Origin of the sequence: Levilactobacillus koreensis JCM 16448 (assembly GCF_001435525.1) — a bacterium.
Lineage (GTDB): Bacteria > Bacillota > Bacilli > Lactobacillales > Lactobacillaceae > Levilactobacillus > Levilactobacillus koreensis.
Window position 1 is genome coordinate 56,468 of the sequence record NZ_AZDP01000102.1, and the last position, 45,160, is coordinate 101,627.

The 45,160-nt window shown below is 50.8% G+C and carries 39 protein-coding genes; 15 read left to right on the forward strand and 24 right to left on the reverse strand.

What is annotated here, in order from left to right; all coding sequences use genetic code 11:
* Nucleotides 1-135: 135 nt before the first annotated feature.
* From FC99_RS08960 to FC99_RS08995, 8 genes are all read right to left on the reverse strand, one after another.
* Nucleotides 136-1,161, reverse strand: coding sequence for a LacI family DNA-binding transcriptional regulator (locus tag FC99_RS08960; RefSeq protein WP_156166933.1), 1,026 nt, complete (start codon nt 1,159-1,161; stop codon nt 136-138).
* Nucleotides 1,162-1,626: 465 nt separating this feature from the next.
* Nucleotides 1,627-3,090 (reverse strand): UDP-glucose--hexose-1-phosphate uridylyltransferase, encoded by a 1,464-nt coding sequence (locus FC99_RS08965; protein WP_048734980.1) that lies wholly within the window; start codon nt 3,088-3,090, stop codon nt 1,627-1,629.
* 3 nt (nt 3,091-3,093) lie between these two features.
* Nucleotides 3,094-4,098, reverse strand: a complete 1,005-nt coding sequence (gene galE / locus FC99_RS08970) for a UDP-glucose 4-epimerase GalE (RefSeq protein ID WP_048734977.1) — start codon at nt 4,096-4,098, stop codon at nt 3,094-3,096.
* 665 nt (nt 4,099-4,763) lie between these two features.
* The gene (locus FC99_RS08975) at nt 4,764-5,933 is read right to left on the reverse strand and encodes a galactokinase (RefSeq protein ID WP_048734976.1); all 1,170 of its coding nucleotides are present in this window, start codon (nt 5,931-5,933) and stop codon (nt 4,764-4,766) included.
* A gap of 674 nt (nt 5,934-6,607) precedes the next feature.
* Nucleotides 6,608-8,032: a glycoside-pentoside-hexuronide (GPH):cation symporter gene (locus tag FC99_RS08980; RefSeq protein ID WP_048734973.1), complete on the reverse strand. Its 1,425-nt coding sequence runs from the start codon at nt 8,030-8,032 to the stop codon at nt 6,608-6,610.
* 57 nt (nt 8,033-8,089) lie between these two features.
* Nucleotides 8,090-8,335 (reverse strand): hypothetical protein, encoded by a 246-nt coding sequence (locus tag FC99_RS08985; protein WP_048734971.1) that lies wholly within the window; start codon nt 8,333-8,335, stop codon nt 8,090-8,092.
* 784 nt (nt 8,336-9,119) lie between these two features.
* The gene (locus FC99_RS08990) at nt 9,120-10,853 is read right to left on the reverse strand and encodes a phospho-sugar mutase (RefSeq protein WP_048734969.1); all 1,734 of its coding nucleotides are present in this window, start codon (nt 10,851-10,853) and stop codon (nt 9,120-9,122) included.
* A 14-nt stretch (nt 10,854-10,867) separates the two neighbouring features.
* The gene (locus tag FC99_RS08995) at nt 10,868-11,890 is read right to left on the reverse strand and encodes an aldose epimerase family protein (protein ID WP_048734966.1); all 1,023 of its coding nucleotides are present in this window, start codon (nt 11,888-11,890) and stop codon (nt 10,868-10,870) included.
* A gap of 805 nt (nt 11,891-12,695) precedes the next feature.
* Between FC99_RS08995 and FC99_RS09000 the strand changes: the two genes are divergently transcribed.
* From FC99_RS09000 to FC99_RS09010, 3 genes are read left to right on the forward strand one after another with little or no spacing between them, the layout of a single operon-like run.
* Nucleotides 12,696-13,817 (forward strand): acyl-CoA dehydrogenase family protein, encoded by a 1,122-nt coding sequence (locus tag FC99_RS09000; RefSeq protein WP_048734964.1) that lies wholly within the window; start codon nt 12,696-12,698, stop codon nt 13,815-13,817.
* A gap of 10 nt (nt 13,818-13,827) precedes the next feature.
* Nucleotides 13,828-14,619 (forward strand): electron transfer flavoprotein subunit beta/FixA family protein, encoded by a 792-nt coding sequence (locus tag FC99_RS09005; RefSeq protein WP_048734962.1) that lies wholly within the window; start codon nt 13,828-13,830, stop codon nt 14,617-14,619.
* 13 nt (nt 14,620-14,632) lie between these two features.
* Nucleotides 14,633-15,598 carry an electron transfer flavoprotein subunit alpha/FixB family protein gene (locus tag FC99_RS09010; protein ID WP_048734960.1) on the forward strand — a complete coding sequence of 322 codons (966 nt, stop codon included), beginning with the start codon at nt 14,633-14,635 and terminating at the stop codon, nt 15,596-15,598.
* Between the two features lie 687 nt (nt 15,599-16,285).
* Here the strand turns inward: FC99_RS09010 and FC99_RS09015 are convergent.
* Nucleotides 16,286-18,004, reverse strand: coding sequence for a phosphoenolpyruvate carboxykinase (ATP) (locus FC99_RS09015; RefSeq protein ID WP_048734956.1), 1,719 nt, complete (start codon nt 18,002-18,004; stop codon nt 16,286-16,288).
* Nucleotides 18,005-18,355: 351 nt separating this feature from the next.
* A complete protein-coding gene (locus tag FC99_RS09020) occupies nt 18,356-19,240 on the reverse strand; it encodes a LysR family transcriptional regulator (RefSeq protein WP_048734953.1) in 885 nt (294 codons plus the stop codon).
* A 176-nt stretch (nt 19,241-19,416) separates the two neighbouring features.
* On the opposite strand from FC99_RS09020, the gene FC99_RS09025 reads away from it, so the two are divergent.
* The 4 genes from FC99_RS09025 (at nt 19,417) to FC99_RS09040 (ending at nt 23,104) form a co-directional block, all read left to right on the forward strand.
* Nucleotides 19,417-20,649, forward strand: a complete 1,233-nt coding sequence (locus FC99_RS09025; protein ID WP_048734951.1) for an MFS transporter — start codon at nt 19,417-19,419, stop codon at nt 20,647-20,649.
* Nucleotides 20,650-20,844: 195 nt separating this feature from the next.
* Complete coding sequence (locus FC99_RS09030; protein WP_048734948.1) at nt 20,845-21,696, forward strand: hypothetical protein; 852 nt, start codon at nt 20,845-20,847, stop codon at nt 21,694-21,696.
* A gap of 12 nt (nt 21,697-21,708) precedes the next feature.
* A complete protein-coding gene (locus tag FC99_RS09035) occupies nt 21,709-22,527 on the forward strand; it encodes an SDR family NAD(P)-dependent oxidoreductase (RefSeq protein WP_048734945.1) in 819 nt (272 codons plus the stop codon).
* Nucleotides 22,528-22,672: 145 nt separating this feature from the next.
* On the forward strand, nt 22,673-23,104 hold the full coding sequence (locus FC99_RS09040) for an ASCH domain-containing protein (RefSeq protein WP_048734943.1): 432 nt from the start codon (nt 22,673-22,675) through the stop codon (nt 23,102-23,104).
* 513 nt (nt 23,105-23,617) lie between these two features.
* On the opposite strand, the gene FC99_RS09050 is transcribed toward FC99_RS09040, so the two are convergent.
* Entirely contained in the window at nt 23,618-25,027 is a 1,410-nt protein-coding gene (locus FC99_RS09050; RefSeq protein ID WP_048734942.1) for an MFS transporter, read from the reverse strand.
* 207 nt (nt 25,028-25,234) lie between these two features.
* Here FC99_RS09050 and FC99_RS13995 point away from each other — a divergent pair, with 207 nt between their 5' ends.
* From FC99_RS13995 to ppsA, 4 genes are all read left to right on the forward strand, one after another.
* A complete protein-coding gene (locus FC99_RS13995) occupies nt 25,235-25,408 on the forward strand; it encodes a hypothetical protein (RefSeq protein ID WP_164480528.1) in 174 nt (57 codons plus the stop codon).
* 527 nt (nt 25,409-25,935) lie between these two features.
* Nucleotides 25,936-26,730, forward strand: a complete 795-nt coding sequence (gene map / locus FC99_RS09055) for a type I methionyl aminopeptidase (protein WP_048734939.1) — start codon at nt 25,936-25,938, stop codon at nt 26,728-26,730.
* 17 nt (nt 26,731-26,747) lie between these two features.
* Complete coding sequence (locus FC99_RS09060; protein ID WP_048734937.1) at nt 26,748-27,467, forward strand: demethylmenaquinone methyltransferase; 720 nt, start codon at nt 26,748-26,750, stop codon at nt 27,465-27,467.
* Between the two features lie 326 nt (nt 27,468-27,793).
* Entirely contained in the window at nt 27,794-30,199 is a 2,406-nt protein-coding gene (ppsA, locus tag FC99_RS09065) for a phosphoenolpyruvate synthase (RefSeq protein WP_048734935.1), read from the forward strand.
* Nucleotides 30,200-30,473: 274 nt separating this feature from the next.
* Here the strand turns inward: ppsA and FC99_RS09070 are convergent, their stop codons facing one another.
* Together FC99_RS09070 and FC99_RS09075 are read right to left on the reverse strand one after the other, a co-directional pair.
* Nucleotides 30,474-31,325, reverse strand: a complete 852-nt coding sequence (locus tag FC99_RS09070) for a helix-turn-helix transcriptional regulator (RefSeq protein WP_048734932.1) — start codon at nt 31,323-31,325, stop codon at nt 30,474-30,476.
* 59 nt (nt 31,326-31,384) lie between these two features.
* Nucleotides 31,385-32,014 (reverse strand): DNA-3-methyladenine glycosylase, encoded by a 630-nt coding sequence (locus FC99_RS09075; RefSeq protein ID WP_048734929.1) that lies wholly within the window; start codon nt 32,012-32,014, stop codon nt 31,385-31,387.
* Nucleotides 32,015-32,073: 59 nt separating this feature from the next.
* Between FC99_RS09075 and FC99_RS09080 the strand changes: the two genes are divergently transcribed.
* Nucleotides 32,074-32,466, forward strand: a complete 393-nt coding sequence (locus tag FC99_RS09080; protein WP_048734927.1) for a DUF488 domain-containing protein — start codon at nt 32,074-32,076, stop codon at nt 32,464-32,466.
* Here FC99_RS09080 and FC99_RS09085 read toward each other — a convergent pair.
* The 7 genes from FC99_RS09085 to FC99_RS09115 form a co-directional block, all read right to left on the reverse strand.
* A complete protein-coding gene (locus FC99_RS09085) occupies nt 32,420-33,097 on the reverse strand; it encodes a beta-phosphoglucomutase family hydrolase (protein ID WP_048734925.1) in 678 nt (225 codons plus the stop codon). The genes FC99_RS09080 and FC99_RS09085 overlap by 47 nt on opposite strands.
* 184 nt (nt 33,098-33,281) lie before the next feature.
* A complete protein-coding gene (locus FC99_RS09090) occupies nt 33,282-33,755 on the reverse strand; it encodes a universal stress protein (protein WP_048734922.1) in 474 nt (157 codons plus the stop codon).
* Nucleotides 33,756-34,583: 828 nt separating this feature from the next.
* Nucleotides 34,584-36,161: a BCCT family transporter gene (locus tag FC99_RS09095; RefSeq protein WP_048734920.1), complete on the reverse strand. Its 1,578-nt coding sequence runs from the start codon at nt 36,159-36,161 to the stop codon at nt 34,584-34,586.
* 345 nt (nt 36,162-36,506) lie between these two features.
* Nucleotides 36,507-37,115, reverse strand: coding sequence for a sugar O-acetyltransferase (locus FC99_RS09100; RefSeq protein WP_048734917.1), 609 nt, complete (start codon nt 37,113-37,115; stop codon nt 36,507-36,509).
* A 186-nt stretch (nt 37,116-37,301) separates the two neighbouring features.
* Nucleotides 37,302-38,117, reverse strand: coding sequence for an AAA family ATPase (locus tag FC99_RS09105; protein ID WP_048734915.1), 816 nt, complete (start codon nt 38,115-38,117; stop codon nt 37,302-37,304).
* Nucleotides 38,118-38,310: 193 nt separating this feature from the next.
* Nucleotides 38,311-38,772: a VOC family protein gene (locus tag FC99_RS09110; protein WP_048734913.1), complete on the reverse strand. Its 462-nt coding sequence runs from the start codon at nt 38,770-38,772 to the stop codon at nt 38,311-38,313.
* A gap of 118 nt (nt 38,773-38,890) precedes the next feature.
* On the reverse strand, nt 38,891-39,742 hold the full coding sequence (locus tag FC99_RS09115; protein WP_048736368.1) for a ribonuclease H family protein: 852 nt from the start codon (nt 39,740-39,742) through the stop codon (nt 38,891-38,893).
* A gap of 275 nt (nt 39,743-40,017) precedes the next feature.
* Between FC99_RS09115 and FC99_RS09120 the strand changes: the two genes are divergently transcribed.
* Nucleotides 40,018-40,485: a hypothetical protein gene (locus FC99_RS09120; RefSeq protein WP_048734910.1), complete on the forward strand. Its 468-nt coding sequence runs from the start codon at nt 40,018-40,020 to the stop codon at nt 40,483-40,485.
* 71 nt (nt 40,486-40,556) lie between these two features.
* Here the strand turns inward: FC99_RS09120 and codA are convergent, their stop codons facing one another.
* The gene (gene codA, locus FC99_RS09125; protein ID WP_048734908.1) at nt 40,557-41,792 is read right to left on the reverse strand and encodes a cytosine deaminase; all 1,236 of its coding nucleotides are present in this window, start codon (nt 41,790-41,792) and stop codon (nt 40,557-40,559) included.
* Between the two features lie 35 nt (nt 41,793-41,827).
* Nucleotides 41,828-42,124, reverse strand: coding sequence for a hypothetical protein (locus FC99_RS09130; protein WP_048734905.1), 297 nt, complete (start codon nt 42,122-42,124; stop codon nt 41,828-41,830).
* 396 nt (nt 42,125-42,520) lie between these two features.
* On the opposite strand from FC99_RS09130, the gene thiD reads away from it, so the two are divergent.
* Nucleotides 42,521-43,339: a bifunctional hydroxymethylpyrimidine kinase/phosphomethylpyrimidine kinase gene (thiD, locus tag FC99_RS09135; protein WP_048734902.1), complete on the forward strand. Its 819-nt coding sequence runs from the start codon at nt 42,521-42,523 to the stop codon at nt 43,337-43,339.
* A 195-nt stretch (nt 43,340-43,534) separates the two neighbouring features.
* Here thiD and FC99_RS09140 read toward each other — a convergent pair whose 3' ends face one another.
* Nucleotides 43,535-43,714 carry a hypothetical protein gene (locus FC99_RS09140; RefSeq protein ID WP_048734900.1) on the reverse strand — a complete coding sequence of 60 codons (180 nt, stop codon included), beginning with the start codon at nt 43,712-43,714 and terminating at the stop codon, nt 43,535-43,537.
* Nucleotides 43,707-44,399, reverse strand: a complete 693-nt coding sequence (locus FC99_RS09145) for an NAD(P)H-dependent oxidoreductase (protein WP_048734898.1) — start codon at nt 44,397-44,399, stop codon at nt 43,707-43,709. The genes FC99_RS09140 and FC99_RS09145 overlap by 8 nt, the downstream gene beginning before the upstream one ends.
* 240 nt (nt 44,400-44,639) lie before the next feature.
* On the opposite strand from FC99_RS09145, the gene FC99_RS09150 reads away from it, so the two are divergent.
* The gene (locus FC99_RS09150) at nt 44,640-44,879 is read left to right on the forward strand and encodes a cytochrome b5 domain-containing protein (RefSeq protein WP_048734895.1); all 240 of its coding nucleotides are present in this window, start codon (nt 44,640-44,642) and stop codon (nt 44,877-44,879) included.
* The last annotated feature ends 281 nt before the right edge of the window (nt 44,880-45,160 follow it).

The window sequence follows — 45,160 nt, forward strand, 5'->3', positions numbered from 1 at the left end:
TTCTTTGGCTGGAGGCGTTCCCCATGGCAGGCGAAATTCCTGGCTACCGCAGTGCGACCAGCTTAAACCCACCAAAAAACACGTTGTCGCCGGAGACTGGATAGTCTGCTGGGACAACGTGCTTAGTCGATTCATTTATTTTTCATCAGGGGCTGGTTGGGTGCTCTCACGCGGAACGAGTGCCGTGCCGATCGTCACCAGTTGGGGCGTGGTACGACCCGTCTGGAGACGATTCTCCACCAAGTCCACGGCCGTTGAGCCGAGGAGCTCGGTGTTGACGTGCACGCTGCTCAGCTCGGGGAAGACGTACTTGGCAATCGTCGTATCGTTGAAACTGAACAGACTGACTCTGCCTGGCACGTCGATGTTATTCTCGTGGAGCGCCTTCAACGCCCCAGCCGCCATCGGATCATTGGTGACAAAGAACGCGGATGGCAAATCGTCACCCAATTCTGCAATCGCCGTTTGCATCTGCTGGTAACCGGAGTGATTGGTGTAGTCGCCGGCAAAAACCAGACGATCATCAAAGGCACCCCGTACTTCCATTTCCTGCTTAAACGCATTGTACCGCGGATCAACGACTTCTAGTTGCCCATCCGTCGTCCATTCCGTCCCGTACAACAAGCCAATTCTTCGTTGATCGCGTTGCCAGTAAAAATCAATGACTTGGCGGACCGCGAACCGAAAGTCCGTGACCACGCTGTCATACCCGTGGCAAAGCTGGTCTTGGTCCACAAACACTAGATTCGGTGTTAACTGGGCCATTGCCGCAACCTGCGACTCACTAAATTTACCGATGGCAATAATGGCGTCAACATCGGGCTCAATGGCCTGCAAGTCATTTTGAAACGTTCTGGTCGCTAAGAAATGGCGCTCATCACTCCGCTTCTCCAGGCCTAAGCGAATCGACATGTAGTACAAGTCATCTAGTTCCTTGGTCTTGGAATACCACTGAACGATGGCAATCTTAAGCTGTTTAGCTGGCGCGGCCGCCCGGTGTTTGAGCTTACTGTAGTTCAACTCCTCAGCGACCTCAAAAATCTGCTTACGCGTCGAGTCACTAACGGACAGTGTGCGGTCATAATTCAAGACCCGCGATACCGTGGCCAGCGAAACGCCGACAGACTTCGCAATATCCTTTAACGTGGCTGCGATTGCCATCACCTCCTTTAAATTAGTCTAACTGGGCCGCACTACGGCTGTCAGGTCGTCCCACGATGTAAGCCGGGAAAGAACCCCGACAAACATCGTCGACACAGCTGTCTCCATCCCTGACATCCTCCTGCTCAGATTGCGTCCACTAATTTCACATGCTGAAACCGATAAGCCATCCAAACTTCACTGAATACCGATAACTCTCTACAATTCAACTGTGCGTTGCATAGAATACCAACACAAGCCGAGAGGTCGGCAGATATGGGCTCAGGCGCGTCGTTCTACTTATTTAGTAGGTGATTTCCCTACTGGCTTAGTAGAAGACCAAGCTTGAAGACTCGTGATTTTCGAGGCTTCAAGTTGTGTCCGCACCGTTCCAGCCCATATCTGTCGGCCGGCAAGGCGAAAGCACCACCGTGTTGCCCAGTGCCTCACCGGGGGCAGTTCCTGTCAGCCGCTGACGAACTCCAACTAGATCTGTGCGATAAACTTGTCTAACGCAGCTTGGCCCTTAGCGTCGCGCTTGAAGACGCCGGCGTCGGCTAAGACGCGGGCGAAGACGTCACCGATAGCTTGGTGCAAGACCGGTGTAACGTTCTCTGCCGTCAACGCGTGGTTCTGTTTGATACTGTCGGCCCAAGCCTTGTGCATGTCAGCCATCTGGTTCGGTTGATCTAACAAGTACTTGGTGACCTCGGCCATTTCCGTCTTGAGACGGGCGGGTAAAATTGCTCGTCCCATGACTTCGATCAAGCCAATATTTTCCTTCTTAATGTGTTGCACGTCCTGGTGCGGATGGAAAATACCATCCGGATACTGAGCGGACGTCTGGTTGTCCCGCAACACGAGGTCCAGGACATAGTCGGCACCATCTCGGTACGCAATGGGCGTAATCGTGTGGTGGCGTACATTATCCGTATAGGCCCGCACGTCGACGGATTCATCGGAGTAATCGATCCAACTGTCCAGTACCTTTGTGGCGGCATTGATCAGCGCTTCTGGTTGACTCCCGGTCAGCCGAATGTCGGTCATTGGCCAGTCAACCACGCCAGCCGTGACCCCAGCGACACCTAAGTCAATGGGACGGTCGATTGACGCCTTCATCATTGGGAAGGAATGCTTGCCCCCCTGATAATGGTCGTGAGTCAGCATGGAGCCCCCCACGATTGGTAGGTCGGCATTGCTGCCAACAAAGTAGGTCGGCAACGTCCGCACAATTTCCAAGAGGTTGGTAAACGTGTGTTGGTTGATGACCATTGGCCGGTGTTCCTTGGCGAGAAAAATGGCGTGTTCTGAGAAATAGGCGTATGGCGAGTACTGGAAGCCCCAGGTTTCGCCACCCAGCATCATCCGGATGATCCGGTGATTGCTGCGAGCGGGATAACCGAGTCGACCCAAGTACCCTTCATTCGTCATGCACAGTTGGTCCAAGGGGTAGCTCGTCTGCTTCTGCGTCTGTGCCGCCGCAATGGCCTTGGGGTCCTTTTCCGGTTTGGACAGGTTGATGGTGATCTCTAACTCACCAGCCGCCGTCTTGGCCGGGAAGACCACATTTTTCGCAATGTTACGCGTTTTAATGTAGTTGTTGGCTTGGCTTAACTGGTAGAACCAGTCAGTCGCCTTGGATGGACTTTCCTGATACCGGTCCCAGAAGCCGCGGTTGATTGCGGAAGGAAGCGGCGTCATCAGATCCATCAGTTGTGATTCCAAAATTTCCCTAGGACTTGGGGAATCCTCAATCTTGCCATGGTCAATCGCCGTTTCAATCAGGGCGTTGACCAGGTCGATGGGCGTATCCGCCGTTGCGGCCTTCGCCTCACCGTCGCCAATCAAAGCAAAGATGCGGTTCGTGACGTACTGCCGATCGAGTTCCGTGTAAGGTGCCGGTGAAGACACGATGTGATCAATAAATTTTTGAATTGTATCTTCAGCCATAGCTTACTTCTCCTCAGTCCGGTCGTTGTAGCCTTGTGGATGCGTTTGCTTCCAGTTCCAAGCCGTCCGGATAATGTCTTCGACGTTGTCAAACCGTGGCTTCCAGTTCAACACTTTCCGCGCCTTGTCACTAGCGGCAATCAACGTACTTGGGTCACCGGCACGGCGTGGGGCCATCGTTGCGGGAATTTCTTTGCCCGTAACCTTACGTGCGGCTTCCAGCATTTCCTTGTTGGAGAACCCAGTTGAAGACCCGAGGTTAAAGGCATCGCTGTCGTGACCAGCCTTCAGGTATTCTAGCGCTAAAATATGGGCGTCTGCCAAATCAACGACGTGGACGTAATCCCGCACGTTAGTTCCATCCTTAGTTGGGTAGTCGCTACCGAAGATGGATAATTCTTTTCGTTCGCCAGCAGCCACTTGTAAAATGATTGGAACCAAGTGGGTTTCTGGATGGTGGTCTTCACCAATGCTACCGTCTTCCTTGGCACCGGCAACGTTGAAGTAACGTAAGGCGATAAATTTAATACCGTAGGCTTCGTCAGACCAATGCATAATCTTTTCCATCATCAACTTACTTTCACCATATGGGTTGGTTGGAATCTGCGGGTCAGTTTCCTTGATTGGAATCTGCTTAGGTTCGCCGTAAGTTGCGGCCGTTGATGAGAAGACGATGCGCTTCACGTTGTGCTTGTTCATGACTTCCAGCAAGGAAACCATCCCAGCCGTGTTGTTGTCGAAGTACTTCAGCGGTTTCTTCATGGATTCAGGCACCACGGAGAAGGCGGCAAAGTGAATAACCCCTTCGATATCTTCCTTATCAAAAACACCGTTCAGGAAGTCTTGATCACGAACGTCTCCTTCATAGAACCGCGCCTTCTTGTTCACTGCGGCTCGGTGCCCCGTTACCAAGTTGTCGACGACGGCAACATCGTAACCCTTCTCAACTAAACGATCGACGGCGTGTGAGCCGATGTAACCGGCACCACCTAAGACTAAAACTGTCATTGATCAATTCCTCCTCAAATTAATGTTTTTACCTAGATTTACTATTTTTTATGTTTAGCGGTTGTCGCCTGCGGTGCGCGGGGACTCCACCCGGTGGGGTAGACCTGAAGTCTCAAGGAACGTGAGTCTTCAGGGCGACTTTGAACCTCACGAACCGAGTTTCAAAGCTCGGCCCGTGTTCTAAGGCCGATAACCCGCCGGTCTAAGAACACCGACACGGGGTTATGTTCCCCGCTCACCTCCGGCTACGGCAACACTAAACGTTTACTACTATTTTATCTTATCTCTAATGTGATTACTGCGACCAGTTGACCTGTAGTCGAACTGGTTGCTGATAACTTCGCTACCAAGCTGGCCTCTCAGTTGAGATAACAACTAGCAAAATTGCTACGGTTACCCCGACTTAAATTGCGGATGCTCATAGGACGCAACATCCATAATGGAAGCAGCAAATCCAAGCCGGAGGCGGCCAGGGATGGAGCCAGCCGTGTCGACGATGTTAGCCGGGGTTCTTTCCCGGGTTACATCGTGGGACGACCTGAGAGACGCGCGACTTCCGCGGCTTTCAGGCGAGCTGGAAGCCCGCCCTTTGGCTGGAGGCGTTCCCCATGGCTGGCGGAATCCCTGGTCACCGCAGTGCGAACAATCCACCACAATCCAAAACTTTAAGCCTTGATTTCCTTAGGGCCGTCCGCAATTTCGGCGACGTAGAATTCGGCTGGGTGGCCGATCGTGTCTTCGTAGACCTTACCGACAGCACTTTCGAAATCATCGACGTTGGTCTTCTTGACCAAAGCAATTGCACAGCCACCGAAGCCGGCACCGGTCATCCGGGCGCCAAGAACACCTGGTTGTTCCCAAGCCGTTTCAACCAACGTATCGAGTTCCTTACCAGTTACGGCAAAGTCGTAGTGTAAGGACACGTGGGAGGCGTTGACCAAGTGGCCGAAACGCTTTAAGTCATTGGCCTGTAAGGCATCGAAGGCCTTCAACGTCCGTTGGTTTTCGAAGACGGCGTGACGCGCCCGCTTGATCAAGATGTCATCGTTGATCAGGTAAGCATTTTCGTCGAATTCGTCTTCACTCAGGTCGCCTAACGTCTTAATGTCCAGCTTCGTTTGCAGACGACGGAGGGCTTCTTCACATTGGGCGCGGCGTTCGTTGTACTTGGAATCCGTCAACTCACGGCGCTTCTTGGTGTTCATGATGACAACCACGTAGTCACCCAAAGCAAGTGGCGCGTATTGGTAATCTAAGGTATTCGTGTCGAGCAGGATAGCTTGGTCTTTCTTCCCCATCCCGATGGCAAATTGGTCCATGATTCCCGTGTTCAAACCGAAGTAGTCATTTTCAACCTGCTGGCCGACCTTGACCATTTCGACCTCATCAAGCTTCATGCCATAGCCGGCGTGAAGAATTTCTCCCATCAACATTTCCATTGAGGCTGATGAGGACAAGCCAGAAGCATCTGGCAAGTTCCCGTGAACGAAGAGGTCAAAGCCATGGTCGATGGTCAGATTCTGCTTCGCCAGCTCGAACAACATCCCTTTAAGGTAGTTGGCCCAGTTATCAGCCTTATCAAATTTCAAATCATCCAGTGAGAACGTTAGCATTCCGGCATCCGGCACATTGGCGGAATAAACGCGGAAGTTACGGTCATCACGTGCTGAAAATGCGGCGTAGGTCCCCATGCTAATGGCGGCTGGGAAAACGTGACCACCGTTAAAGTCGGTGTATTCACCGATCAAGTTGATACGGCCTGGTGAGAAGAACACCCGTTGGGGGGCGACATCAAACTTTTCTTGGTATTCAGTTGCTAAGCTGGCGAAATCCATGGCGATTAACTCCTTAATAAATTTTTTAGTAAAGTTTTTACTACAGTCATCATAACCGCGTTTAGCCGTTATGTCAATCATTTAATAAAGCGCTTTCCTTCACGCTGGTACTCAGTTATCGGTAATCAAAACCTTGATGGTAGTCCCTTCGCCTTACCGGCCACCAGATATGGGCCGGAACGGTGCGGACACAACTTGAAGCCTCGAAAGTACCGAGTCTCCAAGCCTGGTCTTCTACTAAGTCAGTGGGAAGGCCACCCCCTGTCTAAGTAGAACGACGCACCTGGGCCCATATCTGGCGACCTCTCGGCTTACGCTAGTGGTCGATAGGGAAAGAGTTCATACCGATAAATACTACCATCAGCTAATCCACACACAACATAGCTGACAACTCTCATCACCTGACATGTTAGGACACAATTTAAGCCGGAGGCGGCCAGGGATGGAGCCAGCTGTGTCGACGATGTTAGCCGGGGTTCTTTCCCGGATTACATCGTGGGACGACCTGAGAGACACGCGCTTTTCGTGGCTTTCAGGCGAGCCGGAAGCCCGCACCCCAGGTTGGAGGCGCTCCCCATAACAGGCGGAATCCCTGGCTGCCGCAGGGCGACCAGGGACGTCTAGCCTAGACTAAAGGCCACCGACAATTTCTGCCCGTGGCCCCTAGCACTACCTTATTTAGCTGAAGCTTTTTCCTCAGCCTGTTCAGTCTCAAGTTTCTTTTCAAGTTCACGAACGATCTCCGCGTGCTTCTTCTCTGACAAGGTCACCTTGAATTGGTAGATCAGTGCAGACAAGACCAACAAGATCATTGGCATGTAGAAGATAAAGGAATGGAAGATGAACATGCCGTGAGCCGTGATATCACTTGGCTTGGCGTTCCCGGTCATCCCAGCGTGAACGGCGGCAATAACCACGATCCCCGTTGAGAAGGCCCCTGCTAATTTATCAATCAATGGCCGAACGGACAACGTCACGGATTCATTCCGCGTACCGTTCTTGTACTGGCCATATTCCACACTGTCCGTAATGGTCATTAAAGCGGCCAGGAAGATCATGGGGTATGGGAAGAAGAAGACGGCATCGGCGATATACATCATGAGGATGTTGGTCCCAGCAAGGTTGAACAAAATGTAGCCGACCAGCATCATGCAGATACCGCCGACGTAAACGCCGCGCCGAGTAAGCTTGGATACGATCACTGGGAACAATGGCACGGAAAGCACCCCTAAGAGGGCGGTGACCCCACCAATAACCGTGTAAGCATTGGCGTTACCAATGACGTAACGGAAGTAGTAGATCAAAAGGGAATTGGTGACCACGTAGCTGAGGGCAAATAACAGATAGGATAACCCCAACCACATCAACTGGTCATTTTCACCAATGACCTTGAAGACGTCGCGGAAACGCGTCTTTTCAGTGTTTTCACGAATCAAACTCTTATTTTCCTTGGTCCCGAAGAAAGTCGCTAAGGCCCCCAACAGAGAAACGGCCCCAATGACGACGGCAAACCCTAACCAGCCGGCACGGGTCTGCGTGCTACCATGTGTCCCAGAAAATTTCTGTGAGAAGAAGATGACCAATGGCGTTACTGCCATGATGACCCCTTGAGACCCCAAGGTAGAACCGAAACGACCAACCGTCCCGAACTTGTTACGCACCTTGGTGTCAACACTCAAAGCAGGTAGCATGGACCAGAACGAAATATCTTTAAACGAATAGAAAATATCCATAATGACAAAGACGATGCCGAAGAGTAGGAAGTAAAGTGTCTTGTTGGAATCCGCCAGCCCAAACATGCTGGAGAACATCAGGATGATCCCGACGGAACTGACAATGGCCCCGGCAAGTAGCCATGGCTTAAATTTCCCGATCTTAGTATCGGTGTTATCGACCATCCCACCAATCATCGGGTCAAAGGCGATTTCAACCAACCGAATGACCACGACCATCGTAGTGACGATGCCGGCTTCAGCGGCCGCGCCGTTGCCGACGAACAAGGCACTGGTGACGAATATTGCAAAATAAGTATTGAGAGTTGCGTAGAACGCGTCATGTCCGAACGCCCCTAACGCATATGAGATATATTGCCTAAACATTATTTTTTCCACACCTTTCAACGGGAAACTTAACTGACAACCCAGTGACCACTAAGTCTAGTGGTACCGGTGTTCGATGATTTTGGAAAGAACATCTTCCCGTTGCTTGGCCTTAGCCATATCGAATTGTGATTCCTCGAGGTGGTTAAAGTCCTGTGCAAGTAACGTGGCTTCCAAATAGAGGGTCAGTTGCCGCTTAATGTACAACTTGTTTTCCTCATCCGGTCGCTGTGCGTTACCACCCAAAACAGCCGCAGCAAATTCTTTGGGATCTAAAGTAATTTTCTCATCCTTCTTAGCCATTTGGAAACACTCCTTAGTTTTTCTCATCAACCACTTGAATTGATCAGGCCCATCGGCTAGCGAATACAATTGATTGTACAAACGCCGCCGACCCGGTTTTAAACCAAGTGCTGATTGTTAGTTAACTAATCTAGTAAAGTTAGGCTTAACGTTTTACTTAAATGTAAGCGCTTTACAATGGTAATGATAACGGTCTGGACCATAAGATGCAACCTTTTTTATTGTGTAAATGATTACTAAGTATTTGCTAATCACGCTCCATATAAGTATTGCAACCGGTTGTATTTAATTGACTAAAAGTTTACTAAATACATATTTAGTGGGTGATGTTTGACCGATATTTACTATTGATTGCCGTTGCCGTTTTCATAACTATTAAATCTTCAGGAGAACCTAAAAAGAGCCCGTCTAACTATTCTGGGTTAGACGAGCTCTTATGAATTTAATGATTGGTAATCATGCAGCTTGGTTGGCCTGACTTGCACACTCTAGCCGGAAACCCGACAGACTTAGACTGCCTACCACCAACTGACCAGTTTGAACAAGCCTTGCTTCCACTCCAGTTGTGGGAAAAGCAGTCTGAGCCGGAGGCGGCCAGGGATGTAGCCAGCCGTGTCGACGATGTAAGTCGGAGTTCTTTCCCGACTTACATCGTGGGACGACCTGGGAGACACGCGGTTTTCGTGGCTTTCAGGCGAGCCGGAAGCCCGCTCCTTAGGCTGGAGGCGTTCCCCACAGCAGGCGGAATTCCTGGCAGCCGCAGTGCGGCCAACTCAGCTCAACCTTATTTCACAGAACCAACATAGTCCTTCAAAGCTTGTTCGAAGCGGTCCAAGCGAGCGTGGGCAGCCGCGTCCGTTTTGTCGCTGGTCCCGATGTAGAACTTGACCTTAGGTTCTGTCCCTGAAGGCCGGATGCAGATCCAAGTCCCATCGCTCAGCCAGTACTTCAAGACGTTTGACTGTGGCAAATCGATGGTCGTGGTCTTCCCGTCAGCCGCCGTCTTCACGCCGGTCGAGAAATCTTCGACGGCATCGATCGTGGTGTCGGCAAAGGACTTCGGTGCATTTTCTCTGAATTCGCTCATCAAGTGGGCCATTTGGTCAGCCCCGTCAACGCCAGGGAATTCCTCGAACGTGGTCTTTTCGGCAAAGTAGCCGTAGGTCGCGTAGAGTTCTTCGATTCCGTCGTACAGGGTCATCCCCCGTTGCTTGTAATCAGCAGCGACTTCGGCCAACAAGACCGTCGATTGAATGGCGTCCTTATCCCGCACGAATGGCTTGATCAGGTAACCGTAGCTTTCTTCAAATCCAAACAGGAAGGTGTGGTCATGGTTGGTCTCGTACTCGTGAATTTGTTCGGCGATAAACTTGAATCCGGTCAGCACGTTCTTCATTTCAACGCCGTAAGCGGCCGCAATCTTGGTAGCTAGCTCCGTCGAAACGATGGACTTGACCACGCGACCGTCAGCTGGCAACTGACCAGCTTGCTTGCGGGCCTTTAAAATGTAAGCCAACAGAATCGAGGCGATCTGGTTCCCCGTCAACAGTTGGTAGTCCCCATTCGGTTCACGAACGGCAGCACCCAAGCGGTCGGCATCGGGATCGGTAGCGACCAACAAGTCGGCGCCTTCCTTTTTCCCTAAGGCAATCGCCATGTCAAAGGCCTGTGAGAACTCGGGGTTCGGGAACGGAACGGTTGGGAACTCGGGATCAGCAATGGCTTGTTCGGGAACCATGGTGAAGGTTTCAAAACCAGCGCCCCGTAAAGCCCGTTCGCCGATGACCTTCCCCGTCCCGTGAAGTGGCGTATAGATCAGCTTCATCGTCTTCCCAACGCTGTGAACTAAGTCAGCGTTGATGGTAACGCTCTCGACATTCTTCAGGTAAGGTTGGTCAACGTTTTCACCAATGATCTGTAGCGTGTTGGCGGCACGCAGTTGTTGTTCGTCGGCGACCGCAATAGCAAAGACATCCTTAGCAGAACGGACGAACTCGGTGATCATGTCGGACGCCTTAGGTGGCATTTGCCCACCATCTGGGCCGTAGATCTTAAAGCCGTTGTACTGCTTCGGGTTGTGGCTGGCCGTGATCATGATTCCCATGGCCGTGTTCAAATGACGTACGGCAAAGGACAGTTCTGGCGTGGGCCGCATGTCATCGAAGACGTAGCTGGGAATGTGGTGCGCCCCCAAGACGTGGGCCGCTTCGTGAGCGAACTCGTTGGAATGGTAACGGGAGTCGAAACTGATGGCGACCCCGCGCTGTTTCGTGGCCTCATCCAGCGTGTCCAGGTAACGGGCGACCCCTTCAGTGGCTTGGCGAACCGTGTAGACGTTCATTTGACCAATGCCGGGTCCCATGACGCCGCGCATACCGGCGGTCCCAAAGCTCATTGGGGCGGTAAAGGCAGCCTTTTTCGCGGCGTCGTCATCGGCGATCGCCGTCAACTCAGCCTTGATGTACGGAATCATCGTTGGTTGTTGTTCCCACACTTGGTAATTTTCTTGCCAACTCATTGTAATCTCTCCTCTTACTTTCTGATGTATTGATAACTAATTAAATGGGTGACGGGTTGGTTAGCCGGTAAGATCACATCACCAAAGTCCGCATGGTGAATGGCGTCTGGTAATGTTTGTGCTTCCATGGCTAACGCGTTGTAATCACGTTTCTCAGCGCGCTTATCGTCCGTTGGGTTGGCCGTGAAGACGACTAAGGCGTTCCGATCGGAGTAAACTTGGACTTCGCGGTGACCCGTGGTATCCCCGACTGTGGCGATTGGTGTGTCCTTGCTAGGCTCCACGACAAAGGCATCATCGTATTCGACCTGCCCCGTTTGGTGTAACTGGTCTAAGCCGTCCTTAATGGTCCGTGGCCGGCTGAAGTCGTAGCCGGTATTGGCGGTGGCGACCATTTCACCAGTTGGAATTTTAGCTTGGTCTAAGACTAGCCGCTGGTTGCCACTCAACTTCAGCCACTGATCATCCAGACTGTACTGGTCGTCGGTGACGTTAAAGTAGGTGTGGACCGTCGGGTTGAACAGCGTAGCAACATCGCTTTGCGCGTCAAAGGTAATATCTAACCGGTTCTCTTCGGTCAACGTGTACGTGACCGTCGTCTTGAGGTTGCCCGGATACTTGTCATCGGCGGGGGTGGCCGTATGGGTCAGCACCACGCTAGCGGTATCCGCGGTCTGCGTCGTCGTCGCGTCCCAGTTGACGAAGGTAAAGCCATGGGGCCCACCGTGACTGGCGTTGGGCTTTTCGTTAGCGTCCAAGTGAATCGTCTGGCCATCAAGGTCAAATTGGGCGCCGGCGATGCGGCCAGCGACCCGCCCCAACGTTTGGCATAAGTAATAAGGGTTGTGGTCGTAATCATCAAGATTAGGTAAGTTCACAATCAATTGGTGACGTTGACCATCTTCGTCGACGCTAAATTCTTGCAGCGTCGCGCCCCAGGTCAAAATAGCGACCCGTGTTCCCTGTTGATTGGTCAATAAGTACTTGGTAACTTCTTGCTGGTGCAACATCCCAGCAGCGCTTGTGGTAATTTCCATAAAAAATGGCACCTCCAATTAAAAGAATCCGGTTTCATTGTATAATACTCCGCTGGTAAGTACCAATTTTTTACTAAAATTTTCCTGATTGCCAAATCTTAGCTGCTAGTCCCCTGTCGTTGAGAGCCAAAACTGGCTGACAAATATAACGATAATAATGGTGGATTACCTAACTGTGCACAAACTATTTTACTGCTTAGGAAGACCCAGACGACTCAAATTCACGACCAGTCACCTTAAAATTATAAACGAATTTTAGTCACGGTAAAAGCTGATTTCAGAATTCAATTTCTATTTAAGTCTCAACGCAGATTATCCAGCTATATCAGCGTTATCACCAACAATAAGGCTCAGCAATATCTCTTTAAAAAGCCGTCATTAATATATAATTGGAATTAAGTTTATTCTAACAGGGAATACTGAATATTCGGAAATATCGCAAATTTTCTGGACTTATCAAGCGATTATTAGCTATACTTACGCCATATCGTTCAGTTATGAACAATGAAGTGGGTGTCAGCTTGTCATCTTATGGTAAAGGCTGGTACCCAGAGAAGTTATAAAATCAATTCACTTACGTTGCGTAGTCGTAGGCTGTCAGGGACGAAGCCCCGTGTCGGTGTTCTTAGACCGGGCGGGTTTCCCGGCCTTAGAACACAGGCCGCACTTGAAGACTCGTTCTTTGAGGCTTCAAGTCGCCCTGGAGACCGCTTTTTGGCTCCAGGTCTGCCTCACCGGGCGCAGTCTCTGACAGCCTACGACGATCCACACCAAATTAAATTGTTTGATAAGGAGGAACTTCACTATGTCATCCACAACAGCTGCCGCAGAAAAGCTTTTGCTCCAAATGGTTGATGATTACACTGCCCGGGAGATTGCGCCCGAGGACATGCCGATGGACGCCGCCGGAGACTTTCCCGCTGGCTTCATGCAAAAACTCACAGACACCGGCTTCTTAGGCCTCATGTTACCCCAAGAATTCGGTGGTGCCGGCTTCGGTCCCGAAGTTACGGCCACAGCCTTAAACCACATCGCTCGGGGCAACGCCAGCACGGCCGTCACCCTCGAAGGTCACTTCAAGACCATCGACCAAATTTTAAAATTCGGAACGCCCGCCCTGCAGCAACAATTACTGCCATCTGCGAACGACCGGATCTTTGCCTTTTCCATGACCGAAGCCAGCGGTGGCTCGAATCCGATGGGGATCAGCTCGACTGCCACGCGTGAGGGCGATCACTGGGTCATCACCGGCGACAAGATCATGATCACAAACGGTGGCCTCGCACAGGTCTACTGCGTGTTGGTCAAGACCGCACCCCAAGAGCTCTCCGTCTTCGTTGTGGATCAGGACATGCCCGGTTTTTCATTCGGGAAGCGTGAAGACTTCATCGGTCTGCGGGGCACTCCCGTTGGCGAAATCGTTATGGACCACATCGTCGTTGACGACGACCACTTACTGGGTAAACTCGGCGATGGTGGCATGATCGGTGACTCCGCTCACGACGACGCCCGCATCTTAATGGGTGCCGTTCTGACTGGTATCATGGAACACGACTTAAAAATTGCGACCGACTACGCCAAGGAACGTAAGGCCGGCGACAAACCGCTGACTGAACTTCAGGTCACCCATCGTAAGGTCGCTGACATTGCCATGCGCAAGGAAACGACGAAGCTCCTTTACCAACGCGCCGCTCAACTCAAGGCTGCTGGTCAACCTTACAGCGAAGAAGCCGCTATGGCCAAGGCCCACGGATCTCGTTCCGCCGTTAGTGCCGGCGATGACACCCTGCAAATTTTGGCCGGCTACGGTTACAGTCGCGAGTATCCCGTTGAACACTTGATTCGCGACGCACGGGCCATGGAGATTGCCGAAGGGACCGTTGAAAAGATGCGGTCCGCCATTGCCACTGCCGAATTCAGTAAATAGGAGGTTTCCCATGAAAATTGTGGTTTGTATCAAACAAGTTCCCGAAACTAACGACGTCACCATCGACCCGGTCACCCATAACCTGGACCGCCGCGGTCTAGCTGGCGTCATGAATCCCTTTGATAAAAATGCCGTTGAGCAGGCCCTCCAACTAAAGGATACCGACAGTGATGCCGAGGTCGTGCTCCTCAGCATGGGCCCCGACGACTACGCGGAATCTCTGCGTGAAGGCATGGCCATGGGCGCCGATGCCGGTGTACTGCTATCCGACCGTGCCTTTGCCGGTGCCGATACCCTAGCGACCGGCTACGTGATTGCCCAGGCCATCAAGCAGATCGGTGATGTCGACCTGGTCTTATTTGGCCGGCAAGCCGTCGATGCCGATACGGGTCAGGTTGGCCCCATCGTCGCCGAATTTTTACACCAGCCACAGATCACTTATGCCGCCAGCCTGCGGTTAAGCGGCGCCAACGAGGTTACGGCCGAACGACTACTGGAAGATACCAAGCAGACGCTCGTGGCGACCTTACCCGCTGTGGTCAGCGTTCGGAGTGAATTAAACACGCCGCGCTACCCAACGCCCCGCAACATTCAGTTGAGCTTCGCCAAGCCACTAACTATTTGGCACCATGACGACCTGGATCTCGACGATTCACGTTTAGGTCAAGCCGGCTCACCAACCATCGTGACCAAGGTCTACGCCCCAGAACCCGTTAAACGGGAGCTGACGCCGCTGACCGGAACGCCAACCGAAGCTGCCAGCCAACTGATCAAGGCCCTGAAGACCCGTCAACTCATCTAAGGAGGAATCTGCCATGTCAAAACCAGAACTTTGGGTCATTGCGGAACGCCGCTTAGACCACGTTGAACCTACGACCCAACAACTAATTACTAAAGCTAAAAGCTTAGCCAGTGATCAATTCAAAGTTGTCACCATTCTACTAGAGGCCACGGCCGACCATTTGGAAAACGAACTCACCGCGTACGGTCCCGATGAGATTCGCATCGTCCGTGACGACCGCTTTCCCACTGCGACCGACGCCGAGCACGCCGACGCCTTAAAACAACTCGTTGACGCTTACCAACCCAACTCGATTTTATTTGGCGCAACCATTACTGGCCGGTCCATCGCTCCCCGGTTGCAGGCCAAGTTGCAAACCGGTCTGACCGCCGACTGCCTGGACCTGCGCTTCGATGACGAGACTCTGGTCGCCACCAAGCCTTCCTACGGCGACAACATCATGTGTGAAATTATCTGCCCGAACCACCGTCCACAAATGGCGAGCGTGCGGCCCAACACCTTCGTCGCGACACCAGCGACCGGCGATGCCACCATCACCACGGCCACAGTGACCTTCCACCCCGTCGACCGGCTCAAAGTAACGACTGCTCGGCCAGTCGTCAACACGGCCACCACGGTCGGTGACGCCAGTCGTGTCGTGGCCCTTGGACGCGGTGCTGCCAGTGCTGCGACCATCGACACTGCAACCAAGCTAGCCGAAAAACTCGGCGGGCGCATTGGGGTCTCCCGGCCACTGACCGACCAGGACCGCTTCACGCACGACGACCAGATCGGTCAGAGCGGCAACACGATTCACCCCGAACTGATTTTAAACTTCGGAATCAGTGGTGCCGTTCAGTACCTAGTCGGCATGCAGGACTCGCAGACTATCGTGGCCGTCAACTCCGATTCGCACGCGCCAATCTTTGACGTGGCGGATTACGGCTACGTTGGCGATGCCCAGGCCTTCATGTCCGCCCTCCTCGCGCAGTTCAACTAAAATTGTTTAGTGATGGATTGTGGTAAATTGTCCGCCTGCGGCTGCCAGGACTGCACCTGCTATGGGGTTGGCTCCAGCCTTTTCAAGGCTTCCACCTCGACTTGAAGCCACGAAAAACACGTGTCTCCAAGGTCGTCCCACGATGTAACCCGGGAAAGACCCCCGGCTAACATCGTCGACACAGCTGGCTTCGTCCTGACCTCCTCCGGCTTCGATTTGCTCACTGATCTGCTAACTGCTTAATCACATGCTCATTAAACTTTGATTGCATATAAAAACGTAGACGTTATCTGATGACTTTCAGACAGCGTCTACGTTTTTTTATTATGCAGTATCATTATCGCCAAAAAACAGAATTGACCAGTTTCCTTGATGACCGCCACCAAGGGCTAAACCCAAGTCCACATTGAATTTAAGGGAAAAAGATAGCCAATTATCCGCCCAACATGCTTCGGCAATCAGCTATTTCATGGCAAAGTACAACCAGAGCCGGAGGCGGCCAGGGATGCAGCCAGCCGTGGAGGTGGTGTTGACTGACGACTTTTGTCAGTCTACAGCACGGGCGACTTTGAAGACACGTGTTCTTTACGTGGCTTCAAATCGAGCGAGAAGCCCGCCCCTCAGGCTGAAGCGTCCCCACAGCCGGCGGCATCCCTGGCAGCCGCAGTGCGGACAAGTTACCGCAATCTATAGCGCCAGTAGTTCTGCCAACAGGTCCCGAGCGGATTCGTTTAGCTTGGCTTGAGACTTGTCGTTGCCGAGGTGGGTGTAGATTTCACCGACATAGACATCATCCTTGAACAATTGGTCGAAGACGGCATCGATGATTGGTTGCGTGGCGGCCTGTTCCTGGACTGGGCCAAATGGGTTGGCAAAGAACGTCGTGCTCATCCCCACTTCGTCCGTAGTCCCCAGAGCCTTGCGTTTGCCGGCGACGAAGGTGGCTTCCGCCGACTTCTGGTCCGTAAACCGGTGCACACCGATTGCGTCATCGTAGTTGTTCGCGTAGACCCACATGTCGATTTCGTGGTGCGCTACCACCCGCGGCCAGGTGTTCGCCGGGATGATGACCCGCGCGTTTTTCTGTTCGGGATTCATGTAGATTCCGCGGTCCATGTTGTTAAAGGCTACCTCACTGCTCAGGTCGTCGAGGCGGACAAAGGCACCCGTCTCGGTCCCCTGCGCGTACAATTTACCATCGGCCAAAGTAAAGCTCCCCATATCGTCGAAGATGGTCTCAATGCTAGCAATCTGTTCGTCGGCCACCGCTTGTAGGGCTTCGATGGACTCGGACTTGCCCGCACCGGAATCACCGAAGAACACAACGGTCTTGGTCTGCCCGTTGGCAAAGGTAATCTTGACCATCGAGCCGTGAATCGGCAGACGCTTCTCGGCAATCATGTGCAGGTTATGCAGCGTCAGGCACATCTTTTTCATGTAACCAAAGTAGGTCGTCTGATCGTTATACGGCACCTGACCGACGTACAGCTGATTTTGCGCGTCGTAGAAGTAGTGACCGTTTTCGGGTTGATCATCCCCCGCCACGCCAGGCGTCCCAAACAATAGAACCAGGTCGGGCTTCTTCCCAACGATTTGGTCGCGGTCGGCTAACTGGAATAAGTTCGCCAGTGCCAAGCCGGACGCCAAATAATCGCGGTGGAAGTAAATATAAGCCAGACTCTCCCCAATCAAAGCGGGGTAGCAATACCAGTCTTCGTTGGTACCAGTGAAGTTTTCAATCGGGTTGACCGCCGTCGCCGTGAAATGGCCCTTGCGCTTGTTGCTCTTAGTGTGGAGCATCATTGGCGGTCGTAACATCAAGCGACTCATGAAGCGAATGTCTTTCAGCGCTTCGTACCCCGTCGGCACTGGCCAGTTGACCTTCTGTAACAAGACACAGGCCGTAGACCCGGCGTTGACTTGCCGGTAAACGTGGTTGGCGTGACCCTGTAATTTTTCCTCGATCGTTCGGTATAGCCGAATGACTAAATCGTTAAATTGTTGATCAATCATCATAAATTCACTAGCCATGACATCGTTTTGCTTAATGGTCATCGTGGCGACCCGCAGATAGGTCCGGTAATAGGAATAGAGGTCTTCGATGCTCGCTAAGATCTCCGCTGGCTGAAATTGATTGTACGCGTCCGTCCGGTCAGTCAAAACGGCCTTGATCGTCGTTAAGTAATCGGCGGGCGTCACCAGATTAAAAGTCGTTGCGGGATTGGCATCGGCCGGCGTCTTGGCGCGCTGTTCGGTCAAAAAGAGCTGAACGAACTGCGCCAACTCATCGCTGTTGACCAAGTCGAAGATACTAGACATAAAGTGTTCGTTATAGTTCAAAACGGCAACGCTACGGTCCGGGTTGGCATAAAAGGACGCCAAATCAATCGGTGCTGGTGTTTGCATGGGAAAACCCCTTTCAAATTTGTTTGGTTCAAACATCAATAATGTAGAAATATTCGGCTATAACTGAAAATGACTCTGCGAAACCGACTATCTACCTATTGGCCGACAGTTTGATAGTCGGCAATCAAAACGGTATGTACACGCTGATTGATTCTGCTAGTAACAGCTTTCACAGTAAATTCCGTCCAATACCACTGTCTTATGCACAGTCCTAGCCGCAGGATGGCAGGGATGGCGCCAACTGGAAGCCCGCCCTTGGGCTGAATGCGTTCCATAGCAGGCAGAGTCCCTGGACCATTTCTAACTTATCCGCTATTTTAGCGTACTTAAGCGCCGGAGGGAAGCAACTTCTTACTTTCCCTGCTGGCTGAACAGGTGGGATAACTGACGAAGCGTCTCGTGTTGTGGATTATCCGCCCGATACATGGCGTAGATGACCCGCAAATCCTCCGGCACCGCCACCGGAATCTTCACCACGTTAAAGGCTTCCAAGTACAGCGTATCCGCCACCAATCCCACCGCAGAAGACGATTGAACCATCCCTGCGATTGAGATTTCATCCGGATAGGCGGCCGTCAAGTTGAGCTGGTCGGCTACCCCCTGTCGTTTCAACGTGCGCTGAACCTTTTGCCCAATCAATAGGTCTGGTGTATAGGTCAAGACGTGTTCCCCCACCAGGTCGGTCAGCTGTAACTGCTGGCGCTGAGCCCACGGGTGGTCGGGTGCCACAATGACAATGAATGGCTGCTTGAGCAACGGGTGGTACAAATAGCCCGGCTCCCGCCCATCCACGGCCGCTATTCCCAGGTCAAACGTCTTGGCGGCCAGTCCCGCTTGAATCTGCTCGGTCGTCACGCTGTGCAGCTCAAAGGTCACTTGCCGCGTGTGTTCCTGCTCGAACTGGTGCAAGACTTTCGGCAGATACGTCCCAATCACGGTCGGAATGCAGCCGACCCGAATCGTAATTGGCTGTTGTGAATTCTCCGCAATCACGGCGGCCACGCCATCGTCCAGCGTCCGTAGGCTTTTCTGCACGACCGTCAGAAGTTGCCGACCTGTGTCGGTTAGCACAATGTGACGTCCCTGTTTGGCAAATAACGTTAAGTTCAGCTCCGCTTCCAGCCGATGGATGGCGTTGGTCAAACTCGGCTGACTCACGTGGAGCTCTCGGGCCGCCTGCGTATAGTTCTCCAAACGACCGATGCATTCAAAGTAACGTAGTTGATTTAAGTTCATCCGCATCCCTCCGTTCTTTATTTCACAACTAATAGTCTCAGACTATGGATCACTTACCAATCGGTATTGGTATTCCCCTTGAATTCAGCCTAACATAAAAGGCGTAAGGAAGCGCTCCCAAATCAAAGCTCAATCATTCACTTATTCCTAAATTCTACTTAAGGCGGTGTTTTATCATGGATACTACGCAAACCACACCCGTTTCCGGTCACCGGCGACTCATCTTCACGGCGGCCTTCATCATTATCTTTTGTTGCTCGGCTTCGGCAGCCTTCTCCGTTTTCGCCGACACCCTGGTCAAAGCAACCAGCGCCACGGCTTCCCAAGTGGCCTTGACCCTGACCATTTATCAATTCTTTATGGCCGCATTTGGAATTATTTCCGGTCGCATCATTGACCACTCCTCACCGAAAAAATTGATGTACGTTGGGGGCTTTATCTTCGGCCTCGGCTGGTTTTTAGGGGCCTTTGCCCACAACATTTGGTTCCTGTATTTCTCCATTGGGATTTTAGCCGGTAGTGGGAACGGGCTATTGTACAACCCCTCCCTGTTGACCACGTTAAAATGGTTCCCCGAAAAACGCGGGACGATCTCCGGTTTGCTCCTTGGAGCCGCTTCTCTCGGGCCGCTGGTCTTAGCCAAGGCCGGTGCCTGGCTCTGTGACACCATGGGCGCCAACGGGTTGATGCCCATTGGAATTGCCTACTTAGCGTTAATCTGGCTGGTCGGCTGGTTGATGGCCTCACCGGAAACGCCAGCAGAAACCAAGAATCACCCGGCACCCGCAACCACCGGGAAGTCGCCCAAGGAAATGATGGGTTCCCTCAATTTCTGGCTGTTACTCTTGCTCTTCGCGATTGCCTGCACGGCCGGGATCATGCTGATTGGGTCGTTGTCCTCTATCGCGCAGGTTCAGCTTCAATTAACGCCGATCGTGGCCGCAAACTTTGTCGTGGTGAACACCTTAGCTAACTTCTTTGGCCGGATGATCACGGGCCGCGCCGTTGATAAATTAGGGGAAACGCAAACGCTACTGATTATTCTATGCCTCACCATTATTGGTCTGGCGGGCTTACGCTTTGCCGAAAACGTCGCGGTCTTTACACTCTTCTTGATCATCCTCGGTGCCTCATTTGGCGGTGTGCTGGTCGTCTTCCCAACCTTAACGGGAAAAACGTTCGGCCAAAAGTTCTCCGGGACGAACTACGGCATCATGTTCTTCGGCTACGCGATTGGGGCCTTGATCGGGCCACAGATTGCCACGCTATCCATGAGCCAATCCGCCGGGACCCACGCCTACCACGGCTCATACCTGGTCGCCATCGGGGTTGCCGTCGTCGGTATCCTGATTGACCTCTACCTGATGCACCAAGGCATTGGGAAACACACTACTGCTGCTGAAGATTGATGTAAATTGGTCGCACTGCGGCTGACAGAGATTCCGCCTGCTATGGGGTCGGTTCCAGCCTAAAGTTTGCAGCTTCAAGTTGCGTTCGCTTCGTTCCGGCCTATATCTGGCGGCCGGCAAAACGAACGCAGCACTAGGTTGCCCACAACAGCAACAACAATCAAAACCAGAAAACAAAATTTGGAGGTAACTATTATGAAAATTGATGGACATACTCGTTTAGTCGGCTTAATTGCGCATCCCGCTGGTCACTCCAAGTCGCCGGCCATGCACAACGCGGCGTTTGCCAAGACCAACGTTAACGCGCGCTTCTTGGCCTTCGACGTGGCTCCCGACCAGTTACCGGACGCCATCACCGCCATGCGGACATTCAACATGCTTGGGGCCAGCATTTCCATGCCCTTTAAGCAAGCCGTGATTCCTTTACTGGACCACCTCGACAAGACTGCCGAGCTGGTGGGCGCCGTCAATACCGTGGTCAATCACGATGGCGAGCTGACCGGCTATACCACCGACGGCATTGGTTTCGTCGAAGCCTTGAAGGACGATGGCGTCAGCCTGGCTGGTCAAACGATGACGCTGGCGGGCGTCGGTGGTGCTGGGACGCCGATCGCCATTCAGGCTGCTCTCTCCGGACTGAAGACGCTCAACGTCTTTAATATCAACGATCCGTCCGTCAAAAACGCCAAGCACATCGTCCAAGTCATTAATGAGCAGACCGACTGCCACGCCACCTTCTATCCGCTAGAAGACCGTGACCAATTCAAACGGGCTATCAGCGAAAGTGATATTTATACCGACGCGACTGGTCTGGGGATGGGCAAATTGGTCGACAAGACTTTGGTGGACGACCCGACCTGGTTCCACCCCGACATGACGGTCTTTGACACCGTTTACGCGCCAAGCGTCACCAAGCTCATGGGCGTGGCTCAGCAAGCCAAGGTCGCCCACGTCATCAACGGCCAAGGCATGCTCCTGAATCAAGGTGCTGCGGCCTTCAAGCTGTGGACCGGTAAGGACATGCCGCTCAAGCAATTAAGCCTTTAGGAGGAATTCACTATGACAGAATGGTTAGGATTAGAAGATAAGGTTTGCGTCGTCACCGGTGCGGTTGGCGGCATGGGCACCAGGATCTGTGAGGCATTGGCCGAACAAAAAGCCACCGTAGTCGCACTCGACATGGATCAAACTAAGACAGCCGAATTGGTCACCAAATTGATCAACGATGACCACATTGCCGGACTCGCCGTTAACTGCGATGTGACTAAGGAAGCTAGTGTGCAACGGGCCGTCGACCAAGTAAAGGACACGTTCGGTCGCGTCGACGTGGTGATCAATACCGCCGGAATTTTGAAATTTGACCCCCTGGAAGACCTCGACTACGCCACTTGGAAACAAGTACTCGACGTTAACTTAAACGGCTACTACTTGGTCACCCACGAATTTGGTAAGCTCATGATTGAACAGAAACATGGCACCTTCGTTCACATTTCCACGGTGGCTAGTGACATCCCCGAAACCTACAGTGGCGCGTACAGCACCAGTAAGGCCGGCGTCAATATGCTCTCTAAGCAGGTCGCTGCAGAATGGGGGATGTTTGGCATTCGGAGCAACGTCCTTGAGCCCTGCTTGGTCAAGACGCCGATGTCAGCGGCCTTCTATGCCGATCCGAAAGTTGAGGACGGCCGCAAGCAACTGACTGCTAGTAAGCGCATCGGAACGACCGACGACATCGCCAACGCCATCCTCTTTCTGGCCAGCGACCGCTCTAGCTACATCAACGCGGCCGGCATCGCCATTGACGGCGGATTTAGCGTCATGATGCAGAACCAGATTCCCAAGCCAGGTGGCCGTCGTGGCTTCGCGGAAACTCACTAGAAATTATTTTTGACTCAATTCAGTTTTTCTAATCAAATGCCGACATCTCAATTTAAGGGGGTGTCAGCATTTTAGTGTCTTGTTTTCCATTAACTACTGGCATAGACTTAATCTCAAACTAAATCAGAATCAGGAGGATATTCCCATGACAGTTGAAGAATTTTGGCAACAGTTTAAAACGACTCACCCCGCGGTCACGACCAACGACTACGACGCCTACGCTTTCGTTGAAGCCGATACGCTGGCCCACTTGGTCAAAATCGGGCGCAAAACGGCCACCACTTCCGCCCTGGACCTCTACGATGAAAACGACGCCCGGCCCCAAGTTGGCGAATACAGCATCATTTTGGATAGTCAGGGTCAGCCCGTCTGTGTGACGCAGACCAAGGTCGTCGAGACAGTGCCGTTCGACCAGGTCTCCGCCGAACACGCCTACCACGAGGGTGAAGGCGACCGCACCCTTGCTTACTGGCGCGATGTCCATCGTAGAGTTTTTAGCTCATTCTATCAACAATGCCATCGCGAATTTAACGAACAGATTCCTTGCCTCTGCGAAGTCTTTGAACGCGTTGACTAACTAAAAAGGGACCTGTTTAACTGCCAAATAAATGACGGCTAAACAAGTCCCTTTTGAATTACAATCTAAAGGTTGAAAGATGAAATACCTGTCTCGCCCCAGTATCAGCAAGGATTCGAACCATTAAGATAGTGTGAAATTGCCGCACTCCGGCTGCCAGGGATTCCGCCTGCTGTGGGGACGCTTCAGACTGGAAAATCACCAGTCTTCTCGCTCGCTTTGAAGCCACGAAGACCGCGTGTCTCCAAAGTCGCCCGTGCTGTAAGCTGGCTAAAAAATCACCAGCTAACACCACCTCCACGGCCGGCTACACCCCAGTCGCAGGCGGACGGGCACAGAACCCTGTGTCGGTAGTCTTAGACCGAGCGAACTTCTCGGCCTTAGACTACGGGTCGAGCTTTGAGACTCGCTCTCGGAGGCTCAAAGTCGCCCTGAAGACCGCACTTTGTCTTCAGGTCTACCCCACAGGGTGGCGTGGCCGTCCGCCGAAGACACCCCCGGAAGCGCAACCGACTAGGCCTTGGTCTTGCGGGGGTCGCGGAGAAGGGCGGCAAAGATCCACCCCACGACCGCCACTGCCAAGAACGTCGCAAAGACCGCCCGGTAACCAGCCAAATTGGCTATTGCCGCAGACTCGATCTTCACATGACTGGCCGTCACAGCAGCTAAAATCAACGTCGCCACCGCAACCCCAGTCGACCCCAGGATTTGACGAACGGTCGTGATGACCGCCGTTCCGTGTGAGATCAACTGGTCGGGTAGGGAGTTGGCCCCCAACGTGACGGCTGGCATCATGACGAAGGCGTTGCCCCCTTCAATCAGAGCCGCAATCAGGATCATGGCAACTAAGGACTGTTTGCCACTGACCACCGTCAGCCATAACCAGCCAACCACAATCATCGACATCCCGGTCAGCATGGTCCCCTTGAACCCTATTTTATCGGCTAATTTACCAGTCAACGGGTTCAACAGGCTCAAGACCACTGCACCGGGAACCAACGCCATCCCTGACGCGAATGGCGAAAGTCCCAACACTTCTTGGTAATACAGCGGAAAGACAATCGTGACCACGATCAAAGCGATGTAAGATGTCCCGGTCAGGAGCACGGCCAGGTCAAAATTAAACGTCTTTAAGACGCGTAAGTCCAATAATGGCGTGTCCACTTGGAATTGACGCCAAACGAAGAAGACGATTGCTAACAGACTAATGACCAGCAGACCACCCATGGCGCCCCAGTTGACCGCGGCCTTACCAATTTGATTGACCACGTACAGAATACCGATGAAGCCTAAACTGCTAAGAACGGACCAGTAGTCCAAATGAGCCTTGTGTTGGGGCATCACGTCTTTAATCGTCTTCAGCGAAATCACAAAGACGATCGTAATAATCAGCATGAAGACCACGAACAGGCCCTGCCACGTGGTGTATTTTAGAACGATTCCAGAAATAATCGGTCCAACCGCTAACGCCGACCCCATGACCAGACCGGCAAAGCCCATCACACTCCCCCGCTGGGCTTCTGGCGTGATCCGCAGCATGACTGTTTGATACGAAGGAAACATGATGCCGACCGCCATGGCTTCCATGACCCGCCCCAACATCATTAGGGGAAAGCTGGTCGCCAAGTAAATAATGAAGGTGCCGACATCGAATAACGCGAGTACACTAATAAATAATACCGGGAAACGAATGTTGTTCAATAGCCAGGGACTGACTGGCATCATGACCACCATGACCAGCATGAACCCCGTCGTCAACCACTGAACGGTCGACGCGGGGATGTTGAAGTAATGCATCAAGGTCGGGTACGCCGTCGACAGCGATGATTGGCTGATCGACATGGTAAAGGTCCCGGCGAGTAACGTCCAAATAAAGGCAAGGTGACTGTAAGGCCGCCCCTTTAAATCAATTGCTTCCTGCATAAAATTCCCTCTCCCTCATATCCACTTTAGAAACATTATTAACTGGAATCTATTCTAGTCCTTTTCAGAAGTCCTGTAAAATGATTGGGCCATTATCCCCTTACGCAATCAAGTTACTTCTCCGCAAATCTCTGGTACAATAGTATTAATTGGCAGTTGGTAACCTTACCAACCCCAGCGGACTACGCAAGGAATTGAGGGTAAAACATGGATTTAGTCGCATATTTAACGGATGAAATCAGTTTTCTAAAGGAACAAATGGATCGGGCCGAGGAAGAAAAGGACAACGCCATGCATTTCTTGTGTGACGCACGAATCACCGAAGCCAAACGAATCTTAGACCAAGTCAACGACGGTAAAATCACCAGTCTAAAGGCTTAGCAACTCGGGCGCTGTGGAGCAAATCTGCGGGGCCTATTCTATTTCAACTGACCATGAGGTTGACACACAAGCTGACGGGCATGTCTGAGTCGGTCCAACAAAGGACTAACTAACGCAATTTAGCCAAGCCATGATCCGCTTATCCTGGCGGCACAGCCAACACAATCATCAGCTCAATATCCAAACAAAAATCCAACGTTCACAACTAACACCAACCCCATTGGCAACATGCCGGTAAAAACGTTCGGTGGCCAAGTCGGCGGCTGGTGGGTACGGAACCCCGTGGAAGTTCTCTTAGACCGGATGATTTTCCCGGCCTTAGAGAACTGGCCAACTTTGAGACTCGATTCATGAGGCTCAAGGTTGCCCTGAAGACCGCTCCTCAGGCTTCAGGTCTGCCTCACCGGGTGGAGTACCCACCAGCCGCCGACGCCCCCAACCAAACAATTTTTACCGAGGACGAGTCGCCGAAATGGCAGAATTGGTGTAAATTAGAAGAGTACGATAATTTTAGAGGAGGCAACACGTTGATTACACTTAAATCAGATCGTGAAATTGAAAAAATGGCTGCATCCGGTGCCGTTCTGGCCGGCGTGCACGTTGGCTTACGGGACATTATCAAGCCCGGTATCTCAACTTGGGAAATCGAACGCTTTGCCAACAAATACATTGCTGAACACGGCGCTACCCCATCCGAAAAGGGCTTTGAAGGCTACAGGTACGCCACCTGTGTCAGCGTTAACGATGAAGTGGCCCACGCCATCCCTCGTAAGGAACTGTTACTAAAGGAAGGCGACATTGTCGCTGTCGACATGACCGTCAACTTGGACGGCTTTGAAAGTGACTCTTGCTGGACGTACGCCGTTGGCAAGATCAGTCCTGAAGCCCAACATTTGATGGACGTTACCAAGAAGTCCCTCTACTTGGGAATCGACCAAGCCGTTGTTGGCAACCGGATCGGTGATATTGGTCACGCCATCCAAGCCTACACGGAAGGCCAAGAACACATGGGCGATGTCCGTGAACTGATCGGCCATGGGATTCAACCAACCATGCATGAACAACCCAACGTGCCGAACTACGGTGAAGCAGGTCGTGGCCTTCGTTTACGGGCTGGCATGACCATCACCATCGAACCCATGATCAACCTGGGGACTTGGGAAATTGCTTCACGGGAAACCGATGACAAGTCTTGGGAATACTACGTGACGGCTGACGGGTCACTGTCCGCACAATACGAACACACCTTGGTCATCACCGACGATGGTCCTAAGATCTTAACGTCACAAGATCCCGACATCGACGCTAAATACTTGCTCTAATCTAGGAGGCTTACGGCATGGCACTGACGAATCATACCCCGGAGGACAAGGTCCAACAGATTTTCGACCACATCGCTCCCCAATATGACCAAATGAACAGCGTGATTAGCTTAGGCACGCACCGAATCTGGCGAAAAAACGTGATGCAGGCGATGACCATCAAACGCGGTGACTTCGCGCTAGACCTGTGCTGTGGCACGGGTGACTGGACGTTAGCTTTGGCTGACGCCGTTGGTCCCGCCGGTCAGGTGGTCGGCCTGGATTTCAGCACGGTCATGTTAAAACAAGCCACGGCAAAGGTGCGAGCGGCAGGCCGCGAAGACCGCATCACGCTGCGTCAGGGCGACGCCATGCACTTGCCCTACCCAGACAACAGTTTCAACGTGGTGACAATTGGCTTTGGCCTGCGCAACGTTCCCGATGCCAACCAAGTCCTCCGGGAAATGGCGCGCGTCGTCAAACCGGGCGGTCAAGTGGTCTGCTTGGAAACGTCACAACCGACGAACCCCATCGTGCATGCCGGCTGGCAGCTGTATTTCGGTCACTTGGTGCCGCTGATGGGTCGCGTGGTCGCGCACCACTACCAGGCCTACAACTACCTGCAGCAATCCACGCACCGTTTCGTGTCGGTTCATGAACTGGCTACGATGTTTCGCGATGCCGGCCTAGTCAAGGTCCACTACACTCAGTTCAATCTAGGTGCAGCGGCCGTCCACTTTGGAACCAAGCCTTATTAATTCGAACAAAATACCAACTAACAAAGGTTCCCATCCCGCAATTCATCACGTTGTGGACTGGGAACCTTTTTTTAACGTCTTAGAATTTTAGTTCAGTCGCTCTGAAAAAAATGAAACCGCTCCTAGACAATTACTAGGCACCTCCTGATGATAGATGACAGCTCACATTAGTCACTCCCAAAAGCCATTTTAAAAAATCTCTGCCTCCTATTTTACAGATGTATATTGAACTTTATTCACAAGAAGTTTACAATAAAGTTGTAGCTGTAAGCGCTATCATAGCTATTTATTTCTTTCCCTTTCGCATATAAAAGGAGGCAATTTTTATGAGCACACGTGACATAGCAAACGTCTTGTGGTTCAATGAATTACATCGTGAGGATGTTAGCCTAGTTGGTGGTAAATCTTCTTCATTAGGAGAAATGACTTCTTCAATGGATCTACCAGTCCCTTATGGGTTCGCGACTACGGCAAGTGCATACCGATACTTTATGCAAGCAACAGGATTGAATGACAAGGTTAGCACATTACTTAACGGCATCAAGGACTACGAAAACTCCGATGAGCTTCACAAAGCATGTACACAAATTCGTGAGCTGATCGTTGGTGCCAAGATGCCAGCTGATTTGGCCACCGATATTAGGAAGGCCTACGCAGATCTATCAGAAAAGATGGGCCAAGAAAACCCATTCGTGGCGATTCGTTCCTCTGCTACGGCTGAAGATTTGCCAGATGCATCATTTGCGGGCCAGCAAGAATCATACCTGAACATTAAGGGTGCAGATGACGTAGTTGATCGTGTTCAAAGATGCTACTCATCACTATTTACTGACCGTGCTACTTATTATCGTTACAAGCAACAATTCCCATATGAAAAAGTTGCCTTGTCAGCAGCCGTTCAAATGATGGTCTTCTCCAAGGCCTCAGGGATCATGTTCTCAGTCGATGTCTCCAACGGTGATGATTCCAAGATCGTGATCGACGGCATTCGTGGCTTGGGTGAATACATCGTCTTGGGTAAAGTCACTCCAAATCATTTTGTCATCGATAAGAAATCATTGAAGATCGTTGACAAGAACGTCGTTAAGCAAACCATTCAGTTAATGCGTGGCCCTGACGGCGGGACCGTCGAAGAAGCAGTTCCCGAAGAGTTACAGGACAAACAAGTTATTACTGATGAACAAGTCACCGAGTTAGCCGGCTATGCTAGGAAGATCGAAGAGCACTACGGCTGCTATATGGATATGGAATATGCGCTGGACGTCAACACCAATCGGCTTTGGATCGTGCAAGCTCGTCCAGAAACCTTCTGGTCACAAAAGAAAAAAGAAAACGATACCGACACTGATACTGGAGATGATAACGTGGTTGCAGAATCAGATGCTAAAGCAGTTGTTCGTGGGTTACCAGCAAGCCCTGGTGTAGCTAGTGGTGTTGTTCACGTCATCGACGACCCTAAGGATATTGACCAATTTAAGAAGGGTGAAATCCTGGTAACGTTAATGACCTCCCCTGACTGGGTTCCAGCCATGAAGAAGGCCGCCGCCATTGTGACAAATAACGGTGGGATGACTTGTCACGCTGCCATTGTCTCCCGTGAAATGCAGATTCCATGTATCGTTGGGACTGGGAGTAAGGGTGCCGCCGCAACCGACGCCATGAAAGATGGCGACATCGTCACCGTTGACGCCAAGAACGGGATCGTTTACAACGGTAAGGTCGAAGCTCTTCTTAAGAAGCCAAATGCTGAGAACCAAGCCGGCGGGCAAGTCGTTGCCGCAGAAACATTTGCTCCAACCGCCACCGGTGTCATGATGAACTTAGGTGACCCTGACCTGGCCGACAAGTACTCAACCCTGCCAGCCGACGGGATTGGCCTGATGCGTGAAGAGTTCATCTGGACCTCATTTATTCACGAACACCCACTATACCTGATCGAACAAGGTCACCCAGAAAAAGTTGTCGACATGTTGGCGGAAGGTGTTTCTAAGGTTGCTCGGGCAATGGCTCCTCGTCCAGTCGTTCTTCGTCTTTCAGACTTCAAGTCAAGCGAATACCGGAACCTTAAGGGTGGCGAAAAGTATGAACCAAACGAACCAGCCGACTTGTTAGGTTGGCGTGGGGCTTCACGTTACTACGATCCTAAATACATCGAAGCCTTCAAGCTTGAATTGGAAGCCGTTAAGAAGGTTCGTAACGACTTTGGCCTGAAGAACCTGAACGTGATGATTCCATTCGTTCGTAAAGTCGAAGAAGCACAAAAGATCACTGAAATCATGAAGAACCAAGGATTAGTCAGAAACGCCGACTTCAAGGTCTACATGATGGCGGAAATTCCTTCCAACATTATCTTAGCCGACAAATTCAATGAGTTCGTCGATGGCTACTCAATTGGATCCAACGACTTAACCATGTTGCTCCTTGGTTGCGACCGGAATAACGATACCGTTTCACCACTGTTTGACGAACGTAATCTTGCCGTTAAACGGGCAATCCGGCACTTGATCAAGACAGCTCACAAGGATGGGCGGACCGTTTCAATCTGTGGTCAAGCACCTTCAGAATTCCCAGACTTCACTAACTTCTTGATTCAAAGCGGGATCGACTACGTCTCCGTTAACCCAGATATGGTTAAAGAAACTAAGCGTAACGTTGCCCACTTCGAACAACGAATCATGTTGGATAAGGCAACGGGGAATGGGTTACAAGACCCAACCGATTACGAATGGTAATGCGACCTGAGATTAAAATTAATTAGGAGTCCTGCTCCTAAATGAGCCATAAAAAAACTAGCAAGCTTAGCCTATTCCGGCCTCAAGCTTGCTAGTTTTTTGTGGCGTTGAAAGTTCTAAAGTACCAATCCCATGCTGGTCCTAGTAGCAACAGCCGGCGTGCGGTCAATTTAGACTGCTTTAATCCTGACCCACACTGGATGGTAATTAGTCTCTACCTTAAGTTGCATTTCTTCAATTAGAACATTCCACAAACCATTCAGGGGTATCGGCATTAGTCTAAAGAAAAGTTTGCAATGTGCTGTAACAACTTCTGGTTATCGTTCAACCGCGCAAAGGCGGCGGCATCCTGTAGATCCTGACGAATGGCGGCGGGATCAGCGTGCTGGTCTCGTCGGTTAGATGCTCGTTGATAGAGAATGCGGGCCAGGTAGTAGGTCACGTGGTATTGCGCACAGACCTCCACCCCGTACGTCAACAGGTCATTGCTGGTCGCTGGCTGATTAACTTTGCCATAGAAGCGGCCCGTATAATAGACCACGTTCAACGCACGCCAAACGTTGTGCCGATTCTTGAAGTTCAGATTGCGAACCTCGCCGGCAACCTTATTGAAGTAAAACGCTGCGCGATCATTATCGCAATGGTTGCTATAGGCAATTCCCATCCCCGTATAAGCCAACGTCGCGTACATTGAGTGATGGCCCTCGTCAAACCGATTTAAAATTTGGGAAAAATCATAGAGCGCGTCCGCAATCGTCCCGCCATTGAGTGCAGTCAGATAGCCACGAATAAAGTAAAAACGCATTTGAAAGTTGACGGTCCCGTTTGCTGGGTCGCCCAGCTGCTTTAAGCTAGCCTTGACTTGGTCATACTCCCCTTGCAATAGCTGAAACTCAGCCTGTTCCAGCGTCTTTGAACGCACAGAATCCTCATCGTGATTCAACGGAAAGAGATCGTTTAGGGTCAGTTCCAACCGGTCACAGAGTTGCAGTAAGATTTTTAGTGACGGCACTTTGCCGTTTCGTTCGAATTTGCTTAAGGTCGCCTGCGTACAGATTCCCCGGGCCAGCTGGTCCTGCGACAAATGGAGTCGCTTTCGTGTTTCGATAAAAATATCAACATTCATTTAAATTAGCCATCCCTTAACCATTATGCGCTTATTATAACAAGCCAAACGACTGCCGACTAGTCCTGCCAGCCATGATTTTCACGATCCCAGTCGCGCTTTCGACTGCCAGAAACGAATGGATTCCCCGCCACCGTGTAACGCAGGGGCCGATCCTGCCAGCTACCAGCGCTCACGCCGACTCGTGATGTTGCGGCAATGTGCTTTGGCTGACGCGTCACGTCGGGGGTAATCGTCAGCTGATTGGCGCCCAACATCGTCCGATTCAAATCCTTAGATTGGATTCCCAGTGCCGCCATCAGCTTGCCCGGCCCATTGGTCACGTCCGGAACCGGCTTATCACGATTCTGCTGCATGAGGTCCAGACCCAGATGCGGTTCGATGCCACGAATCAGAATCCCCTGTGGTGTCCCCTCGGGCTGTGCGGCCACATCAAACATGTAGTAGCCCCGCAAAATGTAAATGTAAATTGTTCCTGGCGCGTCATACAACGCTGCGTTGGCTGCCGTATGACGACCATTAAACGCATGCGCCGCCGTATCCTGTTCACCAAGATAGGCCTCGGCCTCGACGATCCACCCACTCATGGTTCCCGCCGGTGTCTTGTAAACTAACTCGTGGCCCAATAGCTCCCGGGCAATTTGTTCCGTTGGCCGTCCTGTATAAAATTCACCGATTGTATCCTGCATGATTAAAACTTCCCCTCTGAAAATGCTATGCTAAAATGGACTCATGGAGATGATCTTTTATGGCAATCAAATGCGAACGAATTTACACAAAGCCAGCTGATCTTAACGGCTATCGTGTTCTGGTCGACCGCCTATGGCCCCGTGGAATTTCTAAAGTAAACGCGCAACTCGCCACGTGGGAAAAAGAAATCGGCCCTTCGACCGACCTACGGAAATGGTTTAATCACGATCCCGAAAAGTTTCCTGAGTTCCAGCAACGCTACTTGGCCGAATTACAGGCCAATCCGGTCCTCTCAGACTTCTTAGATCTGTTAGCGGGTCAATTACCCGACCAAGACGTGATTCTACTCTATGGCGCTAAGGATGAGACCCACAACCAAGCCATCGTTCTAAAAGACTTTCTACTTAAGCAATTGGCAGACCGAGTACCCGCTGCACGGCTGCAAGACTAAGTTCAGCCGTCGTCGCCAGCCTGGCGTCTGCGCCGGGTAACGCCTCAGTGTTAATGCCAATCGTTAGGCAGCCGGCAGCCTTGGCCGCTTGAACACCGGTAACGGTATCCTCTAAGGCCACACACCGTTGTGGGGCTTGATTGATCAGCTTGGCGGCGGCCAGGTACACATCCGGTGCCGGCTTACTGGCGCGTAGCTTCTCTGCCGCAACGATTTTTGTAAATACGTGCGTCAATCCCAACCGTTTGATTTCGGCTGGGGCGTTCGTTGAGGCCGAGGCAAGTGCTAACGGGTAGTTGGCGGCCTGCAACTCGTCGAGAAAAGCGGTGATCCCGGGTAACCGGTTCGCCGGCGTCATTTGTGCAATGAATTGGCGATACAGCTCATTTTCATGGTCCGTAATGGCTAACAACTGGTCCTCATCAAATTCGGCCTGTCGATTCACAGAAGACAGTATCGTCATGAGTGACTCCCGACGGCTCATGCCTGGAAGCACCCGCGTTAACTCCGCCGTCCAGGGAACTCGCAGCTCTGTCGCAATCGCCTGCCATGATTCCAAATGGTATTGCCACGAGTCCGCAATGACGCCGTGCAGATCAAACAGAAATCCTCGAATTGACCTAGTTTGCATCGTCAACTCCCCCTTTTACTGTGACCGTATTAGTAAGATATATTATACACCAAAGGGTCCGGGACAAAAGTCCCAGACCCTTTGGTGTCTTTTAAACTTGTTTTGCTGAAACGGGCGCCAAAAGGCTGCTGGCTTCGCTTAAACTCGATAACCAGCTAACCATTCTTTGGCTCACGCCTCTTTTCTAGCGAATCACAATAACTGAAACGTCAGATTTCTTCGCCAGACGCAACCCGATAGCCCCGGGATGACCATGGCTAGCAAAATCAACATCAGCGCCACAGACAACTAGGTCCGGTTGGAAGTCCGGAATGATTTTCTGTAAAACCACGTCGTCCACGTCGCCACCCTCGGCAACAATGGACCGAACATCATTGACGCCAAAGGCTTTCGCCTTCGCCGCATATTCCTGAACAATGCTCCGCAAGTGATCACGTTTTTCATTTAATTTCGTGGGCATTAAAGACTCATAGATGCTAATATCATCGCTTTCCAGGACGGACGCAATGCCCAGGTGAGCCTGATAATCACGCGCCATAGTCAGTGCAAAGCGAAACGCCCGACTGGTTGATGGCCGGTCGTCTTCATCGATGGTAATCAAAATTCGCCGGAAAAACAGCGGATTGGTCGCTTCGTCGTTGGTACTTTCATCTGCCATAAATATAATTCCCTCCAATGGATGATTCGGCTTCATTGTATCATAACTAAACTAAAAATCGTACTGTAAGTGAGTAAGTAGATTGATGGTAATTGGTCGCACTGCGGCTGCCAGGAATTCCGCCTGCTATGGGGACCGCCTCCAGCCTGTGGTACGGGCTTCCGGCTCGCCTGAAAGCCACGAAAACCACGTGTCTCTCAGGTCGTCCCACGATGTAAGTCGGGAAAGAACCCCGACAAACATCGTCAACACAGCTGGCTCCATCCCTGTCCTCCTCCGGCTTCGATTGTGGTTTCACTATAATATCAAATGGAAGCCACATATCGTTGTCCTAACAATCAGTCGTTGTCTTCGACCGACAATTATCACTCCACGCCTGTGATAATTGCGATGACAGAATAGAAAACTTTCTCCCACACTACTCTCGAACGAACTTAAACTTAATCGCAAAATAACAATTCAATTAACCACCTAGCTACGCCGATAGTATTGACACGATCTTAATTGAAATCGAGAAATGTCGGCCTCTCAACTTGACCACTGGTAAAAAGCTGTCAAAGCCGGAGGCGGCCAGAGACGGAGCCAGCCGTGGTAATGGCGTTGGCTGGCGTTCTTTGCTAGCCTACACCATGGGCGATTTTGAAGACACGCGCTTTTGGCGTGGCTTCAAAACGAGTGAGAAGACTGGTGATTTTCCAGGCTGAAACGGCCCCACAGCAGGCGTAGTCTCTGGCAGCCGCAGTGCGACCAATTTCAACCAGTCCCGAAAGACAACAGTACCCGCAACCGATAGCGATCGCGGGTACTGGCTTTATTTGATTGAATTAATTACCGTGCGTGGTCTGGGGACAAAATCATTGGCCCGCGAACGGCACGTGGTAATTCGACCGTGATGCGGCGAATTACCACCGGCTGTGGTACCACAACGGGAACTGGCTTTGGTTTGGCTGCCAACATGTGCCAAATGGAATGCAGCAACAGAATGCAGACAAACATCAATGGGAAGCCAGCAATCGTCGAAACCGTTTGAACGGTCTTGAAACCACCAACCATCACGATCCCGAAGGAGAAGATGATGAAGACAACGACCCAGATCATCCGGTTCCAGCGACTAGGTTCTTCGCCATCATCCAAGTTAAGACTGGTAAATGATGAGACGATGAAGGCGGAAGACGAAATCGTCGTCGCCAAGAAGATAAAACATGAGATACAGTACAAGGCTAAGATAATCATCTTAAATGGCAACGTTGCAATCACCGTGGCGACCACGGCGGCTTGACCCTGCGTATTTAAGATGTGGACCAAGTTAACGGCCCCGGTCTGTTGTAGCCACAAGGAGTAACCCCCAAAGATGGCGTAGAAACTCATACAACCTAAGGCCCCATACGTTAACATCCCGACTAAGACCTGACGAATCGTCCGGCCCTTAGAGATTCGAGCGATGAACAGTCCCATAACCGGCATGTAAGACAACCACCAGCCCCAGTAGAAAATCGTTTCCTGCTGAGCGGTACTATCCCCACCATTAGGCAAGGTGTTGGTCGACATCGCAATAAACTTCTGCGCCATCAACCCAATACTATTTGTTTCAGAATTTAAAATATAAATCGTTGGTCCGATAATTAAAATGATAGCCAATAATCCTAGCGCCGTCCAGATGTGAGCGGAGCTTAAGCGGTTGATCCCACCATTCAGGCCATGGAAGACCGTGACGGCAAACAGGATAAACAGAATGATAAAGAGTTCAATTTTCAGCATTAAATTATCTTGAACACCGGTAAGCCGGCTAAGCACTTTGGAGATAATCGGAATTTCCATCCCAACGGATGATCCGATACCACCCATGATTCCGAAGACGACCAAAAAGTCGACCACGTGACGGGCAACAACTTTCCCCGTGCTATCGCCTTGAAGACTGGTGATGGCGGCACTGACCCGTTGAACCTTAGCATGCTTAACGTACAAGACGTAGGCAATTGCAATCGTGGCCGGCGCAAACATCATCCACGCCATTGGCCCCCAGTTGAATTGGCCCAACATGTGAGCGGCACTGTACGCATTGCTAGAGAATGGCTTGAAACCAAACGCTGGATGCTGCAGGTACCGTAACGGATCGACAATCGACAGCATTAAGATACTGGCATCGATGGCCGTTGCGAACACCATGCTTCCCCACTGGAAGTTACTGTAGTGAGGCTTGTCATCGGGATCGCCTAATTTGACTTTCCCAAACTTACCAAATGCCAAATACATAAAAAATAAAAAGTTGACCACGTACACCATCATATATGCCCATGACATGCGAGTATCAATCCAGTTCAATATTGAACTTAGTGTGGCTTGCAGTTGACTCCCACCTAAGATAAATAGCAATGACGCGAGAATAAATAAAACGATGGTTGGCACGAATACTAACTTATCAATATTTTTACGCGCTAAAATAAATAATCCTCCTCATTTGTTTCCTGAAAGCCAGGCTTCCAGCGGATGATGTCCGGTGAGATTGTACGAAAAAAGCGCTGTAGCTGGGGTCGTCATGCGAGCCACCTGTACAGCGCTTAAACGTTAAATACAAATTGCCTTTGTCAATCTCTCTGAAACGATATCCAAAGTCTATTATACGCGGTCAGATTAATTAGTAAAATCTTGCGGATAGATAAGTTTTTTCTATTGGGAATAAAGCGGTTACACAGCCGATAACCATAGTAATCTAAGAATATGATTAGAATTTAAAATCAGGGTCGATCACGGCTACTTTTTCAACTTATCCGGCCATTGTTCCCGTGCTTGTTGATCCCCAACCGAGCTGTTGTCGATCTGCTTAATAATGCGTGCAGGATTGCCGGCAATCACTACGTCGTCACCAAATGATTTAGTCACGACGGAACCAGCACCGACGACCACGTTATTGCCCAGGGTAACCCCAGGCAGGATGGTCACGCGACCACCCAGCCAGGCATTGTCGCCGATAGTAATTGGCGCGCCCATTTCGACATCGTTGTTCCGCGCCATCGCATTCAGTGGGTGAACTGGCGTGTACAGACCAATGTTAGGGCCAAAGTAGCAGTGCTCCCCAATCGTGATTGGGCAGGTGTCAAGGAAGGTCATATCGTAGTTGCCGTAAAAATGGTCGCCGATATGAATATTCCAGCCATAGTCAAACATGAAGCTGGCTTCAACGAAGAAGTCATCCCCCGTGTCCGTAATCAATTCCTTATAAGCGGCGTTACGCTGCTTGTTATCGTCCAACTGATTGGCTGCCTTAAGTTGCTTCCGCGCTAAAACTCGGCGGTCGATCAGTTCCTTATCAAATTGTTCGTAGGGCTGACCGGCTGTCATTTTTTCCCGTTCTGTTGCCATATCATCAATCACTCCTCTTGCCCTTCATGATACCACACTGCCCAAAACGGACTGGAACAGCGCTCGCATTACGGCTGCCGGGGATTTCACCTGCTATGGGGCCGGTTCCAGCCTGAGAGTCAAGGCTTCCACCTCGACACAGCTAGCTGCATCCCTGACCGTCTCCGGCTCTGATCATTTTTTCTCCTACAACTTTTTCCTAGTAGAGACATAAAGTGTGCTACCAATCAACTGTTTAGTTACCTTCAGATTGACGCTACCCCAACCGGTTTTAATAATCTGCTTACCCTCTGCTCTGTTTAAATGTGGTACTGCTATCGTTGCCAATCGACTTCTCAATGACTGAACATCATTCCAAAGTTCCTTAGCCGTTTTGGCAATACCGATAAAGACAATTTTGGCATACGAATTTTCGTAATTAATAGCATCATCTGACATGTTCTTCGCCATTTCTGCCAATCTTACTCTGAGGCTATCAGCATCATTTGATAGATTTTCCATGTCATCAACAATCAGAACTATATTACGCCTGAACAGCACTTCTTCAATAATCACGAAATCATCGACGCCCCTGTATTGTTCAGTGATAGTTTGATTTATGCTTTGACTCTGCAACTCGGATCTTAAAGAAAACCAACACAGGTCCTCTTTGAACTCAACACCGTCTTCGTTAATCTGAACTCTACTTAAATGCAATTTACCAACCACATCCGTAGTAAAACTCTCCATCGTCGTTTTACTGCTCATAGTGACCCGAACACTTTTAGTACCATGAGATTTCTCTAGCATCTTTAAGTAGTCCAAGACCACATTTGTCCTTTCAACCCCAATTGGCCCATAAACCAGCACTTGTCTTCCTCGCTGAGAAAATTCGCGCATAATTATTCTGTCCAATTTGCGGTCCAAATTACCTCGGTCAACATAATTTTTAACAACGGACATACTTGACGTAAATCCATTATTTAATGCATCCGTAGCATCTTCATTCCGACTCCAAACCATAAGTATGCCACCTTCACCATTTTCTTTGACTATATGTCATACGCTCAAATTTGGCATTATCTTCTGCACTTAAACGTTAATCAAAACCAAAAATCATTCAATAATTGAGACTCTTCTCCAAATAAAAAAGGTCGTGACCATTCCCAGTCACAACCTCCGCTTTAATCCAAATATAACTATGCACTAGGTCTCACTAGTCTTCAGCTGACGCGGGTTGGTTTGGCATGGTTTGTTCCCGTAAAATCCAGGTAATACCATACGCATCAACAATTTGCCCCATCTTGCCACCAGTTACCTTGGAGAAGGGACTGATGACCTTGACGTCTGACTTAACCAACCGCTGGTAAAGCGTATCGAGTGCTTTAACACTAGCACTGTCATCTTCATCCACCGTCAACATCAACGAGATCAACGTTGACGAGGTGGGCTGACCCATTAAAGCATCCGCACATTGAACATCTAAGCCCAAAATACGAAAACCACCATTCATGGTCATTTGGTCCAGATCCACCGTTGGTTCCAACCCAAACTGTTCGACCTCCGTGGCCGTTGGGCTAACCCGATAAACATCGGTCGCACCAAAGACACTTTGATAATAGGCAATGGCCTCTTTGGCATTTTCAAACTCCAGATATGGAATTAATTTTGCTTGCATGATTCGGTACCCCATTTACTTACTATTTTTTAAGATGTGTTTGGCTAGCCCCTAGCTGACGGGTACTAGTCCCCCCAATTAGATGACCCACAGGTAAAATCTAGGTCTCATTATACCCTTAATTATCATCAAGCGGTAGGTTTCGGAGACTCCGGGCAATATCAGCCACTGATTGATCCGTATCCGCCTGATGTTGCATCTTTGGTGCACTGGATGCCGCCAAAGGCTGTGTTGGCGCGGTTCTTGTCGTCTTTACTGGCCGACTGTTTCCCTGATGCATGCCATCCATTGTTTCATTCAGTAAATGGTCGACAAAGACATTTCCCTGATTGGTCGCATGGCCCTTCGTCCACTGATAAGTCAAGTGGCTGAATTGTGGCAACAGCCGATCGACATCTTGCCAGAGTTCCGCGTTAACTAGCGGTCCGGCACTACGTTTCCAGCCACGACGTTTCCAACCTGCCAGCCACCCCTTAGTGATGGCATTCAGTACGTATTGGGAGTCCAAAACGAATTGGATTCCGGCCTGCGTTTGTCCTAAATCCACCAAACGTTGCAATGCATTACGAAAGGCCATAATTTCCATCCGATTATTGGTCGCGCCAAATTCACCAGCGGAACCCGTCACGGCCTGCTCTGGCAACTCAATACGGTACGCCCAGGCGGCCTTGTCGACTGAACGCACGTGACCACCAGCAACGTTTCCCGTATTACGTGACCCACCATCCGTATAAACCGTGATGGTTGGCGTCACGGTTGCTGTCCGTTCAGTTGTCCAAGCAGCGGCTTTTTTTACTGATTTTGCCGGGCTAGTCACCTTGGCCGTCATGAACGCCTTCGCACCCGCCTCCGTCGTAAAACTTTTGTACTGTGCACCTGAAAAGCCACTAACCTGTTTTTGTGTTTCCGGCCAAGTCCGATAAATTCCCGGTTGCCGGCCCCGCCGAACCGCGTAGTATTTCTGTGCCAAATGTATCCCCGCTTTCGAACTAATGTATGCTAGTTTACCATACTTTATCCCGATACTGTCCATATCCACCATTACCACATTTGTGTACCCGTTACCATTCCAATTCCCCCTAGACAATCTTTTTTCGGTAGTTGACCGTCAGAACCGCAAATTTGCCTAAAATTTAAAGGGTAAATTGTTTCCATAACTTTTAGATTATGCTAACCTAGTAAGTGTGAATACTGGCCGGAGACTGTCATTTTCACTTATTTTTTCAATCTTTGAGGGGGTTTTTTATGAAGAATCCGATTCGCGCAACCATTATTTCCGTCGACCAAGCCCGTGCCATGTTGAAAGACCAGCACGAACAACGCGACGAACGTTTTCCACAACTCGCCATCTCCGGTCAATACATCTTACCAGACTACCGGCTAACCCGTAAACGGGAGGCCTTCAAGATTCGGAAACATACTTTTTTAAAGCGCCACTTCCGATCTTATGTGGCCTTTGACTCCGACAACGGTCAAACGCTGTGGATTCACAATTTCCCTAGCCTTTCCGAGGCATGCTTCTGGTTAAACACCGGCCTAAAGCCTGGTGATACCGATTCCGCCAAGTCCTACCAAGATTGGAAAGGCGAACACGCCGACGAAATCGAGGTCTTGAAAGAACAGCTACGTACACAACACAAGGAAAAGAAACAACCCGCTGCGCCGAAGCCGTTAACCGTAGCCGCCGTCAAGAAAGCACATGCTAAAAAATAATTTCATCAAATAAGCGCCTCGGTAAAATTCTACCGCAGCGCTTTTCGTTTGCTTGAATTTTAACTGACCAATTACAGATTCATATGAACTTGCTTAGGGTCCGTCTTCACGATGGTCTTACCATGATGAATGGAGTAGAGCACTTCTGAACGTTGATTCAAGGCGTCGTAGAAGTTATCGTTATTCATGATGACTAAGTTGGCTGGCTTGCCGACTTCGATGCCATAGTGGTCGGTCACATGCATCGCCTTGGCCCCGTGGGTCGTGACGAATTGGTAAGAATTCATAATGTCATCGTAGCCCATCATTTGGGTCACGTGAATCCCCATGTGGAGGGAATCCAACATGTTCCCATCACCCATTGGGTACCAAGGGTCCTTAATGTCGTCTTCACCAAAGGCAACGTTAACCCCGGCAGCGTTCAACTCCTTAACCCGCGTTAAGCCCCGACGCTTTGGATAAGTGTCGAAACGGCCACCCAAGTGGGTATTGATCAGGGGGTTAGAAATCATGTTGATGTGCGACATTTGTAGCAAGCGCATCAATTTGTAAGCATAAGCGTTATTGTATGAACCCATCGCCGTGGTATGGCTAGCCGTGACTTGGTCGCCCAAACCGGTTTCCAGCGCCAATGTAGCTAGCGTTTCCAGGCCACGAGAAGCTGGGTCATCGATTTCGTCACAGTGGGCGTCAACAAGCTTGCCGTACTTCTGCGCCAATTCAACGGCGAAGTGGAGTGATTCCACACTGTATTCACGGGTAAATTCAAAATGCGGAATGGCCCCAATAACGTCGACACCTAATTTAGCCGCCTGCTCCATCAATTCCTTACCGTGGGGGAAGGATAAGATTCCTTCTTGAGGGAACGCAACCAGTTGCAGTTCGATAAAGTCTTTGACCTCATCACGAACTTCAATCAACGCCTTAAGCGCCGTCAGACTAGGATCAGTGACATCCACGTGTGACCGTACGAATTGGATACCATTGGCTGCTTGGCGTTCCAGTGCCATCCGGGCCCGCGTCTTGACGTCTTCAATACTCAACGTCTTCTTCCGCTCGGACCAGATTCGAATTCCGTCAAATAACGTTCCCGATTGATTCCATTCCGGATCCCCAGCCGTCATGGTACTGTCCAAATGAACATGTGGATCAACGAATGGTGGGATAATCAGTTTGTTCTGAGCATCGATGACCTCTTCGTTATCTTGGGGCGTTAAATGGTCAGCAATAGCTGTAAATTTGCCATCCTCGATTCGAATATCTTGTGGTTGCTTGGCGTTTTCAATACGTCCTTGTTGAATTAACATGCGTACTTTCCTCCTGATCGATTTAACGAACATTTTCAATAAAAACCGGAGATTGTCAATCCCAGCAGTAACAGTGTGCTATCAGTGATTATTCCAATCGTAGCGGCAATCGCAACCACCGTTGTTGGTATCAGACACCACCATGGCCCCCGGCGTGCAGAACGAACAATCCCTATTAAGCTTATCACAGTTAGTGCTAATCCGAACGTTAAAGTCAGTGGTTCGTTGGGAAAGTGACGATACAGCACACCCACCGACCCCATTACGGCAACCCAACTGGCGATGATTCCGGCAGCACACCAGCTCAATGGCCGGACAATTTCTGTTCTCATGGCAATCCCCTCCTCTGAAATGACTGTACACTTGACAACCTGGTTATACCGCCACCTTACCGACCCCAAGTGGCATGACACGCCTGCGTTCCTATCAACACTTGATACGGTGTTAGCCCAGCAAGTGATATTGGATCAATCTAGCTTACATGACCTCAAGTTGAGATAAGACCGATTTTTCAATCCACAACGTCATTTACAGCGATTGACCCCCTTGATAGGCACGCCATAATCAGTCGCACAAGTTTGTTTGTCAACATCGCAAATCCCTTATTCCGCATGGCTTAAGGGCGTAAGTCAGTATAACAAAATTTATACCCGATATCGTTGGCCTTTACCTAGTCACTTATGCTATGCTGAGGCTGTTCTAAATTTAAAGCGGAGGTTCGATGACTCATGGTTGTTAATTCTTATCCACAAGCCCTCACCATTGCTGGGTCTGATAGCGATGGCAGCGCCGGTATGCAAGCCGATTTACACACCTTTTTCGCCCGTCAGGTTTACGGGGCGTCCGTCATTACCGCGTGTGTGGCCGGCAATTCTTACGGCATCCACGCCAGTGTTCCCATGCCCACCGACTTCATTGACCAAGAATTTGCGGACCTTGCCGCTGACTACCACATCCGGGCAGCCAAGACAGGAATGCTCGCTGACTCGGAATTGATCAACGATGTTGTGAAGAACTACCAAAAATCTGATTTTGGCCCACTGGTCGTCGATCCTGTGATCATGACCAAACATGGCAACCAGCTGCTGGAGGAGAGCGCGTTCAATACGTTACGAACCACCCTGCTCCCACTAGCCACCGTCTTGACTCCAAACTTTTACGAGTCCGAAAAAATTGCTGAAATAACCATTACGTCCGCCGATGACATGGTCAAGGCCGCTCATAAGATGCAGCAAATGGGAGCCAAAAACATCATTGCCAAAGGGAGTCACGCCAACACCGACCAGACGGAGGTCCGTGACTTTGTCCTGCTTGAATCTGGTGAAGAGTTTTGGTTGAGCGAACCTTACCACCAAACGGACCGCGTCAACGGTACTGGCGACTCACTTTCGGCATGTATCACCGCTGAACTAGCTAAGGGAACTCCTATGAAACGGGCCATCGAAATTGCCAAGCAATTCGTCAACACGGCAATCGGCAGTCCCATTGAAGTTGGTCACAAGTTTGGCCCCGTCAATCACTGGGCAGCGCAGAACCGCGATTACTAAAAATTCTTACTAAGGGTTTAGGACAAAAGTCCCAGACCCTTTTTGCGCTCCGAACGTATATGGTCAAAACGTGCAACAGAAGGCAGTCACCCCCGATTAACCCCGCTAGACAAATAATCCAGAACCGGGATTCTTTGTCTAGCGACGTTAATTGCTCATTGACTAACCGCCTTTTTCTACGTCCATTCCAACATCTCACCAACGGTCTGGCCGCCAGCTACGACCATCGACCTCGCCCTGTAATTGATCGTTACGGCGGTCCTGCTCGGCAACCAATTTATCTAGTGCCAGCCAAAATGCTCGGTTGGTGAACTGGGCCTGCTGGCTGGCCAACGTTTCAATCTGTGTGTGTAACCACTCTGCCTGCTCAGTCATCTTCCTGCTCCTTAATCATGGCCAGCGTATCGGCCAATGCTTCGATATCGTCCTTTTGTTGATCAAACTCGGCTTGAATCAGTCGCCCGGTGGCTTGTTGCTCCGGCGGCAATTGATCGATCATGGCGGGTAACTTATGAGCGAACCAGGATTGCCGCTGTTCTAAGCTATCCGGCTGGGCTTGCGTGAGATAACGCTGGTAGTCCACGACCAGTTGTAACTTTTCCGGTTCTTCAAGGTAGGCAAACTGATAAATGGGAAAGGTCGGCAACCAACGCACGTGGGCTCGCGCAGCCACAGCGGCCAACGGTGCCAATGCCGCATCCAACGTGAGGCCCTCGGCGCCGCCCCGCTGAAAGGCCTTCTCTGGCATTCCCGTCGTCACCACAATTCCCAGCTCCTTATCGGCCAGTGGAAAACGATGGTCCCCGTACACGAACGTTCGGGTCAACACATCGTCTTCCCACTGCTTCAACCCAGCCGGTGCCGCGTACCAATACAAGGGAAATTGTAAAATAATCCGGTCAGCCTGCCGTAACTGGTCCTGTTCCCGGTCGACATCGAATTTCTGCTGACTCTCCAGGTGCTCCCAAGTCACATTCTGTGGCGGTAAACTAGCTTTTAAAAATTGTTGACTGGTCGAATCGGCTAACCTAGGGTGCGAAACTAATACTAGGGTCTTCATGCCCCGCTCAACTCCTTTTTTATTTACTGTATCACAAAATACGCGAAAACTTGAAGGCAAAGCCTGGCTGACTCCGCTTGTGTGGACGCTTCATTTACCCCAGTTGCCGAACCAATCATCCGTCCCGACAACCATTTCGACTAGCTGTTTCAAGCTGACTTATCACTTGAAAACCAAATTGCTTGTGTTATTAGATAATCCAGTTTACTATTAGTGTAAATTAAACAGGTGGTGAGTCTTGTGAGTGAAAAAGTATTTAACAAAGCAGAATTAGCGAAGTTTAACGGTCAAGACGGTCAACCGGCTTACGTGGCGGTTGCTGGCGTTGTGTACGATGTCACCGGCGTTGATGCCTGGGCTGGCGGAAAACATCACGGTAACCTTGCCGGCCAAGAGCTGACCAGCGTTATCGACGGCCAGTCTCCTCACGGTCGGAAGGTCCTCAAGAAACTTCCCGTTGTCGGCCAGTACGAAGACTAACTAAACAAATAAGGCGGCTCAGAATCGAATTATCTCGATTTTGAGCCGTCTTTTGATTTGCCGCCAAAGGTTGAAAGTTCCAAGATGCCAGTCATGTCTGCTCTAGCAACAACAGTGAGACTAAAACTAGGCAACCTGGTGGGCCCTTCGCTTTACCGGCCGGCAGATATGGGCTGGATCGGTGCGAACACAACTTGAAGCCTCGAAGGAACCGAGTCTTCAAGTTTGGTTTTCTGCTAAGCCGGCAAGAAACGCCGACCAAGCAGAACGACGCGCCTGAG

Bases quoted from the DNA above. Each gene is read 5' to 3' on its own strand.
- galE (WP_048734977.1), bottom strand. From the start codon at position 4,098: ATGACAGTTTTAGTCTTAGGTGGTGCCGGTTACATCGGCTCACACGCC.
- FC99_RS08995 (WP_048734966.1), bottom strand. From the start codon at position 11,890: ATGGAAATTACCACAAGCGCTGCTGGGATGTTGCACCAGCAAGAAGTT.
- FC99_RS13995 (WP_164480528.1), top strand. From the start codon at position 25,235: ATGGATTTAGTCGCATATTTAACGGATGAAATCAGTTTTCTAAAGGAA.
- FC99_RS09015 (WP_048734956.1), bottom strand. From the start codon at position 18,004: ATGCAAACACCAGCACCGATTGATTTGGCGTCCTTTTATGCCAACCCG.
- FC99_RS09105 (WP_048734915.1), bottom strand. From the start codon at position 38,117: ATGGTTTGGAGTCGGAATGAAGATGCTACGGATGCATTAAATAATGGA.
- FC99_RS09020 (WP_048734953.1), bottom strand. From the start codon at position 19,240: ATGAACTTAAATCAACTACGTTACTTTGAATGCATCGGTCGTTTGGAG.
- FC99_RS09100 (WP_048734917.1), bottom strand. From the start codon at position 37,115: ATGGCAACAGAACGGGAAAAAATGACAGCCGGTCAGCCCTACGAACAA.
- FC99_RS08975 (WP_048734976.1), bottom strand. From the start codon at position 5,933: ATGGATTTCGCCAGCTTAGCAACTGAATACCAAGAAAAGTTTGATGTC.
- FC99_RS09080 (WP_048734927.1), top strand. From the start codon at position 32,074: ATGGCAATCAAATGCGAACGAATTTACACAAAGCCAGCTGATCTTAAC.
- FC99_RS09110 (WP_048734913.1), bottom strand. From the start codon at position 38,772: ATGCAAGCAAAATTAATTCCATATCTGGAGTTTGAAAATGCCAAAGAG.
- ppsA (WP_048734935.1), top strand. From the start codon at position 27,794: ATGAGCACACGTGACATAGCAAACGTCTTGTGGTTCAATGAATTACAT.
- FC99_RS09050 (WP_048734942.1), bottom strand. From the start codon at position 25,027: ATGCAGGAAGCAATTGATTTAAAGGGGCGGCCTTACAGTCACCTTGCC.
- FC99_RS09035 (WP_048734945.1), top strand. From the start codon at position 21,709: ATGACAGAATGGTTAGGATTAGAAGATAAGGTTTGCGTCGTCACCGGT.
- FC99_RS09070 (WP_048734932.1), bottom strand. From the start codon at position 31,325: ATGAATGTTGATATTTTTATCGAAACACGAAAGCGACTCCATTTGTCG.
- FC99_RS09120 (WP_048734910.1), top strand. From the start codon at position 40,018: ATGAAGAATCCGATTCGCGCAACCATTATTTCCGTCGACCAAGCCCGT.
- FC99_RS09060 (WP_048734937.1), top strand. From the start codon at position 26,748: ATGGCACTGACGAATCATACCCCGGAGGACAAGGTCCAACAGATTTTC.
- FC99_RS08985 (WP_048734971.1), bottom strand. From the start codon at position 8,335: ATGGCTAAGAAGGATGAGAAAATTACTTTAGATCCCAAAGAATTTGCT.
- FC99_RS09085 (WP_048734925.1), bottom strand. From the start codon at position 33,097: ATGCAAACTAGGTCAATTCGAGGATTTCTGTTTGATCTGCACGGCGTC.
- FC99_RS09075 (WP_048734929.1), bottom strand. From the start codon at position 32,014: ATGCAGGATACAATCGGTGAATTTTATACAGGACGGCCAACGGAACAA.
- FC99_RS09145 (WP_048734898.1), bottom strand. From the start codon at position 44,399: ATGAAGACCCTAGTATTAGTTTCGCACCCTAGGTTAGCCGATTCGACC.
- FC99_RS09130 (WP_048734905.1), bottom strand. From the start codon at position 42,124: ATGAGAACAGAAATTGTCCGGCCATTGAGCTGGTGTGCTGCCGGAATC.
- FC99_RS08980 (WP_048734973.1), bottom strand. From the start codon at position 8,032: ATGTTTAGGCAATATATCTCATATGCGTTAGGGGCGTTCGGACATGAC.
- FC99_RS09040 (WP_048734943.1), top strand. From the start codon at position 22,673: ATGACAGTTGAAGAATTTTGGCAACAGTTTAAAACGACTCACCCCGCG.
- thiD (WP_048734902.1), top strand. From the start codon at position 42,521: ATGGTTGTTAATTCTTATCCACAAGCCCTCACCATTGCTGGGTCTGAT.
- FC99_RS09030 (WP_048734948.1), top strand. From the start codon at position 20,845: ATGAAAATTGATGGACATACTCGTTTAGTCGGCTTAATTGCGCATCCC.
- FC99_RS09000 (WP_048734964.1), top strand. From the start codon at position 12,696: ATGTCATCCACAACAGCTGCCGCAGAAAAGCTTTTGCTCCAAATGGTT.
- FC99_RS08990 (WP_048734969.1), bottom strand. From the start codon at position 10,853: ATGAGTTGGCAAGAAAATTACCAAGTGTGGGAACAACAACCAACGATG.
- FC99_RS09010 (WP_048734960.1), top strand. From the start codon at position 14,633: ATGTCAAAACCAGAACTTTGGGTCATTGCGGAACGCCGCTTAGACCAC.
- FC99_RS09005 (WP_048734962.1), top strand. From the start codon at position 13,828: ATGAAAATTGTGGTTTGTATCAAACAAGTTCCCGAAACTAACGACGTC.
- codA (WP_048734908.1), bottom strand. From the start codon at position 41,792: ATGTTAATTCAACAAGGACGTATTGAAAACGCCAAGCAACCACAAGAT.
- FC99_RS09090 (WP_048734922.1), bottom strand. From the start codon at position 33,755: ATGGCAGATGAAAGTACCAACGACGAAGCGACCAATCCGCTGTTTTTC.
- FC99_RS09025 (WP_048734951.1), top strand. From the start codon at position 19,417: ATGGATACTACGCAAACCACACCCGTTTCCGGTCACCGGCGACTCATC.
- FC99_RS08965 (WP_048734980.1), bottom strand. From the start codon at position 3,090: ATGGCTGAAGATACAATTCAAAAATTTATTGATCACATCGTGTCTTCA.
- FC99_RS09140 (WP_048734900.1), bottom strand. From the start codon at position 43,714: ATGACTGAGCAGGCAGAGTGGTTACACACACAGATTGAAACGTTGGCC.
- FC99_RS08960 (WP_156166933.1), bottom strand. From the start codon at position 1,161: ATGGCAATCGCAGCCACGTTAAAGGATATTGCGAAGTCTGTCGGCGTT.